Genomic DNA, 57,467 nt, shown 5'->3' on the forward strand with positions numbered 1-57,467 from the left:
CGGCGAGCGCGCTGCGCGCCTCCACCTCGTCGTCGGAGATGTCGGCGCCCGCGGCCTGGAGCCGGGCGATGGCGTCCCGTTCGATCTGCCAGATGTTCTCCAGCTCGGGCAGCCGGTCGCGGACCGACTCGACGGTCGCCTCGTGGGTGGGGCTCTCCACCAGACAGGCCACCGCGCCGGAGTCACCGAGGATCCACTGGATCTGCTCGGCCGAACTGGTCTCGTACACGGGGACGGTGATCGCGCCGGCGCTCCAGATGGCGAAGTCCAGCAGTGTCCACTCATAACGGGTGCGCGACATCAGACCGACCCGGTCGCCGGGCCGGACCCCGGAGGCGATCAGACCTTTGGCGGCGGCGCGGACCTCGGCGAGGAAGGTGGCGGCGGTGACGTCCTGCCACGCTCCGTTCACCTTGCGTCCCATGACGGCAACATCCGGGTGCTGCGCGGCATTTCGGCGGATGAGATCCGTCAGATTGCCGTCCGCGGGGACCTCGTACAGGGCCGGAAGGCTGAACTCGCGCAAGACTGCTGCTCCTCAAAAGCGCCGGCGCCACGACGCTGTGTGTTGCACCGGCGGCGGTCCACGATCATGCAGGGGGGATTGGACTGCCCGGACGTTACCCATCGGTATCGCAGTTGGGATAGGGGGGAACGGCCAGATGTTCGATGCGTCACAGCTGCGGGACACGCCATGGGGACTGACCCGCGCAGACTAGACCAATGGGTAGGTGACCCGAAAGTAACTCCGGCTGTGGGACCCCGTCTCCCGCCGGCCGCGCGCGCGATCTAGGGTGACGCCATGCGTGTGCATGTGGTCAGTGACGTACACGGCAACAGCCGGGACCTCGCGGCGGCCGGAGCCGGCGCCGATGCCCTGGTCTGCCTCGGTGACCTGGTCCTTTTCCTCGACTATGCCGACCACTCGCGCGGCATCTTCCCCGACCTCTTCGGCACCGCGAACGCGGACGCCCTGGTCGAACTGCGCACCGCCCGCCGCTTCGAGGAGGCCCGCGCCCTGGGCCGCCGGCTGTGGGGCGAGCTGGACCGTACGGGCGTGAGCCGGGAGTCGGTCATAGAGGGCGCGGTCCGCCGGCAGTACGCCGAACTGTTCGCCGCCTTCCCGACTCCCACGTACGCCACCTACGGCAACGTCGACATACCGCGCCTGTGGCCCGAGTACGCCGGACCGGGCACCACCGTCCTGGACGGCCAGCGGGTGGAGATCGGCGGCCGGGTCTTCGGATTCGTCGGCGGCGGCCTGACCACCCCCATGCGCACGCCCTACGAGATCAGCGACGAGGAGTACGCCGCGAAGATCGAGGCGGTCGGCGAGGTGGACGTGCTGTGCACCCATATCCCGCCCGACGTCCCCGAGCTCTGCTACGACACCGTCGCCCGCCGCTTCGAGCGCGGCAGCGCGGCCCTGCTGCACGCCATCCGCACCACCCGGCCGCGCTACTCCCTCTTCGGCCATGTGCACCAGCCGCTCGTCCGCCGGGCCCGTATCGAGGGCACGGAATGCGTCAATGTCGGCCACTTCAATGCGACCGGGACGCCCTATGTCCTGGAGTGGTGAGCCCGGACACCTCTGGTCGTGAGCCCGGGGGAGCGGGCCGGCCGGCCGCCCCGCCCCGTCGTTCCGGGCCTGCTGGTGTCCGCCCGCGTTCCCCCGCGGGGTAGCCTTCAGCAGCAGAGACACCGCGTTTCAGCAAGTCGGCGGACCGACATGAATCGGCATGGAGGAGTCACGGCGATGGCCGAACACACCAGCTCGAGCATCACGATCGAGGCGGCACCCGCCGAAGTGATGGGAGTGATCGCCGACTTTGACCGCTACCCGGAATGGACCGGAGAGGTCAAAGAGGCAGAGGTGCTCGCCAAGGACGACCGCGGCCGCGCCGAGCAGGTGCGCCTGCTGCTGGACGCCGGAGCGATCAAGGACGACCACACCCTCGCCTACACCTGGACCGGCGAGAACGAGGTCAGCTGGTCCCTGGTCAAGTCCCAGATGCTGCGCGCCCTCGACGGCTCCTACCACCTCTCCGCGCTCGGCAACGGCGTACGCACCGAGGTGACCTACCAGCTCACCGTCGACGTCAAGATCCCGATGCTCGGGATGATCAAGCGCAAGGCCGAGAAGGTCATCATCGACCGCGCGCTGGCCGGGCTGAAGAAGCGCGTCGAGAGCGGCCACGACGGCCCGCAGACGCCCGCCGACGAGGCCAAGAAGCTCTGAGCGTGCGCCTCGTCCTCGTCACGGGCACCGGTGGTGCGGGCCGCACCACGCTCGCCGCCGCGACCGCCCTGGCCGGCGCCCGCCGGGGCGAGCGGGCCCTGCTGCTCACCACGGGCAGCAGCGCACCGGAAACGGTGCTGGGCACGCCCCTCGGCGCCGACGCGCCCACCCCGATAGCCCCCGGTCTGCACGCCCGCCGTATCGACCCCGGCGACCGGTTCCGCCAGGAGTTCCTCGCCTTCCAGGAGCGCGCCGGCGCCGCCCTCGACCTGCTCGGCGCCGCCCCCCTCGACGAGGACGAGCTCACCGAACTCCCCGGCTCCGAGGACTTCGCGCTGCTGCATGCGCTGCGCGCCGAACACGCCTCGGACGACTGGGACCTCGTCGTGGTCGACATGCCCTCGGCCGCCGAGACCATCCGGCTGCTCGCCCTGCCGGCCCAGGTGCGCCGCTATCTGCGCCGGCTGCTGCCGCCCGAGCGGCAGGCGGCCCGGGCGCTGCGCCCGGTGCTCGCCCAGCTGGCCGGCGTCCCGATGCCCGCCCAGAAGCTGTACGACGCAGCCGAGCGCTGGGAGACCGAACTCGCCGCCGTCCAGCGGACGATCGACGACCCCGGCACCTCCGTACGTCTGGTCACCGAAGCCGGCCCGGTCGCCGCCGCCACGCTGCGCACCATCCGTGCCGGACTCGCGCTGCACGGCCGGCGCACCGACGGCCTGGTCGTCAACCGGCTGCTGCCCACCGGCTCGGCCGACCCGTTCCTCGCCGCGCTCTCCGGCAGCCAGCAGACCGCCCTCAAGGCGCTGCGCGAGGAGTTCCCCGACCTCCCCGTCCACGAGGTCCCGCACCTGGGCCGGGACCCCCAGGGCGTCGACGAGCTCGACGAGTTGATCGGCGGCCCGGCCGGCGACATCGGCGCGGCCGGGCCCGCCGGCGGACTCCACCCCGACCCCTGGACCGTCGAGGACCGGCTGGCCACCGACGGCATCCTCGTCTGGCGGGTGCCGCTGCCCGGTGCCGAACGCCGGGGCCTCGGTCTGGTGCGCCGCGGCGACGAGATCGTGGTCACCGTCGGCCGCTTCCGGCGGATCCGTACGCTCCCCTCCGCGCTGCGCCGCTGCACCGTCTCCGGCGCCGGACTGCGCGACGGCGCCCTGGAGATCCGCTTCACCCCGGATCCGGACCTGTGGCCCAAGAGCGACTGAACGCGCTACCACCGTTCGGGTAACGTCGAGGGTGGGACCCGCCCCGACGTGCCCGTCCCGCACTGCTTCGCCGTACCGCCTCGCAGCAGGAGTCACGGAGTTCCTCATGAGTGATGCCACCGAGCGCCCCGCCGACCGCCGGGCCGAGCCCGATGCCGACGCCTGGTCGACCGCCTGCGCCGAGGACCTCGCGGCCGAGAAGGCCCGGCACCGCGCCGCTCACGGCCCGCAGCCGGGCAGCGCCGCCGAGGAACTGCGCAAGCTCGCGGAGGCGGTGACCGACAAGCTCGCCGGTATCCAGCTGCCCGGCGCGCTCGGCGGGATCGCCGCACAGGGCGCCGTCAACCAGCTGTTCAAGCAGGCCAAGGCGGCCGTCGAGCCGGTCATCGAGCGCAACCCCGACATCTTCGACCACCTCGCCGCGGCGGGCTCCGAGCTGCTCGCCGCCTACCGCTCCGCCGTCGAGGGCAGCGAGCGCCGCTGGACCCGTGAGGACCTCGACGACCGGCCCGACGCCCGCCGCGAGGACGATCCGCGCGACGACGACGGCCCCACCGGCACCGAGCGGATCGACCTCGACTGAGCCCCCGGGGCGCCGGTGTACGGGGAGTGTCCCCACCCCTACAGCCCGAAGAACGTGGGCGGCACCCCGGCCTCCGGTACGGTGGGTCCCGGCGGGGTTCGAGCGAAATCTGAGGGACACATGGGACTCACCATCGGCGTCGACATCGGCGGCACGAAGATCGCGGCCGGCGTGGTCGACGAAGAGGGCTCGATCCTTGAGACGTGCCAGGTGCCGACTCCGCATGCCACCGATGCGCTGACCGAAGCCATCGCGGAGGCGGTACGCACCGTCGGCGCGGGCCATCATGTCGAGGCCGTCGGCATCGGTGCCGCCGGCTATGTCGACGAGAAGCGGGCCACGGTCCTGTTCGCACCGAACATCGACTGGCGCCATGAACCGCTCAAGGACAAGGTCGAACAGCGCGTCGGCCTGCCCGTCGTGGTCGAGAACGACGCCAACGCGGCGGCCTGGGGCGAGTACAAGTTCGGCGCCGGCCAGGGCCACAGCGACGTCATCTGCATCACCCTCGGCACCGGCCTCGGCGGCGGCATCATCATCGGCAACAAGCTGCGCCGTGGCCGCTTCGGCGTCGCCGCGGAATTCGGGCACATCCGGGTCGTCCCCGACGGTCTGCTGTGCGGCTGCGGCAATCAGGGCTGCTGGGAGCAGTACGCCTCCGGCCGCGCCCTGCTGCGCTACGCCCGCCAGCGCGCCTTCGCCACCCCCGAGAACGCCCAGATCCTGCTGTCGCTCGGCGACGGCACCTCCGAGGGCATCGAGGGCCGGCACGTGAGTGAGGCCGCCCGTCAGGGTGACCCGGTCGCCATCGACTCCTTCCGCGAACTGGCCCGCTGGGCCGGCGCCGGGCTCGCCGACCTCGCCTCGCTCTTCGACCCGTCCGCGTTCATCGTCGGCGGCGGCGTCTCGGACGAGGGCGAACTGGTCCTGGGGCCGATCCGCAAGTCCTTCCGCCGCTGGCTGGTCGGCAACCAGTGGCGGCCGCACGCCCAGGTGCTCGCCGCCCAGCTCGGCGGCAAGGCCGGTCTGGTCGGCGCGGCCGACCTGGCACGCCAGGGCTGACCCGCCACCGGGCGCCCGGCGCCCGCTCCTCCGTACGACACCGTCCGTCGCGCCCCGTGGGGGAGCGGCGGGCGGTGCTCTATCTTGGCCCGCGTGACCCTCCCGGTGAGAGGACCTGCCGCCGTGATCTCGCTCCCCGCCTCCGCCACCGAACCCGGCCCCGCCGCCGGGGCATCAGGACACGGCGGTGCGGCCGTGATCCGGGTGCTCAGCTACAACATCCGCTCGCTGCGCGACGACCGGGCGGCACTGGCCCGGGTGATCCGGGCCTGCGCACCCGATCTCGTGCTGATCCAGGAGGCGCCGCGGTTCTTCCGCTGGCGCAAGGCCGCCGAGAAGCTGGCCCGCGCGACCGGTCTGGTGTACGTCAGCGGCGGTGCGACGACCGCGGGCCCGATGATCCTGTCCACCCTGCGCGCCCATGTGGAGCGTACGGAGGAGGTGCTGCTGCCCCGCACCCCCGGGCTGCACCAGCGCGGTTTCGCGCTCGCCGTGGTCCGGATCGGCGGGGCCCGGCTCGGGGTGCTCAGCTGCCATCTCAGCCTCGCCGACCGGGAGCGCTACGAGCAGGCCGGGCTGCTGCTGGAGCGGCTGGCCGCGCTGGACGTGCCGTACGCCGTCGCCGGGGGTGACCTCAACGACCGGCCGGAGGGCCGCAGCTTCCGGCGGCTGGCGGGGGCGCTCACGGACGCCTGGGCGGCCAAGCCGTGGGGCGGGGAGTTCACCTCCACGCCGCACGACCCGCATCAGCGGATCGACGCGATCTTCACCACGGCGGGTGTGGAGGTCCTGGGCTGCGGTGTGCCGCACGGGCTGGCGGGGGTACGGGAGGCCGATCTCCGCGCCGCCACGGATCATCTGCCGGTGCTGGCCGCACTGCGGGTGCCGGCCGGCGGCTGACTCACACCACCGCGCCGCTGCCCGGCAGGTCGTTGTCGTCCTCGTCGTCGTCCTTCATCCGGGCCACCAGGGTGGCGAAGCCGCCGAGGAAGCCACCGATGCCCAGAACCGTGATCCACCACGTCACCGGCTGCTGGAGCAGCACCATGGCGACCAGCAGCAGCGGGCCGCCGACCACCGCCAGCCAGGCGAACTTGGTGGTGACATCGGCCTTCGGCAGCGGGGGCGGCTCGGGCGGGGTGAAGTGGCCCTCGTCGGTCTCGTCGAAGTCGTCGTCGGACGCTTCGGCGGTCTTCCAGTCGCGGGGTCCGACACCCGGCGCGAAGACCACGAAGCTGCCCGGCCGCGCGGCGTCGCCGGTGCCGTCCTCGGCTCCGGTGCCGTCCTTCCCGGCCGTTTCGGACGGGGCGGCGGCCTCGGGCTTCTCGGCCGTGCCGTCCTTACCGGCCGCCCCGGCCGTCCCGTCCCCGCCGCCCGCGGGGAACGACGGCTGCTCGCCGTAGCCCGCCACGATCTCGGCCCAGGCGGCCTCTTCGTCCAGCGGGTCCCGGGGATCGCGGGGGCTACGCTCCGCCACTGGCCGCCGTCCCCTCCTGCGCCGCCTGCGCCGCCTCCGGCGCGAGCCGGGCGATGAAGGCGAAGGTGTCCCGGAAGATCTGCTCGGCGTCGTGGTCCAGCGTCGCGACGTGGTAGCTGCGCTCCAGCAGCGTCTGCCGCACGTCCGTGGAGGAGACCCGGGCGAGGATCCGCTCGGAGTCCGCCGCCGGTACGACATGGTCCTGCGGGCTGGTCATCACCAGCAACGGCTGGGTGACGCCCGGGAGTTCGGAGTCGACCTGCCCGAAGAACCGGCGCAGCGAATGCGCGGCGTGCAGCGGCACCCGCTCGTAGCCGACCTCCTCGGCGCCGGGCTTGGCGATGTCGCTGACCACGCCCTTGGTGGTCCGTACGAGGTACCGCAGCGCCGGGAGCAGCGGGGCGGCCGCGTCATGGAGCTTGTTGGCCGGGTTGACCACCGTCACCCCGCTGATCGCGTCGCCGTGCTTGGCGGCCAGCCGCAGCGCCAGCGCGCCGCCCATCGACAGGCCGCAGACGAAGACCTTGGAGCAGCGCTCGGTCAGTGCGCGCAGCTCGCGGTCGACCTCGGCGTACCAGTCCTGCCAGGTCGTGATCTGCATGTCCTGCCAGCGGGTGCCGTGACCGGGCAGCAGCGGGAGGGCGACCGTCAGTCCGCGGTCGGCCAGGTATTCGGTCCAGGGGCGGACGGACTGGGGGGAGCCGGTGAAGCCGTGGCACACGAGGACGCCGACCTCTCCGCCGTCACGGCGGAACGGCTCGGCTCCGGGAAGGAGCGGCACCGGGGGACTCCGATCGATGAGGGGCTGGCGAGTTACCTCAGGGTACGCAAAGTGACGGCAAGCGGGTAGGTCCGGCGGCGGCCGCGGCGCGAGTGCGCCACCGGGGCAGGTTAAGGTCTTTGCGTCACACACAGGAGGCAGTCGGTTGATCTACGGCGCAATGAAGTTTTCCATCGGCGGGTCGCTGAAGCTTGCCTTCAGGCCCTGGGTGGAAGGCATCGAGAACATTCCCGCCGAGGGTCCTGCGATCCTCGCGAGCAACCATCTGTCCTTCTCGGACTCCTTCTTCCTGCCCGCGGTGCTCGACCGCAAGGTCACCTTCATCGCCAAGTCCGAGTACTTCACCTCCCCGGGCGTCAAGGGCAAGCTGACCGCCGCCTTCTTCAAGGGCGTGGGCCAGCTGCCGGTCGACCGCTCGGGCGGCCGCGGTGCGGGTGAGGCGGCCATCAAGAGCGGTATCGAGGTCCTGGAGCGCGGTGAGCTGTTCGGCATCTACCCGGAGGGCACCCGCTCCCCGGACGGCCGGCTCTACCGCGGCAAGCCGGGCGGGCTGGCACGGGTGGCGCTGGCCACCGGCGCGCCGGTCATCCCCGTGGCGATGATCGACACCGAGAAGGTGCAGCCGCCGGGCAAGATCGTGCCGAAGATGATCCGGCCGGGCATCCGTATCGGCAAGCCGCTGGACTTCACCCGCTATCAGGGCATGGAGGGCGACCGCTTCATCCTGCGGTCGGTCACCGACGAGGTCATGTACGAGATCATGAAGCTGTCCGGCCAGGAGTACGTGGACATCTACGCGACCGCGGCCAAGCGGCAGATCGCCGAGGCGGCGAAGGCCGAGGCGAAGCAGCAGGCCGAGGCGGAGCAGGCCAAGAAGGCAGCCGCCGAATAGACGGGCAGAGCCGAGGCCGGGCGCGGGGGCGCCCGGCGAGGGGTGGGGGCCGGCAATGACGGATACGGAGACACGGACCGTGCGCGGCGGCCTGGGCGCCAGGGGCAGAGGCAAGCCGCCGAAGGTGGTGCGGATGTCCGTCGAGCTGCCGCTGTGGCGCGCGCTCACCGGCTACCGCATCCTGACCCTCGTCTACACCCTGTGCCTGGTCGGGCTCTCCTACCGGAAGTACGACCACCCGCTGGGCGCCGCCGCCTATATGGGCGCGCTCACGGTCTGGATGGTGCTGACCTGGCGCCGGACGACCTCCGCGGAGCGCTGCACCCGGCACTTCCTGCTCGCCGACCTCGGCTTCGCGGTCGGCGGCATCCTGCTCACCCCGCTGGTCGACAGCCACGCCCGCATCATGGACGGCGCGCCGACGCTGCCCTCCATCTGGACGGCGGGCGCCGTCCTGGGCTTCGCGATCAAGGGCGGCTGGCGCTGGGCCGCGGTGGCTTCCAGCGCGGTGGCGGTGGCCAACCTCGTCGAGCGCCAGGAGCTGGCCCGCGACACGATCCACAACGTGGTGCTGGTGTGGGTGGCCAGTGTCGCCATCGGCTACGTCGTCGAGGTGGCCCGCGCCAGTGAGCGCACCCTCGCCCGTGCGCTCCAGATAGAGGCCGCCACCCGCGAACGGGAGCGGCTGGCCCGCGACATCCACGACAGCGTGCTCCAGGTCCTGGCGATGGTGCAGCGGCGCGGCGCCGCGATCGGTGGCGAGGCGGCCGAACTGGGCCGGATGGCCGGAGAGCAGGAGGTCGCGCTGCGGACCCTGGTCGCCGGCGGGCTGGTGTCGCCGCCGCGCGGGGGCGGGCCGGAGAATGCGGCGCGGACCGTGCCGCACCCGGCCGACGGGAGCGAGCCGGACGGCAGGGCCGCCGCCCCGGCCGCACCGGCACCGGCACCGGAGCCGGACGGCGACGGGCCGTGTGACGTCCGGGCGCTGCTCGCGCCCTTCGCGGGCGCCGGGGTGACGTTCTCCGAGCCCGGTGCCGCGGTGCTGCTGCGGGCCGCCGCGGCGGCCGAGCTCGCGGCCGCTGTCAGTGCGGCGTTGGACAATGTGCGGGTGCATGCGGGGGACGGGGCCCGTGCGTGGATCCTGGTGGAGGACGAGCCGCAGGCGGTGATCGTGACGGTCCGCGACGACGGCCCCGGCATTCCCGAGGGCCGGCTCGCGGACGCCGAGCGCGAGGGCCGGATGGGGGTGGCCCTGTCGATCCGCGGCCGGCTGCGGGACCTGGGCGGCACCGCGGAGTGGGTCTCGGTCCCGGGCCAGGGCACGGAAGTGGAGTTGACGGTCCCCAAGGGCACGGCGCCCGAGGGCGGAAGGCGGGGGAAGGCGAGAGCATGAGCGAGCGCAGCACGGAGCGGGACGAGGCCGCGCGGGGCGGTGCCGGCATGAGCGAGCAGACGGCCCTGAGGGTCATGGTGGTCGACGACCACCCGATGTGGCGGGACGCGGTCGCGCGGGATCTGGCGGAGGCCGGGTTCGACGTGGTCGCGACGGCCGGTGACGGCCTCCAGGCGGTGCGGCGGGCGCAGGCCGCCTCGCCCGATGTGCTGGTCCTGGACCTCAATCTGCCGGGGCTGCCCGGCGTCCGGGTGTGCAAGGAACTGGTCGGCGCCAATCCGGCGCTGCGGGTGCTGGTGCTGTCCGCGAGCGGTGAGCACGCCGATGTCCTGGAAGCGGTCAAGTCCGGGGCGACCGGCTATCTGCTGAAGTCGGCGAGCACGGCGGAGCTGCTGGACGCGGTGCGGCGCACGGCCGCCGGCGACGCGGTGTTCACCCCGGGCCTGGCCGGTCTGGTGCTCGGTGAGTACCGCAGGCTGGCGACCGAGCCGGCCCCGGCGACGCCGGACGAGCCGGGCGCACCGCAGCTGACGGACCGGGAGACCGAGGTGCTGCGGCTGGTCGCCAAGGGACTCTCGTACAAGCAGATCGCCGAACGCCTGGTCATCTCGCACCGCACGGTGCAGAACCACGTCCAGAACACCCTCGGCAAGCTCCAGTTGCACAACCGCGTGGAGCTGGTGCGGTATGCGATCGAGCGCGGTCTCGACGAGGCGTGACCGGCGCGTTCACCGGCCGGACCGGCCGCGGCCGGATGCGGTCCCCTCGTACGGGTGAACGCCTCGCCCCAACTCCCGGATAAATCACCGACATCACCGTTTACCCCATCCCCGAGTGACCCAGATCACCATTAGCGTGACCGGGATCGGATCGAACCCGGCCGTGTGCGTGCGGCCACTGACGGGATGTAGGTGAAGCAGCGATGCGGGTCGGAGTACTGACCGGCGGCGGCGACTGCCCGGGTCTGAACGCGGTGATCAGGGGCATCGTCCGCAAGGGCACCCAGGAGTACGGATACGAGTTCGTCGGCTTCCGGGACGGCTGGCGCGGGCCGATGGAAGGCGACACGGTGCCGCTGGACATCTCGGCGGTCCGCGGCATCCTGCCGCGCGGCGGCACCGTCCTCGGCTCCTCGCGGACCAACCCCTTCAAGGAGAACGACGGCGTCCGCCGGATCAAGGAGACGCTCACCAAGCACGAGATCGGGGCGCTGATCGCGATCGGCGGCGAGGACACCCTCGGCGTCGCCACCCGGCTCTCCGACGAGTACGCCGTCCCCTGCGTCGGCGTCCCCAAGACCATCGACAACGATCTGTCGGCCACGGACTACACCTTCGGCTTCGACACCGCCGTCGGCGTCGCCACCGAAGCCATCGACCGGCTGCACACCACCGCCGAATCCCATATGCGGGTCCTGGTCGTCGAGGTGATGGGCCGGCACGCCGGCTGGATCGCGCTGCACTCCGGACTCGCCGGCGGGGCGAACGTCATCCTCATCCCGGAGCAGCGCTTCGACATCGAGCAGGTCTGCCGCTGGATCGACTCCCGCTTCAAGGTCCGCTACGCGCCGATCGTGGTCGTCGCCGAGGGCGCGATGCCCAAGGACGGACAGATGGTGCTCAAGGACGACTCCACGGACTCCTTCGGGCATGTCCGGCTGTCCGGTGTGGGGGAGTGGCTGGCCAAGGAGATCGAGGCGCGGACGGGCAAGGAGGCGCGGACGACGGTCCTCGGGCACACCCAGCGCGGCGGTACCCCGAGCGCCTTCGACCGCTGGCTGGCCACCCGCTTCGGACTGCACGCCATCGACGCGGTGCGCGACGGCGACTTCGGCAAGATGGTCGCGCTGCGCGGCACGGACATCGTCCGGGTGCCGATGGCGGAAGCCACCGCCAAGCTGAAGACCGTCGATCCGGCGCTGTACGCCGAGGCCGGGGTGTTCTTCGGCTGAGCCCGGCCGCCCACCGCTCCCGCCGCCCCGCATCCCGGGCGGCGTCGCCGGGCGAGGGGCCGTATATTCGCCGTACGCGGCATATCCGGCCTCTCGCTCACGGAGCGGGACATTCTGAACCGTCGGAAGAACCGGGAGAGCTCGTGGAGATCGTCGCCTTCGGCGTGCAGGCGGATGAGCAGCCGTTCCTGGAGAGGGCCTTCGCCGGCCGCCACCAGGTCCGCAGCCTCAATGTCTTCCTCAACCGCGACACCGCCCCCATCGCCCGCGGATACGAGATCGTCAGCTCCAGCGTCAACGCCGATCTGGGCGCGGACGTCCTCCAGACCCTCGCGGCCGGCGGGACGAAGATGATCGCCCAGCGCTCCACCGGCTTCAACAACATCGATCTGGAGGCCGCGGCCGACCTCGGGATGAGCGTCGGCCGGGTCGCCCACTACTCGCCGTACGCGGTCGCCGAATTCGCCTGGGCGCTGGCGCTGGCCGTCGACCGGCGGCTGGTCCGGGCCACGAACCGCACCCGTAACTTCGACTTCCGGCTGGACGGCCTGATGGGCCGGGATCTGCGCGGCCGTACGGCCGGGGTGCTCGGCACCGGCAAGATCGGCACGGCCTTCACCCGGATCGCCCATGGCTTCGGCATGAACCTGCTGGGCTGGGACCTCGCCGAGAACCCGCACTGTGTCGAGCTCGGTATGAAGTACGTCGCCCGGGAGCGGCTGTTCGCCGAGGCGGATCTGGTCACCCTGCACCTCCCGCTGGTCGACGACACCCGGCATCTCGTCGACGCCGCCGCGCTGGCCGCGATGAAGGACGACGCGATCCTGATCAACACCAGCCGCGGCGGGCTGGTCGACACCGCGGCCCTCGTCGACACGCTCAAGGCCGGCCGGCTCACCGGCGTCGGCCTGGACGTCTACGAGGAGGAGGCCGCGTTCTTCTTCTTCGACAAGTCCCTGGACATCATCAGCGACGACACCCTCGCCCGGCTGATGACCTTCGGGAACGTGCTGGTCACCTCGCACCAGGCGTACTTCACCCAGGACGCGGTGGGCCAGATCATCGAGGCCACCGTGGCCAACGTCGAGGACTACCTGACCCACCGCACCAACGAGAACATGCTGGTCACACGAGGACAGCTGCCAAAAGCTGCGCCGTGACCGAGGCACCGTCCAGAGTCAGCACCGACTCCGGGTGGAACTGCACCCCCGCGAAGCCCGGACCGCGCAGCGCATGCACCTCGCCGGTGGCCGCGTCCCGGCTCAACTCCACGCGGTGCATCGCCAGTTCGGCCGCGGTGGTGTCATCGCAGCGGGCCGTGAAGGTGTTGTAGAAACCGACCGTCTCCTCGCGCCCGAAGAAGTCGATCCGCTCCTGCGCGCCCTGGAAGGGCACCTCCTTGCGGACGATCTCCAACCCCAGCTCCGCGGCGAGGAGTTCATGGCCGAGGCAGACCCCCAACAGGCCCTCGCGGTGCCCGGCGACCAGCTCGGCGGTCAGCGACCGCAGGAAGCGCATCTTGGGGTCGGCGGCGTCGGACGGATCGCCCGGCCCCGGGCCCAGCACGATCGGGCCCCGGTGCGCACGGGCGGCCGCGCGCAGCCCCGGCTCGTCGAAGCGGCGCACGGTGACGGTCAGCCCCGAGGTGCGCAGCAGATGCGCCAGCATCGCGGTGAAGGTGTCCTCCGCGTCGATGACCAGGGCGTGCCCGCTGAGCTCGGCGGTGGGCGCGGTGGTCTGCATCCGCAGCCAGAACGGCGCCAGATCGGCCCGGCGGGCGTCCAGCGCGGCCCGCACCCGCGGGTCGTCGGCCAGCCGCGGCGGCCGTCCCCCGTCCGCCGGGCGCGCGGGCGCCGGCCGCACACCCAGCGCGCTCAGCACCCCCGCGGCCTTGGCGTGCGTCTCGGCCACCTCGCCGTGCGGGTCGGAGCCGCGCACGAGGGTGGCACCGACCGGCACCCGCAGCCGCCCGGCGGCGGAGATATCGGCGGTACGGATCAGGATCGGCGAGTCCAGTGTCTGAGCGCCGCCGGTGTCCCGCCCGATCAGCGCGAGCGCCCCCGCGTAGTAGCCGCGCCCCCGGCCGTCGGCGTCCACCGGCTCGTGCCGCTCGATCACCCGGCAGGCGTTCTGCACCGGCGACCCGGTGACCGTCGCCGCGAACATCGTCTCCTTGAGCACCTCGCGCACATCGAGGGTGGACCGGCCGCGCAGCTCGTACTCGGTGTGCGCGAGATGCGCCATCTCCTTGAGCCGGGGCCCGACCACCACACCGCCCCTGTCGCCGACGGTGCACATCATCTTCAGCTCCTCGTCCACCACCATGGACAGCTCCTCGACCTCCTTGCGGTCGTCGAGGAACGCCAGCAGGCTCTCGGCGGTGGGCCCGCCCTCCGGGTAGCGGTAGGTGCCGCTGATCGGATTCATCACGACCGTCCCCCCGGAGGCCCGGACATGCACCTCGGGACTGGCGCCGACCAGCGTGTGCACCCCGGGGCGGTGGACGACATACGTCCAGTACGCGCCACGCTCACCGGCCAGCAGCCGCCGGAACAGTGCCAGCGCGTCGGCCGCCGAGAAGCCCGCGATCTCGCCCTCGAACGTGCGGCGGATGACGAAGTTCGCGCCCTCGCCGGTGCCGATCTCGTCCCGGACCACCCGCTCGACGATCCCGGCGTAGGCGTCGTCGTCCACATCGAACGCCCCGTCCGTCACCCGCACGTCATGGGCGGGCAGCGCCGCGAGGATGTCGTCCAGGGGCAGCTCGGCGGTCTCCCGCGGGCGCAGCACGGCCAGCGGGATGCCGTCGTCATGGGCCCGGAAGCCGCGCTCGCGGATCTGCCGGAACGGGATCAGCGCGAGCGCGTCGGTGACCGGCGCGTCCGGCACGCCCTCGCCCAGCGGGATGTCGGCCAGCCGCTCGACCTCCGTCACCTCGCCGGTCAGCACCTCGACGGTGGGGGCACCTCCCGCTCGGGCGAAGCCGGGAGTGGGGGAGGCGGCGTCCCGCCCCGGGGTACGGCGGTGCAGCAGGGCGAACGGCGGGCAGGCGGGGTCGAGCAGCCGCTGGACGAGCGCGGCGGCGCCGGTGCGGGCGGGGGGCTCGCGGTGCATGGCGGGGTTCCTTCCAGGAGAGGAGGAACGGCCGCCGGAAAAGGCTGAAGGCCGCCCCTCGGGCGGCCTTCGCGAAGTGTGGGATGTGCGCGCGAATCAGTGGGCCGCCGGATGAGCGGTCCACCACCAGTTGCTGTTCATCGCAGGTCGCGTGCACATGGGGGGCACCCTACCGGACCCTCCGAGTGCCGTGCGTCTCAAAGTCCGGATGCCGGGACGGACAGTCCGCCGGGACCCCGTAATGTGGGGCTTGTGACCGTGAACGCTGAAACCCACGCCGGTGGCAACACCTGGCAAGACCTGCCCGCGGCGCAGCAGCCTGACTGGCCGGACCAAGAGGCTCTGCGCGATGTGATCGCGGAGCTCGAGTCCTATCCGCCGCTCGTCTTCGCGGGCGAGTGCGACCAGCTGCGCGAGCGCCTGGGAGCGGTCGCCCGTGGTGAGGCGTTCCTGCTTCAGGGCGGCGACTGCGCGGAGGCCTTCGACGCCGTATCCGCCGAGCACATCCGTAACAAGCTCAAGACGCTCCTCCAGATGGGCGCCGTCCTGACCTACGCCGGGTCCGTCCCGGTGGTCAAGGTCGGACGGATCGCCGGCCAGTACAGCAAGCCGCGCTCCAAGCCCACCGAGACGCGTGACGGGGTGACGCTGCCGACCTACCGCGGCGACTCCGTCAACGGCTTCGAGTTCACCGAGGCGGCCCGGATCCCGGACCCGCAGCGGCTGAAGCGGATGTACCACGCCTCCGCGGCGACCCTGAACCTCGTGCGTGCCTTCACCACCGGCGGCTACGCCGACCTGCGGCAGGTGCACGCCTGGAACCAGGACTTCGTGAAGTCCTCGCCCTCCGGACAGCGCTACGAGGCGCTGGCCCGCGAGATCGACCGCGCGATGAACTTCATGAACGCCTGCGGGGTCAACCCGGAGGAGTTCCGCACCGTCGAGTTCTACGCCTCCCACGAGGCGCTGGTCCTCGACTACGAGTCCTCGCTGACCCGCGTCGACTCGCGCACCGGCAACCTCTACGACGTCTCCGGCCACATGGTCTGGATCGGCGAGCGCACCCGTCAGCTGGACGGTGCGCACATCGAGTTCGCCTCGCGCATCCGCAACCCCATCGGCGTCAAGCTCGGCCCGACGACCACCGCGCAGGACGCGCTGACGCTCATCGAGCGCCTCGACCCGGAGCGGGAGCCGGGCCGGCTGACCTTCATCACCCGCATGGGAGCGGACAAGATCCGCGACAAGCTCCCCGAACTGGTCGAGAAGGTCACCGCCTCCGGCGCGCAGGTCGCCTGGATCTGCGACCCGATGCACGGCAACACCTTCGAGGCCGCCTCCGGTCACAAGACCCGGCGCTTCGACGATGTGCTGGACGAGGTCAAGGGCTTCTTCGAGGTCCACAAGAGCCTCGGCACGCACCCGGGCGGTATCCACGTCGAGCTCACCGGTGACGACGTCACCGAGTGCGTGGGCGGCGGCGACGAGATCTTCGTCGACGACCTGCACCAGCGCTACGAGACCGCCTGCGACCCGCGGCTCAACCGCAGCCAGTCGCTCGACCTGGCGTTCCTGGTGGCGGAGATGTACCGCGATCAGTGAGGCGACCGGCCGCTGACCTGCACCGACGGTCAGGGACATAGCAGAAGTGGGGCGCGGATCCTGTGATCCGCGCCCCACTGCGTTGTGTCGCCCCTGCCGGGCCAGGTAAGGTAAGGGTTACCTCACTGAAGATCACCCGGATCGGTGGGGCATCCCACCGGAGGTGAACCGCGTGTACGTCTGCTCTTGCTTCGGGATCACCGAGCAGCAGGTCCGCGAGCACGCGGACACGGGCGCCTGCACGCCCCGCCAGATCGCCTCCGCCTGCAAGGCCGGCACCGACTGCGGCGGCTGTGTGCGCCGTATCCAGTCACTGCTCGGCCGGGGGGACTGCCCCCGCCGGGAGCTCATCGACAGCGGAGCGCCCGAGCCGCTGGCCGCGGAGGCGGGCGCAGTGGTGCCCGCGGCGCTTTCGGAGGCCGCGTAGCCCTCAGGGGCGCGGGTGATCGCCCCGTGCCGGCCGGGCCGCCGCGGAGCGCGGACATCCGGCCGCTCGCTCAGCTCGGCTGCTCGATGACCTGGGCGATGTAGAGCGCCTCCCCGAGCTTCTCGATCAGTTCCAGCTGGGTGTCGAGATAGTCGATGTGGTGTTCCTCGTCCGCGAGAATGTCCTCGAAGATATTCGCCGACGTGATGTCGCCCTTGTTGCGCATGAGCTCGATACCGCGCTTGAGCCGGTCGATGGCCTCGACCTCGATCTGTCGGTCGGCCTGGAACATCTCGGTGACGGTCTGGCCTACCCGGACATGGAACAGCCGCTGGTAATTCGGCAGGCCGTCGAGGAAGAGAATCCGGTCCGTGAGGATCTCCGCGTGCTTCATCTCGTCGAAGGACTCGGAGCGGGTGTACTTCGCGAGCTTCGTCCAGCCGAAGTTCTCCTGCATCTTGGCGTGCAGGAAGTACTGGTTGATCGCGGTCAGCTCGGCGGTCAGCTGCTCGTTGAGGAATTCGATGACCTCGGGGTCGCCCTGCATGGCAGCGGGCTCCTTCCACGCGAGAACTGGGCAGGTGCCGCGCATCCTCGCACCGCCCGGAGTGGGGCGTCCAGTAAGTGCATGCTTAGTACGAGTTGCCCGAATCCCTCCCATCCCTGGTCATCGGCACCCCTTCCGGTCTGACAACATGGAGGCATGGGTCAGCCGGAAAGCCGCGAAGAGGAGCCTGTTGAGCTGCCTCCGGGGCAGCGGCTCCAGCGGGGCTGGCCGGTGACGCATTACGGGCCGGTGCCGAAGTTCCGCGCCGAACGCTGGGAGTTCCGGGCATTCGGCGCCACCGCCGACGGGGCGAAACACTGCTGGTCGCACGAGGAATTCACGGCGCTGCCGTACAGCACGGTCGTCGCGGATATGCACTGCGTGACGAAATTCAGCATGCTGGGAGCCGAATGGGGTGGGGTACGCACCCGGACGATCCTGGAGCTGGCGCCGCCGGCACCCGATGCCACCCATGTCATGGTGTGGGCCGAGTACGGCTTCAGTTCGAATTTGCGGATCGAGGATTTCGCCGCGGAGAAGTGCCTCTTCGCCACCCATCGCTCCGGTGAACTCCTCACCGCGGAGCACGGATTCCCGGTCCGGCTGATCGTGCCGCATCTGTACGCATGGAAAGGGCCCAAATGGGTCCGCGGCATCGAATACATGCGGGCCGACCGCCGCGGCTTCTGGGAGGAACGCGGCTATCACAACCTGGGCGACCCGTGGCGGGAGCAGCGCTACTCGTACCAGGAAGAGCCCGGCGACGGCCCCGAGCTCTGAGCCGTAGGCCCCGGGACGGGTTTCCGTCATCCGGCGGGCGGCTGGTCAATGGTGGTACCGGTGCACCACCGCATGCCCCTTCCCACGGCCGATCATCCACTTGTTGACCGGCGTGGTCACCACGAAGGCGAGCACCAGGGACGCCGCCAGGACGCCCCAGAACAGCGCGTCCGAGAGCTGGGCGTCCATGGCGCTCGGCCAGAGCACGATCACGCCGTTGTCGATCAGCTCCATGACCGCGATGGAGAGCGTGTCGGCGGCCAGCGCGACCCGGAGCGCCGCCCGGAGGCCGACGCCCGCCGCCAGGACGCCGCGCACGGTGAGCGCATAGCCGAAGACGAAGGCCAGCACGATCGCCAGAACCATCGTCGGGACGTTGTGCCAGCTCAGCGCCGTGCCGATCACCATGCCGAGGATCTCGCCGAGGGCACAGCCGGTCAGACAGTGCAGAGTCGCCCTGGCGGCCGGCGCCCAGCCCGCCGGGCCGGGGGCGGCGTGCGGGACGGCCGCGGCGCGGGTGTCGGGTGCTGCTGCCCCGTGCTCGTGCGGTGCCTGTTCCATGGAAACCCCCAATGCGAGGCAGCGCTGCTGGCCGACGGGCTCAGGGCGCGCGCAGCTCCTTGAGCCGGGCCACGTCCGCCGCATGCCCCTCCTTGCCGCCCGGTGTCTCGACGACCAGCGGTACCCCGGCCGTCGCCGGATGGACGAACAGTTCGCCGAACGGCTCCGCACCGATGTGACCTGCGCCGATGTTCTCGTGCCTGTCTTTGTGGGCGCCGGCCACATCCTTGGAGTCATTGGCGTGGATCAGCTTCAGCCGGCCCTCACCGGTGACCTCCACCAGCTCGTCCAGCAGCGCCTTCATCCCGCCGGGCGCCGCCATGTCGTGCCCGGCGGCGAACGCGTGGCAGGTGTCGAGGCAGACCCCCAGCTTGGGGTGCCGGTCCAGCGCGTCGAAATACGGACCGAGGTCCTCGGCCCGCGCGCACAGCGACGCGCCCTGCCCGGCCGTCGGCTCCAGCAGCAGCCAGGGGTCGTCCGGATGTGTCAGCTCGTCGAGCAGCGGCCGCATCTGCTCCCTGACCTGCGCCATCGCCACCGCACGCGCCCGTCCGCCGGTCGCCGAGCCGGTGTGCACGACCACCCCGAGCGCACCGATCTCCCGGCCGCGGCGCAGGGAGTGGCGCAGCGACGCCACGGACTTCTCGACGGTCGCCTCGGTGTGCGAACCGAAGTTGATCAGATACGGCGCATGGACGTACGCCGGAATCCCCTGCTGCGCACAGGCCGCCCGGAACGCCTCGTCCTGGTCCGGGTTGCCGGGGACCGTCGCCCAGCCGCGCGGATTGGCCACGAAGACCTGCACGACCTCGTCGCCCATCTCCTGGGCGTACGGAATGCCGGTCTTCGCCAGACCGCCGGCCACCGGCACATGGCCGCCGACCGGATTACGGGCACGGGCGCGCTGCTCGGCGCTCTTCAGGGAGGGGGAGGTACTCACCCTCCCAGGGTGCCAGGTGCGGCGGGGCCGCCGTCCGCCGGACCGCTCGGCCCCGCCGCACCGGCTACAGCGCGCCCTTCATCTTGATGGTGATCGTGCCGCCCTTCGGCGCCTTCTTGCCGGGCTCCACGGACTGCGAGTCGACCTCGTCCTGCGGGAACAGGAACGGCTTGTCCACCTCGACCTGGAAGCCGAGATCCGTCAGCTGCTTCTTGGCGTCCTCTTCGTTCTTGCCGGTGACATCCGGGACCGGGACCATCTCCGGGCCCCTGGAGAGCGTGAGGGTGACCGTGTCGCCCTTGCCCAGCTTCTTGCCCTCGGCCGGTGTCTGCCGGGCGACGGTGCCCTTGTCCTGGGTGGAGAACACCGGCTCGTCGGCGAAGCGCACCCGCAGGCCCGCCGCCCGCAGCGTCTCGGCGGCGTCCGCCCGCTCGCTGCCGAGCACACCGGGCACCTGGACCTCGGCGCCCCGGCTGATGGTCAGCCCCACCGCGGTATCGGGATGCCGCTTGCTGCCCGCGGCCGGGTCCGTACTGATCACCGAGCCCCTGGCCACCTCGTCGCTGAATTCACGCCGCTCGGTGCCCGGCTTCAGCCCGAGGTCGCGCAGCTTGCGCTTGGCGTCCGCGACCGGGGTGCCGGACAGATCCGGGACGGCGACGATGTTCGGGCCCCGGGAGACGGTGATCGTGACCGTGCCCGTTCCCCGGATCTGCTTGCCGTTGGCCGGGTCCGTCTTCATCACATGGCCGCGGTCCACGTTCGAGCTGAAGCCGCGCACCACCTTCACGCCCAGACCCTCGTCCCGCAGCGTCCGCTCCGCCTTGGCCTGCGGCATGTCCAGCACCGCCGGGACGGTGGTGAACTGGCCGGAGTTGATGTACCAGACGCCCGTGCCGACCCCGAGGAGCAGCAGCACCGCCGCGATGACCGTGGCGAGCTTGCGCCGCTGGAGCAGCCCGCCACGGGGCGCCTCGGGCGCCGGCGCCGGACGCAGCCGGGTCGTCTGCTCCGACGGCGGCACCTCCAGCCGGCTGGTGCGGTTCAGCTCCGCCTCGTCCGTCCCCGGCAGCGGCGGCTGTACGCCCTCGGGGCGGGGTATCACATCCGTACGCTCCGAGCCGTCGCCCGCCCCGCCGCCGAGGCCGCCCGCGGGCACCTCCTTGGCCTGCGGCGGAACGACATCCAGCTGGGCGTCCGTCAGCTGCGCACGAGCCTCCTGCGCCCGGTACAGCAGCGCCACCGCGTCCTGCGGGCGCTGCTGCGGATCACGGGCGCAGGCCAGCGCGACCAGCTCGTCCAGCTGCGGCGCGAGACCGGGCACCAGCCCCGACGGCGGCAGCACGTCCTCGTGCAGATGCTGGTAGAGGATCTGCGCCACGGAGCCGCCGTTGTGCGGCTTGCCGCCGGTCAGCATCTCGTAGAGCACCACACCACAGGCGTAGACATCGACCCGGGCGTCCGCGGTGCCGTGCTCCATCTGCTCCGGGGCGAGATACGAGACGGTCCCCAGGACCGAGCCCGTCGAGGCGGTGGTGTGGGTGTCCACCGCGCGCACCAGACCGAAGTCGGCGACCTTCACCCGGCCGTCATCGCCGATCAGGACGTTCTCCGGCTTCATATCGCGGTGCACCAGACCGGCCCGGTGCGCGGCCCCCAGAGCGGCCAGGATCGGCTCCAGGACGTCCAGCGCGGCCCGCGGCTGGAGAGCGCCCCGCTCGCGCAGCACGTCGCGCAGCGTGCAGCCGGCGACGTACTCCATCGCCAGATAGACGTATGTCCCGTCCGTGCCCTGATCGAAGACGCCCACCACATTCGGATGCGACAGCCGCGCCACCGACTTCGCCTCGCGGATGAAGCGGTCGACGAACGCCCCGTCCGTCGCAAGCGTCGGGTGCATCACCTTCAGCGCGAGCAGACGGTCCAGCCGGGTGTCCATGGCTTGGTAGACCGTAGCCATACCGCCTGCGGCGATGCGCGCCTGGACGCGGTAGCGGCCGTCGAGCAGCTGACCCACTAGGGGGTCCTGAAGGGTCGTATCCACGGCAAACGAGTGTATGGCCTATTCCTACGTTGCTGCTTTCCCGCCGGTCCGCTGCGCTTTGCTGCCTCCCCACGTTTTTGGCTTGCTCGCCGTTGCGCCTGCGGCGGGCCGTGCCGCTGCGCGGGGCTGTCGGGTGCGGTGACGGGCCGGAGCGGGTGGGTGTCCGGACTGCTTCGCTTTACGTCCGGACACCCACCCGCTCCGGCCCGTCCCCTCCCGTTGGGGGTGGGAAAAACCTGGTGGGGGTGATCGTCGGTGGTCCGGTGCGCCTTGTGCATCGCGGAAATCAGCCACAACGCCCGCCCCCACTCACCGTCACTCACTCCCTCCACGGGAGGGGACGGGCCGGAGGGGCCGGTGTGTGGGACGTAAAGCGAAGCAGTCCCACACACCGGCCCCGGAGGCCCGTCACCGCACCCGACAACCACCCAGCCCGCCGCAGGCGCAACGGCGAGAAACCACCACGGCGGGACAGCAAAAAACGTGGGCTAAAAAGCGGGCCGCTCAGGGTCGAACGCCGCCACCCCATCCGTCGGGGACGACGCCACCGCGAAGTGACGACGGGGGATGCGGCCCGCCCTGAGGGCCAGGCGGCCCGCCGCCACCGCGTGCCGCATGGCTGTCGCCATCAGTTCCGGCTCCTGCGCGCGGGTCACCGCGGAGGCCAGCATGACGGCCGCACAGCCCAGTTCCATGGCCAGCGAGACGTCCGAGGCGGTGCCGGCGCCGGCGTCGAGGATGACGGGGACGGAGGCCCGCTCGGTGATCAGCTGGAAGTTGTGCGGGTTGCGGATGCCCAGGCCGGAGCCGATCGGGGAGCCCAGCGGCATGATCGCGGCGCAGCCCACGTCCTCCAGCTTGCGGGCCAGCACCGGGTCGTCGTTCGTATAGGGCAGCACGGTGAAACCGTCGTCCACCAGGGTCTCGGCGGCGTCCAGGAGCTCGATCGGGTCGGGCAGCAGGGTCCGCTCGTCGGCGACGACCTCCAGCTTGACCCAGTCCGTGCCGAGCGCCTCGCGGGCGAGCCGGGCGGTGAGCACCGCCTCGCCGGCGGTGAAGCAGCCCGCGGTGTTCGGCAGCACCCGGATCTTGTGGCGCTCCAGTACGGACAGCACCGAGCCCTGCACGGTCGGGTCCAGCCGCCGCATGGCGACCGTCGTCAGCTCCGTACCGGAGGCGAGCAGCGCCCGCTCCATCACGTCGAGGCTGGGCGCGCCACCGGTCCCCATGATCAGACGGGACGCGAACGTGGTGCCGGCAAGGGTGAACGGATCGTCGGCCATGTCTGCGGATCAGCCTCCCTGGACCGCGGTGAGCACCTCGACGCGGTCGCCGTCGCCGAGCGGGGTGGTGGGCCACTGGGTGCGCGGCACCACGGTTTCGTTGACCGCCGCGGCCACCCCGGCGGGTGCCTGCGACAGCGTCGCGACGAGCCGGTCGAGGGTGAGTCCGCCGGGGATCTCACGGGCCTCGCCGTTGACGGACACGGACACGGTGGACGCGCTCATGCGCCGGCCTCGCTTCGTTTGGCGGGCAGCCCGTCGCCGCCCGCGCCCCTGTTCACGGTTCGCTCGATGCGCTCGCTCATACGGGCTGCTCCTCGGGGGCAGGGGTGGGCTCCGGCCCCGGGGCGGCGGGGGAGAAGCGTGCGGGGGAGAAGGGGCGGGCCTCTTCGGGGAGGCTCCCGGTGGTCAGTGCCTCGGCCATCGCGTCACCGGTGACCGGTGTCAGCAGCACCCCGTTGCGGTAGTGGCCGGTGGCCAGGTGGAGGCCGGGCAGTTCGGTCGGCCCCAGGAGCGGCGCGTTGTCGGGGGAGGTGGGGCGCAGCCCGGCGCAGGTCTCGACCAGCGGCAGCTCGGTGATGCCGGGGACCAGCTCATGGGCGTCCCGCAGCAGCTCGTAGACCCCGCCCGCGGTCACGGTGGTGTCCCAGCCCAGCTCCTCGCTGGTGGCGCCGACGACCAGTTCGCCGTTCTCCCGCGGCACCAGGTAGAGGGGGCCGCCGCGGACGACGGCCCGTACGGTGCGCGACAGGAAGGCGGGACTGCCCGCGGGCACCTCCGGCAGCCGCAGCCGCAGCACCTGGCCCTTGACCGGCCGCACGGGCGGCAGCACCTCGTCGGGAACACCGGCCAGACCGCCGCTGTGGCTGCCCGCCGCCAGCACGACCTGACCCGCCGACAGCCGGGTGCCGTCGGCGAGTTCGGCACCCGTGGCGCGCCCGCCGCCGACCGTCAGCCGGGCCGCCGCGCTCCTGTGGAACGCCACTCCGGCGCGCTCACACGCGGCCAGCAGGGCGCTCACCAGCCGCCGCGGATCGACCTGATGATCGCCGTCCACCCGCAGCCCGCCGCGCACCCCGGGGGCCAGCATCGGCTCCAGACGTCGGCACTCGCGCCCCGTGAGCCACTGCGATTCCAGTCCCGAGCGGGTCTGGAGCGCGTGCAGCTCGCGCAGATGGGCGCGGTCGTCGGCGTCCAGCGCGACGGCCAGGGTGCCGCACCGCCGGTAGCCGATCCGCTGCCCGGCGGCCTCCTCCAGCTCTTCGGTGAACCGTGGATAGCGCTGCGCCGAGGCGAGATTGAGGCCCAGCAGGGTCTGCTCGCCGTAGTGGAGCTCGGTGACCGCGGCCAGCATCCCGGCCGCGACCCGGGCCGCGCCGCCGCCGGGCGCGGGATCGGCCAGCGCGACGGTCAGCCCGCGGCCGGCCGCCCGCCAGGCGGTGACCAGGCCGATGATGCCGCCGCCGAGGACGAGCACATCGGGACACGGCGCGGCTGGTCCCGACGGTGTGGCAGCTGGATGCATGATCTTTCAGCCCCTCCCTTCGCCGGCATGACCCGGATCAGGTTCGTACGGTCGGAGGCCGGTCAGCCTCCCTCTCAGCCCGGTACGTCCGGGCTCCCGCGAGTGCGTGTATCCGTCAGCCTAATACGGGGCCGCGAGACGCCGTAAGGCACGGCCCCGGCCCCCCAAGGGCCCGTGTTCCGGGACGGCCGACGGTGACGGTGTGTCAGAGATCTCCTTGCGTGCTGCTGCGAGCGGCGTCACGGACCGTCCTAGAGTGATCGGGTGAGCGAGCAGAGCAAGTCCTCCCAGGCCCCTGACCGCACGCCGCGCGTCGTGATCATCGGCGCGGGAATCGCGGGTGTGCAGACCGCGGTCGCCCTGCGCGAACAGGGCTGGCGCGGCGCGATCACGCTCCTCGGCGACGAGCCCCACCAGCCCTACGACCGACCGCCGCTGTCCAAGGCGGTCCTGCTGGGCAAGGCCGAGGGCTCCACCTTCGACATCGACTTCGCCGGCCTCGACATCGAGCTCCGTCTGGGCCACCCGGTCACCGCCCTGCTACCGGACGCCCACCTCGTCGAGACCTCCGACGGCCCCCTCCCCTACGACTACGCGGTCCTGGCCACCGGTGCCGAGCCGATCGTGCTGCCCGGCAGCGAAGGCATGCCCGGCGTCCATCTGCTGCGCACCCTCGACGACGCCGAGCGGCTGCGTCCGGTGCTCGCCGCCCAGCACGAGATCGTGGTCGTCGGCGCCGGCTGGATCGGCGCCGAGTTCGCGACCGCGGCCCGCGAGGCGGGCTGCGCGGTCACCGTCGTCGAGGCCGCCGACCGCCCGCTGGCCGGTGCGCTGCCCGCCGAGGTCGCCGCCCATATGACCGGCTGGTACACGGACGCCGGCGCCGAACTGCGCACCGGCGCCCGGGTCGCGTCCGTCACCGCGGGCGCGGTCACCCTCGCCGACGGCGTGACGCTGCCCGCCGACGCGGTGGTCATCGGGATCGGCGCCCGGCCCGCGACCGCCTGGCTGGCCGGCTCGGGCGTCGAGGTCTCCCCGCAGGACGGCTCCGTCCTCGCCGACGAGCGGCTGCGCACCTCCGTGCCCGATGTCTACGCGGTCGGCGACTGCGCCTCCTTCCCGTCGGCCCGTTACGGCACCCGACTGCTGATCCACCACTGGGACAACGCCCTCCAGGGCCCCCGAACGGTCGCCGAGAACATCGCCCGCGGCGACGCCGAAGGGCTGGTCTACGACCCCGTCCCGTACTTCTGGTCGGAGCAGTTCGGCCGCTTCGTGCAGTACGCGGGCCACCACGGCGACGCCGACGAGCTGGTCTGGCGCGGTGACCCGGCCGGGGCCGCCTGGTCGGTGATCTGGCTGCGGGAGGGCCGGCTCGTCGCGCTGCTGGCCGTGGGGCGGCCGCGGGACCTCGCCCAGGGGCGCAAGCTGATCGAGCGAGGCGTCGTACTGGACCGCGAGCGGGCCGCGAACGCGTCCGTACCGCTGAAGGCCGCGGCCGTGTAGCGCGCGACGGCCGCCGGTTGCCGGGCGGCCGCCGTCACCCTCCGGTGTGCACGAAGCCCCTGATGGCGATGCCCGGCTACCGGCTGTCAGTGCGAGGTGGCAGGCTTGTCCTGTGACCGAGATTGACGCAAACATCGATGGACTCGTCCCCGCCTGGCTCACCCTCCCCGACATCGCCGAGCAGCTCGGCGTCGAGGTGACGCGCGTTCGGCAGCTGGTCAAGGAGGGCCAGCTGATCGCGGTGCGCCGTGGCGAGAACCGGGCGCTGCATGTGCCCGCCGATTTCATCAAGGACGACAAGGTGGTCAAGGGCCTCGTCGGCACCCTCACCCTCCTCAAGGACGACGGCTTCACCGACGAGGAGATGCTGGAGTGGCTGTTCACCCCGGATGAGACCCTGCCCGGCACGCCTGCCCAGGCGCTGCGCGAGAATCGCGGCACGGAGGTGAAGCGCCGGGCCCAGGCGCTCGCCGTCTGACCCGCCCGGCGCGGCGCGCTCCCGTCCAGCCGCCGCACCTGCATCCGTAACCGCACCCGAGGGGCGTACGCGCCGGAAGGCCCGGCCGTACGCCCCCGACCTGGGGGGAAGCCGCCCGATGAGCACCGCACGACAGGCCCTGTCCGACGCCCGGCTCTATCTCTGCACCGACGCCCGTAAGCGCCAGGGCGATCTGCCGCAGTTCCTGGACGCGGTGCTGGCCTCGGGAGTGGACATCGTCCAGCTGCGCGACAAGGGCATGGAGGCCGGTGAGGAGCTCCGCCACCTGGAGGTCTTCGCGGACGCCTGCCGGCGGCACGGCAAGCTGCTGGCGGTCAACGACCGGGCGGATGTCGCCCATGCGGCCGGCAGCGAGGTGCTGCACCTCGGCCAGGGCGATCTGCCGGTCCCGGCCGCCCGCGCCGTCCTCGGCCCGGACGTCCTCATAGGCCGCTCCACCCATGCCGAGGCGGAGGTGGACGCCGCGCTCACCGAGCCCGGCGTGGATTACTTCTGCACGGGCCCGTGCTGGCCCACGCCCACCAAGCCGGGCCGCCACGCCCCCGGCCTCGACCTGGTCCGCTACACCGCCGCCCGTGCCCCCGAGCGCCCCTGGTTCGCGATCGGCGGGATCGACGCCGGGAATCTGGCCGAGGTGCTGACCGCCGGCGCCCGCCGGGTCGTCGTGGTCCGCGCGATCACCGAGGCGGACGACCCGGGAGCGGCGGCCGCCGCCCTGGCCAAGCGCATCCGCACCTGGGAGGCCTAAGGGCTGCGCGGCGCTCGTCGACGGACGAGTGGCGGTTTTCTGTCGTCCGGGCGACCGGAAAATGTCCAACCAGTGGACATGAACCCGACCAACCAGGCATTACGCCGAAGACGGTTGGTGTGTGCCCCGCCGCTGGTTAACCTGCCGGTATGGCCCTAGGTACAGCTTCCACCAGGACTGATCGTGCGCACACGGTGCGCGAGCTGCTCGCTTCCGGCAAGCAGTCCTATTCGTTCGAGTTCGCCGCCCCGAAGACCGAGAAGGGTGAGCGGACCCTGTGGAACGCCATTCGTCGGATCGAGGCCGTCTCCCCGACCTTTGTCTCCGTGACGTACGGCGCCGGCGGCACCTCCCGTGACGGCACGGTGCGCGCCACCGAGCGCATCGCCACCGACACCACCCTGACCCCGGTCGCCCATCTGACCGCGGTCAACCACTCCACGGCGGATCTGCGCAACATCATCGGCCAGTACGCCGACGCCGGGATCCGCAATATGCTCGCGCTGCGCGGCGACCCGCCCGGCGACCCCATGGGTGAGTGGGTCAGGCACCCTGACGGCGTCGGCTACGCGGCCGACCTGGTCCGGCTGATCAAGGAGTCCGGCGACTTCTGCGTCGGCGTCGCCGCCTTCCCCGAGATGCATCCGCGCTCGACGGACTGGGACACCGATGTGGCACACTTCGTCGCCAAGTGCCGGGCCGGGGCGGACTTCGCCATCACCCAGATGTTCTTCTACCCGGAGGACTACTTCCGGCTCCGGGACCGGGTCGCGGCCGCGGGTTGCTCCACGCCGATCATTCCGGAGATCATGCCGGTGACGAACGTGCGCCAGATCGAACGGTTCGCTCAGCTCAGCAATGCGGCGTTCCCGCCCGAGCTGGCCGAGCGCATCCTGGCCGTCAAGGACGACCCCGCGGCGGTACGCTCCATTGGGATCGAGTACGCAACGGACCTGTGCGCACGCTTGATGGCCGAGGAAGTTCCCGGGTTGCACTTCATTACCCTGAACCACTCCACGGCGACCCTGGAAATCTACGAGAATCTGGGGCTGCACCAGCAGTCCTGATCACGGTGGCCGGCGAGCGGCGGAAGAGGGGCGTATATGGGCTGGACGATCCTCTACATCGCGTTCGGTCTGGTCGCCCTGTGGCTGCTCGGTGAGGTGCTGCTCCAGTACAAGGCGCGGCTGCGCTGGCGGTTGCTCGCCTTCACCGGCTTCCTCGCCGTGGTCATCGGCGTGATCATCCCCTCGGTGATCGTGATCGGGCTGGGCCTGATCGCCTTCGCCATCGGGCAGACGCAGGTCACGCTGTCCTTCCGCCGCGGCTTCACCACCGGCTGGGCGCTGGGCGGCAAGCCCGGCGAGAGCCGGCGCCGGCGGGGCCGCCCGGCCGGTCCGCCGCCCGCCGAACCGACCCTGGAGGTCTCCGGCCTGGAGGCGGTACCGCCCACCGGCGGCACCGCCCCGGCTCCCGACGGCGGCCCGGACACCTTCGAGAGCACCGGCGGCTTCCAGAGCCGGGACGCCTTCGAGGGCACGGGCGGCTTCCAGAGCCAGGACGCCTTCGCCGCCCAGGAAACCATCGTCGGCCAGGGCGCTTTCCCCGCGCAGGACACCTTCGCCGGGCAGGGCTCCTACGGCGGGCCGGGCTCCTACAACTACACCGCCGACGACGGCTACCGGAGCCAGGACCCCTACCAGCCGCAGCAGGACCAGGACGCCTACGCCACCCAGGCGTTCGCCGTCCAGGACGACTACCCCCGGGCCGACGCCACCGCCGTCTACGCCCCGCAGCCGATGCCCGACGAGACCGGCCAGTACGGCATCTACAGCCCCGACGCCCGCGGCCCGCAGAACGACTACGGCTACGACGCCTACAACGGCGCCGCCAACGGCAACGGCTATGCGTACGACGGGAGTTACGGCCAGGGCCCCGCCGCCCAGGACCCGTATGGCGATCCCTACGCCGCCTACGGCGACAATCCGGGCCAGGGCGGACAGGCGCCCTACGCCGACCCGTACCTCGGCACCCAGCAGTACGCCGCGCCCTACGACCCCTACGAGCAGCCGGACCCATACGCCCAACCGCCCTACGGCGCGCAGCAGTACGACAGCCAGGGACAGCCGCTCGGCCCGTACCCGGGCCAGAGCTACGGAGAGACCCCGCCCGGCGGCGTCTGGGTCCCCCAGCAGCGCGACACCGAGCTCCCGCCCGAGCAGCCCTACCCGCCATACCAGCAGCCGGGGTACGACGGGCAGCAGTACCGGTATTGAGTTTTTCCCACGTTTTCGGCTTTCCGGCCGTGGGTGTTGCTCGCCGTTTGTTGCCCGCTTGCGCGGTGCCCCGGCCGTTGCGCCTGCGGCGGGCGGTGCCGCTGCGCGGGGCTGTTGGGTGCGGTGACGGGCCTGCGCGGGTGGGGGTGTCCGGACTGCTTCGCTTTACGTCCGGACACCCCCACCCGCTCCGGCCCGTCCCCTCCCGTTGAGGGGTGGGAAAACCTTGGTGGGTGGACCCGTAGGTGGTCCGGTGCGCCTTGTCGATCACAGCAATGGGCGGGGGCATGGCCATTAGGCATGGTCACGGGCACGAGCATGGGCGGTCCGCCCCCACCCACCTGCACTCACTCCCCCAACGGGAGGGGACGGGCCGGAGGGGCCTGGTGTGTGGACGTAAAGCGAAGCAGTCCACACACCAGGCCCCGGAGGTCCGTCACCGCACCCGACAACCACCCCGGCCCGCCGCAGGCGCAACGGCGGGAAAGCCACAAACGTCGGCCGAGGCAAAGCGCAGCGGAACGGCGGGAAAGCCACAAACGTCGGCCGAGGCAAAGCGCAGCGGAACGGCGGGAAAGACAAAAACGTGGGAAGCCCACCCAAGCGGGGATCTTATGAAGAGCCGCGCCATTCGTCGCCGTTGACGATCAGGCCCGCCACGATCGCGCCGGACATGCCGGCGTGGGCCGGGCCGCCGCCCGGGTGGGACCAGCCGCCGACCGCGTAGAGCCCCGGTATCCGGGTGCGGTTGGCGGGCCGCAGGAATCGGCCCTTCTGGCCGGCCAGCGCCGGGCCCGGCACCAGCGCGTCGTCCGTCGGGGGCAGCACCTCGCGCCACAGCACCCGGTCCCGCAGCCCGGGCACCGCGGCCTCGGCGATCTCGGTCATCCGCTCCGCGTCGGCCGCCACGGCCTCCCCGTCGGTCCAGTCGACCGGGCCGTGCGGAGCCACCGTCGCGGTCAGGGTCACGGCCTCATGGGCGTCGTCCGGCCGGGTGGCCGGGTCGTCCGGGCGCAGTACCGTCACCGTGGGCCGGTCGCAGGGGGTCCGCAGTCCGGACCCGTCGCCGAACACACCCGCCAGCTCGGCCGCGCGGTCCGCGGCATGGACCACCGTCCGATGAGCGGCGTCCCCGGGGCGCGCCCCGCGCAGCGCGAGACAGACCGTGAGCCGTCCGGTGGCGCGGTCACCCGGCACCGGGTCGGGGCGGACGTCGTCCGCGCCCCAAGGCTGACGCCCCTGGCAGAGCTCCACGAGCCGCACCGGATCGACGCCCGCGACCACGAACTCCGCCTCGGACACCCGGCCGTCGGCCAGCTCCACGCCCGCCGCCCGGCCGTCCTTCTCCACGATTCCGGTCACCGCCGTGCCGAAGCTGAACTCCACCTTGCGCGCCACACAGCGCTCGTACAGCGCATCGGCCAGTGCCCGCATCCCGCCGCGCGGATACCAACTCCCGAAGGTCTGCTCCATGTACGGCAGCACGACGGCGCCGGCCGGGGCGCTGCGCGGGTCGAAGCCGTACGCCAGCGCATGGCTCTCCAGCAGCGCGATCAGCCGGGGGTCGGCCAGCTCGCGGCGGGCCACCTCGGCGAGGGTGGCGGTCGTGGGGCCCTTGCCCCGGCCGAACAGACCGCGTTTGCGCACCGCCGGATAGGGATCGCGTCCCAGCACTTGCCAGTCCTGCCACAGCGGCTCCTCCAGGAGCGGCCGGCGGGTGGCGTCCCAGGCCTCGCGGGCGCGCCCCACCAGGTCGCTCCAGCGCTCTCCGGCGCCCGCGCCCAGCGCCTCGTCGAGGGCGGCCAGTACGCCGGCCCGCGAGGCGTTCGGCAGCGAGACGGCCGTGCCGTCGGCGAACACATGGCGGGCGGCGGGGTCGACCTGGGTCAGCTCGACGCAGCTCTCCAGCGGCTCCCGGCCCGTCTTGAGGAACAGATCGCGGTAGACGGCCGGCAGATGCAGCAGTCCGGGCCCCGTGTCGAAGGCGAAGCCGTCCCGTGCCAGCTGCCGCAGCGCGCCGCCGTGCGTCGCGCCGCGCTCGAACACCGCCACCCGGTGGCCCGCGACGGCCAGCCGGGCAGCGGCCGCCATCGCGCCCATCCCGGCGCCGATCACCGCAATCCGTGCCATGCCTGCGACTTTATCCGGCCCCGCCGACAACGCCCGCACGGCTGTGGAAAACCGTCCGGCAGCGGCCGTCCGCCACCGCCGGGAGCCGCCGTCAGGTCACCGGAGGCGCCGTGCCGGCCGCCACGGCCGACCGCTTCTGGGCGCGCCGCTCCCGCCGCCGCTGGAGGAACCGGCGGATCCGCGACCACAGGAAGATCACCACCGCGATCCCCGCGGCGAGCAGCGTCCCCGCGATGACCGCCGCGGCCACCGGATGGAACAGGGCGAAGGCGATGAGCCCCGCGACCCCCAGATCCTCGGCCAGGCTCAGCACGATGTTGCTGGCCGGCTCCGGCGAGGTGTTGACCGCGATCCGGGTGCCGGCCTTGACCAGATGGCTCAGCAGCGCCGTGGAGCCGCCCACCGCGCCCGCCGCCAGCTCGGGCAGCGAACCGTTGTGGCCGGCCAGCAGCGCCGCCACCACCCCGCCGGCGACCGGGCGGATCACCGTGTGCACGGCGTCCCAGACCGAGTCCACGTACGGGACCTTGTCGGCGACGGCCTCGACCACGAAGAGCAGCCCGGCCACGATCAGCACATCCGGGCGCTCCAGCGCCGCGGGCACTTCATCGGTCACGCCGGTCGCGCCGAGCAGACCGAGGAGCAGGACGACGGCATAGGCGTTGATCCCGCTCGCCCAGCCACTGGTGAACACCAAGGGAAGTACGGACACGCCGCAGATCGTAGGCCCCGACTGGGGGCCGGTGCTCAGTTTTGAGTATCCGTACTCAGACGCCGAGATGAGTAGGTACGCGGATGGGCCGGAGCCCTCCCGGACGGAAGAGTAGGGATCACGGAAGGGAAGCGGCGCCGCACCGCCGACACGGGGCGGCGGAGCGGCGCGGCTCCCGGACGTGACGGGGGAACACGGGGGACGCACGGGGGAGTACGGGGGAGAACGGGGGAAGCGCTGTCCTGGTCGGATCGAAGGGGGAACGATCCGTGCCAGGGCAGCGCACTCTTTTGTGCGGGCCCCGGGGGAAGGAAAAAGGGGTGCGCGCCGTACCTGACCACTACGGCGCGCACCCTCTTTCCGCTTCCGGGGGGCGCCCGCCCGTCACTGCGAGGGCCGGCCGCTGATCCGCCCCTGGAGCAGCCGCGACAGCGCCGCGTGCACGTCGTCGATCGATCGGTCCGGCTGGTACGACTGCCAGTCCAGGGCGGCCACCAGCACCATCCCGAACAGCGCCGAGGCGGTCAGCGGGATATCGATCTCCTCGCTCAGCTCCTCACGGGCGACCGCCTCCCGCAGTACGTCCTCCACCACCGTGATGGCCCGCTCCCGCACCACCATCAGCGTCGACTGCCAGGCCCGGTTGGTGCGCCACAGCTCGGCAACGTAGAGCTGGGTGAGCGCCGGGTAACGGGAGATGAAGTCCAGCCCGGCCCGGATCATCGCGTCCAGCGCGTCGATCCGGGTGCCGCCCCCGTCGGCCACCTCCTCGGCGGCCGCCTGGAGGGACGTCGCCAGCATCTCGATGCCGTGTCGCAGCAGCTCTTCGAAGAGCACGTTCTTGCTCGCGAAGTTGTAGTAGACGGTGCCCTTCGCGACACCCGCCCGCTCGGCGATCTCGTCCACCGTGGTGGAGGAGAAGCCCTGTTCTGCGATGAGGGTGACCGCGGCTTCGAAGAGCTTGAGCCGGGTGGCGTCGCGGCGTGTATTGGAGCTGTCCATGGGGGCGATTGTGCCGCCCCCGGACGATTGATGCGCGGCGCGGAGCGCCTCCGGCAGGGCGGTGGTGGGCGACGGGCGGGCGCTCACAGGCTCAGTTCCGGATGCAGGTCCTTCATCCGCACCACCTGGCGGCCGCGCGCCGTCAGGGATGTCAGCGCGAGGGCCCCCGCGGTGAACGCCAGCAGCACCACACTGCCCTGCCACACGGGCGCGAGGTCACCGCCCGTGATGAGCCGGCGCAGCCCCTCCACGATGTAACTCATCGGCAAATACGGGTGGATGGCGGCGAAGAAGCCCGGACTGGTCTGCACCGGATAGGTGCCGCCCGCCGACGTCAGCTGGAGCATCAGCAGCGCCAGCACCAGGATCCGCCCGGCCGGTCCGAACTGCGCGTTCAGCCACTGCACCAGTGCCGAGAAACACGCCGTGACCAGGACGAGGAACCCAATCGTGCCGGCCGCCCGCACCATCTCCAGACCGATCGCGAAGTGCAGTACGGACATCAGCGCCGCGGTCTGAAGCACCCCCACGCCGAACACCGGCAGCCAGCCCGACAGCGCCACCCGCCAGGAGGCCGCGCCCATCGCCAGCGCCCGCCGGTTGAGCGGCTGGATCAGCATGTACGCCACCATCGCGCCCACCCACAGGGACAACGGGATGAAGTACGGGGCGAACCCGGTGCCGTAGTTGGGCGCCTTGTGGGCCGCGTCCGAGGACAGCTGCACCGGGTCGGACATGACCAGGGTGTGCGCGTCGCGGTCCTTCTTGTCGTAGTCGGGGATCCGCTTCGCCCCGTCGTGCAGCCCGCCGGCCAGCTTCTGCGAACCGTCCGAGAGCTTGAACATGCCGCCGTTCAGTGTCTGCGCGCCGTCCTTGAGCCGGCCCACACCGGAGTCGAGGTCGCCGATCCCGGCCGCCGCGCGGCCCGTACCGTCGTGCAGCCGGTGCGCACCGTCGTTGAGCTGGTCCGCGCCGTCCGCCAGCCGGGCGTTGCCGGCGGCCAGTTTGCGCGCCCCCGCGGACACCTTGTGCGCACCGTCGTTCAGGTCGTTGATCTTCCTGACCGCGGCGTCCATGTCGGCGCCCAGGGTGGGCCCGCGCTGCGCCAGCTCGTTCGCCAGGGAGTGCAGGGTGTCCAGGTCCCGGCCCAGTTGGTCGAGCTTCTTCTGGTCGTGCACATAGCCGCTGACCTCCTCGGCCTTGTCCGCCGCGGTGGCCGCCTCCTCCTTGAGCTGCTTCAGCTCCGCACAGGAGGTGTCGAGCCGCACCCCGCTCTCACAGCGCAGCCGGTAGTAGGAGGCCATGTGATCCGAGATCCCCCGGGACAGCTTCGCACCGGTGGAGGCCGCCGCGGGCAGCTTGTCCAAGTGGTCACGGATCGCCTGCGAACCGTCGGCGACGAGCTGCGCCGCCTCGCCGATCTCCTTGCCGTGCGCCCGGATGAAGGGCCCCACCTTGCCGACGACTCCGTTGACCTTGTCCGCCAGCTGTTGGGTGCCCTGCGCCACCTGCCCCGAGCCGTCGGCCAGTTGGCGCGAGCCGTGGGCGGCGGTCCCGGCTCCCCGGGCGAGATCGGAGCTGCCCCGGGAGAGCCGCCCCGCGCCCGCGTCGAGGTCGCCCAGACCGGTGACGAGCTTGCCGCTGCCGGTCTTCGCGGTGCCCAGGCCGTCGGCCAGCTTGCCCGTGCCGTGCTTGGCCTGCCCGATGCCGTCCTGGAGACGGTCGGCGCCGTTCGCGGCCTGTTCGGTCTTGCCGTGCAGCGTCGAGAACGAGACAAAGATCTTGTCGAGGAAGGTCCGCGACGACTTCGTGGAGGCCGCGGAGCGCACCTCGGAGAACACCGTCCGGGAGATCTGCCCGACGATGTAGTTGTTCGCGTCGTTCGTCCGCACCTTCAGTGCGCCGGTCTCCGGATGGTCCCCGGAGCTGGAGGCGATCCGCCGGCTGAAGTCCTTCGGGATGGTCAGCGAGAGGTAGTACGAGCCGTCCTCGACGCCCCTGGCGGCCTCCTTGGCGTCCACCGGCCGCCAGTCGAAGGTATGGCTGTCCCGCAGCCCGGAGACGATGCTGTCGCCCGCCGAGATCCGCTTCCCGTCGACGGCCGCGCCGGTGTCCTCATTGACCAGCGCGACCGGGACCTTGTCCAGCCGCCCGTACGGGTCCCAGAAGGACCACAGATAGAGCGCGCCGTACAGGAGCGGCAGCAGCAGGAGGGCGGCCAGCGCGGCGCGCGGCAGCTTGCCCCTCCCGAACCGCTTCAGCTCAAGCGCGGCCAGTTTCGGCGAGCGCATCGGCCGCCCCCTCCTCGTCGTCGTGGCCGTCGTCGGCGCGGCTTTCGGCCGGTGCGCTGTCCGCACTCCCGGTGCCGACCGGTCCGGAGGGCTCGCCCTGACTGCCCTTGCCTGCCTCTCCGGCCCCACTCGCCTCGGAGGCATTGCTCTCGTCGTGGTCCGTGGTGGCGGTGCCGGACGCGTCCTCGGGGGCGGTGGGCTCCGGGCGGCTGCCCGTACGGACCAGCACCACGTCCTCGTCGCCCTCCGGCGGTTCGCTGCACACCGCGAGCACCGTGGTGCCGCCCGCCGCCAGGCCGTGCAGCATCTTCCAGGCCGCACTGCGCTCGTCGTCGGACAGCTTCAGATCGGTGTCGTCGACGGCCAGCAGCCGGGGGCCGCCGATCAGCGCGAGCGCCACGGACAGCCGCAGTGCCTCCAGCCGTTCCAGGTCGCGCACGGACGTACGGATCCCCTTGGGCAGCGACTCCAGGTCGAGGCCGGCCGCGGCCAGCGCGGTGTCCACCAGGGCGCGGGCCGCGGCCCTGCGCTCGCGCCGGGGCTTCAGCAGCGCCCGCAGCGAACCGCCGAACCGGCCTTGCAACAGGGCGCGTTCCCGCAGATGCTCGCCCACGGTGAGCGCCGGATCGAGCTCGGCGACCCCCGGCACATGGGCGAGCGCGGTGACGGACCGGACCGCGGCCTTCTTCTTCGGCAGCGGCAGTCCGCCGACCTCGGCGGTGCCCGCGGCGGACTTCATCCGGCCGGTGAGCGCGAGCAGCAGACACGTACGGCCCGAGCCCGAGGGGCCCTGTACGGCGATCAGTGAGCCGGGCCCGGCCGTGAAGTCGATGTTCCGGAACGCCCATCCGCGGGGGCCCTTGACCCCGAATCCCGCGGCCGTGACCGCCGCCCCGTGCGGGGTGCTGTCCACGATCCCCTCCTTTGAACTGACTGGTCAGTTCAAAAAGTATGCCGCACCCCACCCCCCGTTCCGCAAGGGGGCGTTGGGAACCCGTTCCCGCGGATTCGCGGATCAGGCCGTCCCCTTTTCGACGAAAGTGCAGGTCAGTGCCGATTGTCAGTGGCGTACGTCACGATGGGCTCATCCGGTCCGAAATCGGCATTCGGTCCCGAACCGGCATGCGACGACAGGAGGTTCGTCATGGCAGCTCGTCCCGACAGGGGCAGCTCCGCTGCGTACGGTCCCCCGAGCGATGTCCACCCCGTCCTGCGGCGGGCGGCAGCACCACCCGCCGCACTCGCCCTGCTCACCCAGGCCCAGCAGGGCCTCGACGAAGCACAGACCCTCGAAACCCCCAACGAGCAGTTCGCCACGGCCCATCTGGCCGCGCTGCGCACCGCCGCCGCCGTCCTCGCCGTCCGTGGCCGGCCGGAGACCACCGTGCGCCGCAGGCAGCGTATCCGCAGCGCCTGGGAAGTGCTGCCCGAGGTCGCGCCCGAACTGGCCGAGTGGAGCGCCCTGTTCGCCGCCGGTGCCGCCCGCCGCGCGAAGGCCGAGGCCGGCATAGCCGGCGCGGCCAGTCGCCGTGACGCGGACGACCTCCTGCGGGACGCCGCCATGTTCCTGCGCCTGGTGGAGCGGATGCTGCTCCTCCAGCCCTCCCTGCCACCTCAACGGGCAGGGTGAGGAACAGCTGAGCCTGGGGGGAGGCCGGGGGAGGGAGGAGGGGTGTGGGGGTGGGGTGGGGGCCCGGGGGAGGGGAAGGAAAGCGGCGGTGCTCGGCTCCCGCTGCCCCCACCTGCCCCGCGCCCGCCTCTCCGCCCTCCGCGCCTGCCTTCCCGCCCCCGGGCCACCACATCCCTCCGCCCCATCGCCTGCCCCATCACCCCCTCACCCGCCGTGCCTGCTCTCCGGTACCCCAGGGGCCACCCCCTCCCACCACCTCCGCCACCCCTCCGCCGACAGCGCCCCCTCTTCGCGCCCCGGGCCACCGCCCCCCCTCCGCTCCACCACCTCCGCCGCCCGCTCCCCCTCCCGCCCCGCCGAGCGCCACGTCGGCTCCCGGCGGCTCCGCAGGCGGTGGACGGCGCGGGACGGAATAGGGTGGTGGACGCCTAGACGTTCATGCCCCCGCCGAGGAGCCACCCGCCGTGTCTGACCCGCTGCGCCCGCGCGCATCCCTTCGTACCGCCGTGGTCTGGGAGGTCCTCAAGGACGCCCTGGAGCGCCGGGTCAAGGCCACCGGCCGCGACGTCCTTGACGTCCTCGACACCGGCGGCGGCACCGGCAACTTCGCCGTACCGGTCGCCCGCCTCGGCCACCGCGTCACGGTCGTCGACCCCAGCCCCAACGCCCTCTTCGCCTTGGAGCGCCGCGCCGCCGAGGCGGGCGTCGCCGACCGGGTACGCGCAGTCCAGGGCGACGCCCACGGCCTGTTCGACGTCGTCGAGCGCGGCGGCTACGACACCGTGCTCTGCCATGGCGTGCTGGAGTACGTCGACGACCCGGCCGAGGGCGTCCGCAACGCCGTCGACGCTCTGCGCCCGGCCGGCACCCTCAGCCTGCTCGCGGCCGGTCTGGGCGGTGCCGTCCTCGCACGCGCCCTCGCGGGCCACTTCACCGAGGCCCGCCAGGCCCTGACCGACCCGGCCGGACGCTGGGGCGAGGGCGACCCGGTGCCGCGCCGCTTCACCGCCGACCAGCTCACCGAGCTGGTGTCCGCCACCGGCCTGGAGGTCGGCGCGGTCCACGGCGTACGGGTCTTCGCCGACCTGGTCCCCGGCGTGCTGGTGGACACCGAGCCGGGCGCCATGGAGGCCCTGCTGAAGCTCGAGGCGGCCGCCGCCGAACAGCCCGCCTTCCACTCCGTGGCCACCCAGCTGCACGTCCTCGCGGAACGCGACTGACCCACGCGGCTCACGCGACTACCGCGTGCAGTCGGCCACAGACCACCCGATCAGCCCCTTCGCCCCGTATGATCGGGGTACGACGTTCCGGCATGACGGACAGGCGGGTGGGGAATGCAGGCAGCATCACCACCGGTCGCCGTGGCGGCCCGGACAGTGAACTGGCGTCGAGGGGCGGGTTTCACGGGGGCGATTCCCTGCCTATCCTGAAAGGGTCGCACCCGGTCGCCCCCCGCGACCGACGAGTAGGAGGACTCCGTGCCGCTCTCGGAGCACGAGCAGCGCATGCTCGAGCAAATGGAGCGAGCGCTGTACGCCGAAGATCCCAAGTTCGCGACAGCGCTTGAGGGAAGCGGGCTGCGTACGTACACCCGGCGACGGGTCTACCAAGCGGTCGCGGGCTTCCTGGTGGGTATCGCCCTGCTCATGGCCGGCATGGTCGCGCAGCAGATCTGGATCAGTGTGGTGGGCTTCCTCGTCATGCTCGGATGCGCCGTGCTGGCGGTCACCGGCTGGCGCAAAGCTCCCAAGCCGGGTGAGCGGCAGTCCGGTGCGGGTTCCGGAGGTGCCGCGGGCGCCCCGGCGCGCCGTCAGGCCAGGCAGCGGCGCTCGATGATGAACCGTATCGAGGACCGCTGGCAGCGACGCCGGGACGAACAACAGGGCCACTGAGCCACGACGGGAGCGACGGATTCGCGGGATTTCCCCGAATCCGTCGGAACGTCCTCCGAGAGATCCCTCGCGCCCGGGAGATGTTTCTTTCCGTCATTTCTCCTGTTGCGCCGCACGGCACTTTCCGTCACCCTTTCCCGCCGTGTTTTCGCCGTGGCAGTTCGCCGTCTTAGGCCCGCAGTTCGCCTTCCGCGCGCCCGATAGTTCACCGCTGATTTCCGCCCTTCGGTACGCAACACGTTCTCCGGTGGCGCCGGAAGAGAAAATGTGCTGGGGCCGCCCGATCCTGTCGGGCGGCCCCAGCACATGTTCGTTCCGTGTGGTCATGCCCGCCGCGGGCCCGGTCGGAGGGCGGCCAGCGCGCGCCGTGCCGTGGCCACCGGGCGGCTGGTACGGCACCGGAGCAGCAGCGCCGCCCAGCGGGCCGACCAGGCCCAGCGGAGCCGGACCGCGGAGCGCGGGGCGAGCCGGGCCCGCAGCCGCAGACCACGGCTCGCGCCCGCCCGCAGCCCGGACCGCACCTGCTCTACGTCCAGGGCGAGTCCGGACACCGGCTGCGGGTGCGGGGCGTACAGCACCTGCTCGACCGCGGCCGCGACTCTGCGGGCGGCCCCGGCGGACTCCGGTGGCAGATCCCGGATGCGGATGATGCGCTCGGCGGCCTTGCGCGGGGTCAGTGACTCGTCCGGCAGGATGCCGAAGTCCCAGGCGGTGTCCAGCAGCTCCCGCCAGGCGGCGAGGGTGGCCGCCGTGGGGTCGTCGTGCGGGCCCGCCAGGCGTCCGGAACGTATCCGCAGGCGCCACAGCAGTGGGCCGGTGGGCAGCATCAGGACGAGTAGCGCGGCCAGTGCCGTGACGACGGCCGGCCAGGGGGACGAGCCGCCGTCCGGCGGGCGGGTGCCGGCCTCCGCGGGCAGCGGGACGCAGGCCGAGCCGGAGCCGGACCGGCGCTCACCGGGGCCACAGGACGGGTCCGCCGACGGGCCCTCCGAGGGGGCCGCGGACCGGGAGGGCGCGGGGTCCGGGCTGCCGGGATCGGGGGCGTCCGGGGTGTCGGGGTACGCGTAGTCCGGGACGCTGCCGCGGCTCGGGGTCGGTTCGAAGCGGGTCCAGCCGATGCCCTGGAAGTACAGCTCCGGCCAGGCGTGTGCGTCCTTGAGGCCGACCGAGGTCGTGCCGTCGGGCTGCTTGGTGCCGGGAGTGAAACCGACCGCTACCCGGGCCGGGATCCCCAGCGTCCGGGCCATCGCCGCCATCGAGAACGAGAAGTGGACGCAGAAGCCCTCCTTCTGCCGCAGGAAGCGCGCGATGGCCTCGGAACCGCTGCCGGCCCGGACCTCCGTGTTGTAGCTGAAGCCGCCGTTGAGCGCGAACCAGTCCTGGAGCTTGACGGCCCTGGCATAGGCGGTCGGGGCGCCGCGCGTGACCTGACGTGCGGTGCTCCGGACGACCGGAGGCAGCGAGCGGGGGACCTTGGTGTACTCGCGCAGCAGGTCGGCGGGGGGCGCCGGGGCGGCGGCCAGCTGCCGGGACGTGGGCCGCACCTGGAGGCTCTCGACCTGGTACTGGAGGCCGTGGGTGTTCTGTCCGCGGTCCCCGACGAGGGTGCGGCCCTGGGGCTCGAAGCGCCAGCGCCCGGAGATGTCCACCTTGGAGGCCGGGTAGGGGAGCGGCAGCCAGTTCTGGGCGTACCACTCGGCGGTCGAGATCGAGGTGTTGACCCGGTCGAGGTCCACCGCGGGGCTGAGGCCGGTCGGTTGCGGCAGCCGCTCGGGGACGTCCGTGACCGTGCGCTCGGACGGTTTCCAGGTCGTGCCGTCGAACTGGTCGAGGGCGACGATCCGCAGATACATGCCGCGGGTGTCGGCGGCGGTCGTGCGGTAGTTGAGGACTTCCTTGTCCTCGGGCTGGTTGAGGCTGTCCTGAAGGGACACCAGGGGGTTCACCGCGGAGATCGTGCCGCCTCCGCCGCCGGGGCCCGCACCGCTGCCGCCGGTACCGAACAGCCCGCCGCCGAGCGAGGGCAGCAGGGCGGGCACCACCAGGGCGATCCCGAGGACCAGGGCGCCGATCCTGCGGCCCGTACGGACCGGGGCCAGGACCGGCCCGCCGAGGGCGGCGAACCCTGGGCCGCGGTCCGGCCGGCCGGCGTCGGCGCCTCCGCCGAAGACCCGGCCCCACTGGGAGAGCCGGTCCCGGCCCTCGGCCAGCAGGAGCAGCAGATAGCCGGCCGCCGCGATCAGGAACCGCAGCCAGCCCGCGCCGCCCTGGGAAAGCCCCGCCGCCACGGAGTAGAGCGCGAGCAGCGGCAGACCGGCGGGCGCGGCGCTGCGGTACGTGACCGCCAGCGCATCGACTATCAGGCCGATCACCAGCACTCCGGCGATCAGCAGCAGCCGGATGCCGGGGGTGACGGGGGCGGGGATGGCGTACCGGCCGACGTCCCGTACGCCGGCCTGCACCAGCCGACCGAATTCCGCGAGGGCGTCCGGACCCGGCAGCAGGCCGAGGATCGCCTCACCCGGCGTGAAGAGCAGGGTCATCAGCAGCACGCCGGCCAGCAGCTGTACGCCGATGACCAGCGGCCCGGCCAGGGGGACCCGGCGGGCGGCCGCGCCCACCCCCGTCAGCAGGGCCAGCAGGACCGCCGCCTGGATCAGCCAGCTGATCGGTTCCACCAGCGGCAGCAGTGCACCGGCGGCACACAGCGTCGCCACCGCCGCACACAGCGCCAGCCGCGCCCGGCCGCTCATGCCTGTGCCTCGCTTCCTTCGGGGCCGCCGGGGCAAGGCCCGCGCCGGCCGCTGATCCGGCCACGGGGGCACCGCGCGCCGGGCCGTCCGTCCGCGGGCAGCCCCTCGTCCCTCAGCGGCCGCCCGCCCGTAAGCCGTCCATGGCACTCGCTCCCGTTCATGACCGGCCTCCCGCCACCGTCTCCGGGGCGCCCGTACGCTCCGCGGCCGCGCGCCACAGGGCGGGGAGGCTGTCCCCGGGCATCACCGGCAGCGCCGTCCAGCCGGCCTTGCGCAGCAGCTGAAGGCGTTCGGCCACCGGGACCTGGCCGTCGGAGAATCTGATGCCACCGGGGCCCCGCGTCCAGGCGTCGCCATCCAGGACGAAGGCGACGGCCGCGCCGCTGCGCTGCCGCATCCGTCCGGCGACCACCGCCTGCTCCTCGTCCAGATCGCCGAAGAAGGCGATCAGCAGTCCTTCGTTGCCGCCGCGCAGCACGTCGTACGCCGCCGACAGGCCGGGCTCCTCGGAGCGCTCCACGACGGCGAGGGTGTCCAGCAGCAGGCCCGCGGCGTCGGCGGAGCCGGTGCCGCCCCCGAAGCTGCCGGCGCCGTCGGGGCCCGGCACCGAGCTGCCGGTGTCGGTCAGCAGCCGCACCGAGAAGCCGCGCTCCAGCAGATGCACCGCGGTGGAGGCGGCACCCGCCACCGCCCACTCGAAGGCCGAGTCGGGGCCCGAGCCCGGATGGGCGTCCTCGCGGGTGTCGAGCAGGACCGTGCAGCGCGCCTTCTGCGGCTGCTCCTCCCTGCGGACCATCAGCTCCCCGTAGCGCGCGGTGGAGCGCCAGTGGACGCGGCGCAGATCGTCGCCGTGCCGGTAGCCGCGCGGAATGACGTCGTCCTCCCCGGCCAGCGCCGGTGAGTGCTGCCGCCCGTCGCCGTACCCGGCGGCCTCGCCCACCTGCCGCACGGCCGGCAGCGGTTCGACCCGCGGCACGACCGTCAGGGTGTCGGAGGCGCTGAACGAGCGGGTCAGCTCGCACATCCCGAACGGGTCCGAGAGCCGTAGCTGAAGCGGCCCCAGCGGATAGCGTCCGCGCAGGTCGGAGCGGACCCGGTAGGAGACCTCGCGGCGGCCGCCGGCCTCCACCCGGTCCAGGACGAAGCGCGGCCGGGGACCGAGGACATACGGCACCCGGTCCTGGAGCATCAGCACGCCGGTCGGCAGCCGGGACACGTTCTCCATCCGCAGCCGCACCCGGGCTTCGGTGGCGGCGGGCACCCGGGCGGGGGCGAGCGTCCGGCTGCCCGCGACGCGGTAGCGGGTGCGGTGCAGCACCAGGACGCACACCAGCGGGAGGGCGGCGAGCAGCAGCCCGACCCGCAGCAGGTCCGCCTGCCCGAGGAGGTAGGAGCACACCGCGGCGGCCACCCCGGCCGCCAGGAACGACCGGCCCCGGGTCGTCAGCCCCGCGAGGGCCGCCCGCAGCCCGTCCCGCTCCGGAGCGCCCTCGCTCCCCCCGTCGGACATCACAACCCCCGTACGCCGGGCGGCCGCTGGCCGGGTGTCCGCCACGGCTGGGCGGAGGGCTCGGGGACCGGGACGCGCTGGAGGATCTCCAGCACGATCTGCTCGGCCGTACGGCGGTTCAACTGGGCCTGGGCGGTGGGCAGCAGCCGGTGTGCGAGCACCGGCACCGCCAGCGACTGGACGTCGTCGGGGAGGGTGTACTCCCGCCCCTGGAGCGCCGCCGAGGCCTTGGCGGCGCGCAGCAGATGCAGGGTCGCCCGCGGTGAGGCCCCGAGCCGCAGCTCGGGGTGGCTGCGGGTGGCCCCCACCAGATCGACGGTGTACCTGCGGACAGTGTCGGCGACATGGACCGTGCGCACCGCGTCGATCAGCTTCACGATCTCGTGGGCGTGCGCGACCGGCTGGAGGTCGTCGAGGGGTGAGGCGCCGCCGTGCACATCCAGCATCTGCAACTCGGCCGACGGGCTTGGATAACCGATCGACACCCGTGCCATGAAGCGGTCCCGCTGTGCCTCGGGGAGCGGGTACGTGCCCTCCATCTCCACCGGGTTCTGGGTGGCGACCACCATGAACGGGTCGGGCAGCTGGTAGGTCTGCCCGTCCATCGTGACCTGGCGCTCCTCCATGGACTCCAGGAGCGCCGACTGCGTCTTGGGCGAGGCGCGGTTGATCTCGTCGCCGATCACGATCTGGGAGAAGATCGCGCCGGGCTTGAACTCGAAGTCCCGCTGCTGCTGGTCGAAGATGCTGACGCCGGTGATGTCGGAGGGCAGCAGGTCGGGCGTGAACTGGATGCGCCGCACCGAGCAGTCGATGGAGCGGGCCAGTGCCTTGGCGAGCATGGTCTTGCCGACGCCGGGCACATCCTCGATGAGCAGATGCCCCTCGGCCAGCAGCACGGTCAGCGCGAGCCGTACGACCTCCGGCTTGCCCTCGATCACTTCCTCCACCGACCGGTGAACCCGCTCCGCGGTGGTGGTCAGATCGCTGAGGCTCGCTCGTTCGTCATACGTCGTCACTCGGCCCTCCTCGGCCCGTTCCACGGGCCGATGCCCCCTTTGCGGACCCGGCCCACCCCGAACGTGCGCATCGCGCCCGGCCGGGGCCAGGACGACGGCACCTACGCATTCTTGCTGCCCGCGCGGCTTCGCGTCATGACCTGTGGATAACTCACAAGGTTATCTCCCGGCCTTCCCGGCGAACCCGGCTTTCCGGGCAGGTTCGGTCGCCGGGAAGGCCGGGCCGGGGTCAGTGCTGGGGGTCGATCTCGCGCAGCAGGCCGGTCGTCACGTCGAAGACGAAGCCCCGGACGTCGTCGGTGTGCGGGAGGAAGGGGGAGGTGCGCACCCGCTGCATGGACTGCCGTACGTCCTCGTCGAGGTCCTTGAACGCCTCGACCGCCCAGGTGGGGCGCTGTCCGACCTCGGCGGCCAGGTCGTGGCGGAAGTCCTCGGTCAGGCTGAGCAGACCGCATCCGGTGTGGTGGATGAGGACGACGGAGCGGGTACCCAGCGCGCGCTGGCTGATCGTCAGGGACCGGATGATGTCGTCGGTGACCACCCCGCCGGCGTTGCGGATGGTGTGGCAGTCGCCGAGTTCGAGACCGAGCGCGGCATGCAGATCCAGCCGGGCGTCCATACAGGCCACGATGGCGACCTTGCGGACGGGCCGGGCATCCATCCCGGGGTCGGTGAAGGCGGCAGCGTAGCGCTTGTTCGCCTCGACGAGACTGTCGGTGACCGTCTCGCCGGTACGAACGGCACCGTCGGCGGAGGAGGGAAGCGGCTGCGATGCAGGTATGGACATGGTTTCACCGTAATCCGCGCCGGTCGTTTCAGCCGCATGAGAGGTCGGGCATAGGGGTCATCATCACTCCTTGTGAGGTAACCCACAGGGCCGTCCGCCCCGCCGCCGTCCGGGTGAGAAGCCCGCGGCACCGGCGGCGGGAAAGCCGTCGCAGGACGCGCGGAACCGGTTGATTGACCGGGGCAGCCGGTGGACTAAAGTGGCGCGAAGTGGGAGGCGTGACGCTCTCCTTGGATACCGGATTCCTCGTGTGCGCGCACCGTACGTACGGCTCGGCCTCCTCCCGCTCCCATGGTCTTCCGACGTCACTTCCCCGTCGCCGGAGGGCCACTTCCCCTTCAGAGCGGGCGGGGACCAAGCGGTACGTGCGGCATCCCCCAGCCAGCGGCCGGGGCCCCACCTGCCGCCCAGCCCATCGGAAGGCACATGAGCGAGCGTAGCGAGCGAGTCAGGAAGAGGTGCGCGCTCTGCCGAGGCAGGCGGGCCGAGCGCGGCGGGGCCGCCGTATGAGCAGCAACACTCGCCACGTCCCCGTCATGCTCCAGAGGTGTCTGGACCTGCTCGCGCCCGCGCTCGCCGAGCCCGGTGCGGTCGTCGTCGACTGCACGCTCGGCCTCGGAGGGCACAGCGAGGCACTGCTGTCCACCTTCCCGGCGGCCCGGCTCATCGCCCTCGACCGTGACCCGTCCGCCCTGAAGCTGGCGGGCGAGCGGCTCGCCCCCTACGGAGACCGCGCCACCCTGGTGCACGCCGTCTACGACGAGCTCCCCGAGGTCCTCGACCGGCTCGGGACCCCGCGGGTCCAGGGCGTGCTGTTCGACCTCGGTGTCTCCTCCATGCAGCTCGACGAGGCCGACCGCGGCTTCGCGTACGCGCAGGACGCCCCGCTGGACATGCGGATGGACCAGTCGACCGGCATCAGCGCCGCGGATGTCCTCAACACCTACGCGCCCGGTGAGCTGGTCCGGATCCTGCGCTCCTACGGGGAGGAGAAGCAGGCCAAGCGGATCGTCGAGGCCGTCGTCCGCGAGCGGGCCAAGGAACCGTTCACCACCAGCGCGCGGCTGGTCGAGCTGATCCGTGACGCGCTGCCGCAGGCCGCCAAGCGCACCGGCGGCAACCCCGCCAAGCGCACGTTCCAGGCGCTGCGCATCGAGGTCAACGGGGAGCTGACGAGCGTGGAGCGCGCCATCCCGGCGGCCGTGAAGGCGCTCGCGGTGGGCGGCCGGATCGCCGTGCTCGCCTACCACTCGCTGGAGGACCGGCTGGTCAAGCAGGTCTTCGCGGCCGGCGCTGCCAACACGGCGCCGCCCGGCCTGCCGGTGGTCCCCGAGCGCTACCAGCCCCGGCTCAAGCTGCTGACCCGCGGCGCCGAACTCCCCACGGAGGAGGAGATCGCCGAGAACCGCCGGGCCGCCCCCGCCCGGCTGCGCGGCGCGGAGCGCATCCGCGAGAACGTCGAGGACACCGCATGAAAGGGCAGGGGCCGCGCGGCAGACAGAAACGCCTCGCCGCGCTGTTCCCCTCCGGCGCCGGTGCCCGCGGCACCGCGGCGCGCACGCCCTTCGTGCTGCTCATCGTCGTCCTCCTCGGCTCCGGCCTGATCACCCTGCTGCTGCTCAACTCCGCCCTCAACCAAGGGTCGTTCGAGCTCAGCAAGCTGGAGAAGCAGACCGAGGAGCTGACGGACGAGCAGCAGGCGCTCCAGCAGGACGTGGACGCCTACTCCGCCCCGGGCGCGCTGGAGCAGCGCGCCCGGAAGCTGGGGATGGTGCCCGGCGGCACCCCGGTGTTCCTCCTCCCGGACGGCACGGTCCGCGGCCGGCCGAGCGTCGCCGGGCCGGAGGGGGCGCCGCTGAGCAGCTCCGCCGAGCCGTCGCCCCTCGGCCCGGCCGCCCGCACCGCCCTGCCCCGCCCGGCGGTGCCGCCGGTCCCGGCCCTGGCCGGTGTGCTGGGCCCGGACAGCGCCCCCGGCATGACGACACCGGCCGATCCGGCGCCCTCGGCCGCCCCGGCCTCCCTGACCTCGCCCGCCTCGTCCGGCAGCGGCGCCTCCCACGCACCCGCGCCCGCCGCCGCGGCCGCCCCCTCCCCGACGACCTCCGGCAGGTGAACGCGGCATGACCGAGCCCAGGGACCCCCGCCGGGTGCCGCGCCCCGCCCAGCGCGGCGGCCGGGCCGGCAGCGGGTCCGGCCGCCCGCCCGCCGCCAAGCGCCCCGCACCCCGGCCCGGCTCCCGGCCCGGCCCGCCCCGGCAGGCCGCCCGCCCCGGGCGCCCCCGCTCCGGGCCCCCTGCGCTGCGCCTCGGCAGCCCGCGTCCGCGGCTGCGGCTGGTCTCCCTCGGACTGACGCTGATCATGCTGGTCTTCGTCGTACGGCTCTTCCAGGTACAGGCCGTCGACGCCGGGGCGTTCGCCGCCAAGGCCAACGAGAACCGCTATGTACCGGTCAAGCTGGCCGCCGAGCGCGGTGCGATCACCGACCGCAACGGCGTGGACCTGGCCACCACCGTCGACGCGTACGACATCACCGCCGACCCGAGCCTGCTGGCACCGCAGAAGACCAAGATCGACGATGCTCCCCGGCGGGCCGCCGCGCTGCTCGCCCCGATCCTCGGCGAGGACAAGGCCGTCCTGGCCAGGAAGCTCGACCGGCCCGCGGCGCGCTACGCCCTGCTCGCCCGGCAGCAGACCCCGCAGGTCTGGAAGAAGATCAAGGACCTGCGCAAGACCCTCGACGCCAAGGCGGCCGCCGCCCCCAAGAGCGCGCCCCGCCCCAATGTCCTGGTCGGGATCTTCGCCGACAAACACAGCAAGCGCCTCTACCCCAACAAGAACCTCGCCGCCGGTGTGCTCGGCTTCGTCAACGGCGCCGGCAAGGGCGGCGGTGGCCTGGAGGCGCGCCTGGACAAACAGCTGGCGGGCAAGGACGGCAAGCTCGTCTACGCCCAGTCCGGCGGCCGCCGGGTGCCCACCGCCGACACCCAGGAGCACCCCGCCGTCCCCGGCAGCGACGTCGAGCTCACCCTCGACCGCGACATCCAGTGGGCTGCCCAGCAGGCCATCACCCAGCAGGTCGCCAAGTCGAACGCCGACCGCGGCTATGTCGTCGTCCAGGACACCCGCACCGGGGAGATCCTGGCGCTCGCCAACGCGCCCGGATTTGACCCCAACGAGGTGTCGCAGGCCGATCCGGAGGCGCTGGGCAATGCCGCGCTGTCCGACGCGTTCGAACCGGGCTCCACCAGCAAGGTGATGTCGATGGCCGCGGTCCTGGAGGAGGGCGTCGCCACCCCGGCCACCCGGGTCACCGTGCCCAACCGGCTGCACCGGGGCGACCGGCTGTTCGCGGACGACGTCGACCACGCCACCTGGCATCTGACGCTCAACGGTGTGCTCGCCAAGTCCAGCAACATCGGCACGATCCTCGCGACCGGCCAGCTCGGCAAGACCCAGGCCCAGGCCAACCAGGTCCTCCACTCGTATCTGCGCAAGTTCGGGATCGGCCGGCCGACCGGGCTCGGCTTCCCCGGGGAGACCGACGGCATCCTGGCCAAGCCGCAGGACTGGAACACCTCGCAGCAGTTCACCATCCCGTTCGGCCAGGGGCTGTCCCTCAACGCCGTACAGGCCGCCTCCGTCTACTCCACGATCGCCAACGGCGGCGAGCGCATCGCCCCCTCACTGGTCCGTGGCAGCACCGGGCCCGACGGGCACTACGCACCGGCGCCCAAGCCCGCGAAGAACCGCGTGATCAGCCGGAAGACCGCGGCCACCCTGGCCACCATGCTCGAATCGGTGGTGGACGACGAGGAAGGCACCGGAGCGAAGGCGAAGATCGACGGCTACCGCGTCGGCGGAAAGACCGGCACGTCCAACCGGGTGGACCCCAGGACCGGCCGCTACCACGGCTACACCGCCTCCTTTGCCGGCTTCGCCCCCGCCGACAAACCCCGCATCACGGTCTACTGCGCCGTCCAGAACCCCACGACGGGCAGCTATTTCGGCGGCCAGGTCTGCGGCCCGATCTACCAGCAGGTCATGGCCTTCGCGCTGAAAACCCTCCAGGTCCCGCCGACCGGCGCCAAGCCCCCGCGGCTGCCGGTCACCTTCACGCCAGGCCAATGAAATCGAGGCAATTCCGCCGTGACGACCATCACCCCCGACGGCACCCCCGACGGCACCCCCGCCCCCGGAAACTGCTCCCCTCCACGGCCCTCACTTCGCCCCGGGCCGGTGGTGCCCGGTACGCTCACCGCCGTGTCACACGCTGATCAGTCCCCGAAAGCCCAGCACGCCGAGAAGGGCGGGTCCGGTACGTATCCGGGAGCCCCACGCCCTGAACGGGTCCGCCCCACCCCCCTGGCGGACCTCGCCGAGCAGCTGGGATGCCCGGCCCCCGACGCCGGCCGCCCCGGAGCCGCCGATGCCGCGCGGCCCGTGATGGTCACCGGCATCACCCATGACTCCCGGGCGGTCCGCCCCGGTGACGTCTACGCGGCGCTGCCCGGTGCCCGTCTGCACGGTGCCGACTTCGTCGCGCAGGCCGCCGACCTCGGCGCCGCGGCGGTCCTGACCGATCCGTCGGGTGCCGAGCGCGCCGCCGCGACCGGTCTGCCGGTCCTCGTCGTCGACAACCCGCGCGCGCGGATGGGCGCCCTGGCCGTCTCCATCTACGGAGCGCCGGGCGAGGACCTCCTCCAGATCGGCATCACCGGCACCTCCGGCAAGACCACCACCGCCTACCTCATCGAGGGCGGGCTGCGGGCCGCGGCGGCCAAGGTCCCCGACGGGGGGCTGACCGGGCTGATCGGCACCGTCGAGACCCGGATCGGCGACGAGCGCATCAAGTCCGAGCGCACCACCCCCGAGGCCACCGACCTCCAGGCGCTGTTCGCGGTGATGCGTGAGCGCGGTGTGCGCGCGCTGGCCATGGAGGTCTCCAGCCACGCACTGGTCCTCGGCCGGGTCGACGGCTGCGTCTTCGACGTCGCCATCTTCAACAACCTCAGCCCGGAGCACATGGAGTTCCACTCCGGCATGGAGGACTACTTCCAGGCCAAGGCCCAGCTGTTCACCAAGGCCCGCAGCCGGGCCGGGGTCGTCAACCTCGACGACGAGTACGGCAAGCGGCTGGCCGAGGGCGAGTCCGAGGTCCCGGTCACCACCTTCTCCGCGGAGGGCCACCCCGACGCCGACTGGCGGGCCTCCGACGTCGAGGTCGGCACCCTCGGCTCGACCTTCACCGTGCACGGCCCGGACGGCGTCACCCTGCGCGCCGCGTCCCCGATCGCCGGCCCGTTCAACGTCGCCAACGCGCTCGCCGCGATTGTCTCGCTGGTCGTCGCCGGTATCGACGCGCAGACCGCGGCCGACGGTGTCGCCGCGGTGCCCGGCGTCCCCGGCCGCCTGGAGCGCATCGACGCCGGCCAGCCGTATCTCGCGGTGGTCGACTACGCCCACAAGACCGACGCCGTCGAATCGGTTCTGCGCGCACTGCGCAAGGTCACCGACGGCAAGCTGCACGCCGTCCTCGGCTGCGGCGGCGACCGCGACCCGCACAAGCGCGGCCCCATGGGTGCCGCGGTGGCCCGGCTCGCCGATACGGCCGTACTGACCTCCGACAACCCGCGCGGCGAGGACCCCCTCGCGATCCTCGCCACCATGCTCGCGGGCGCCGCGGAAGTCCCCATTCATGAACGCGGCACGGTGCTCGTCGAAGAAGAGCGCGCCGTCGCCATCGCCGCCGCCGTCGCCCGCGCCGAGCCCGGGGACACCGTGATCGTCGCGGGCAAGGGCCACGAACAGGGCCAGGACATCGCCGGAGTGGTCCGCCCCTTCGACGACCGCCAGGTACTGCGCGAGGCCATCGAGGCTTCCTTGAAGTCACCGCAGCCGAACCACCAGGGATGACACACCGCCATGCGCGCACAACCCCTTTACCGTCACCGCCCGCCCAGTACCGGGGGTGACCTGTGATCTCCCTGTCGCTCGCCGAGATCGCGAGCATCGTCGGAGGGCAGCAGCACGACATACCGGACGACGGCCGCCGGGTGACCGGACCGGTCGTGGCCGACTCCCGTGCGGTGGGCCCCGGCGCGCTGTTCGTGGCCTTCGCCGGTGAACGCGTCGACGGCCACGACTTCGCGCAGCGCGCCGTCGAGGCCGGCGCGGTGGCCGTACTGGCCGCCCGCCCGCTCGGCGTCCCCGCGATCGTCGTCGACGACGTGATCGCCGCGCTCGGTGCGCTCGCCCGCGCCGTCGTCGCACGGCTGGGCACCACCGTCGTGGGCCTCACCGGCTCGGCCGGCAAGACCAGCACCAAGGACCTGATCGCCCAGCTGCTTCAGCGCCACGGCCCGACGGTCTGGCCCGAGGGAAACCTCAACAACGAGATCGGGCTGCCGCTGACCGCGCTGCGCGCCGATGAGACCACCCGGCATCTCGTCCTGGAGATGGGCGCCCGCGGCGTCGGCCACATCCGCTACCTCGCCGGGCTGACCCCGCCGAGGATCGGCGTGGTGCTGAACGTCGGCAGCGCGCACATCGGCGAGTTCGGCGGGCGTGAGCAGATCGCCCTGGCCAAGGGCGAACTCGTCGAGTCGCTGCCTTCGGCCGAGGACGGTGGCGTCGCGGTGCTCAACGCCGACGACCCGTACGTCCGCGCCATGGTGCCGCGCACCCGGGCCCGCACGATCCTGTTCGGCGAGGCCGAGGAGGCCGACGTACGTGCCGAGAATGTCCGGCTCACGGATCTCGGTCAGCCCGCTTTCACGCTTCGCACACCCTCCGGGTGCAGTGATGTGACCATGCGGCTGTACGGTGAGCACCACGTGTCGAACGCGCTCGCCGCGGCCGCCGTCGCCCATGAGTTGGGCATGCCCGCAGACGAGATCGCCACCGCGCTCTCCGAAGCCGGCACGCTCTCCCGCTGGCGTATGGAGGTCACCGAGCGCGCGGACGGCGTGCGGATCGTCAACGACGCCTACAACGCGAATCCCGAGTCCATGCGAGCGGCGCTGCGTGCGCTGGTCGCGATGGGCGCAGCCGGCAAGGCGACGGGCGCTCGTACGTGGGCGGTGCTCGGTGAGATGGCTGAGCTCGGCGAGGAGTCACTCGCCGAACACGACGCGGTCGGGCGGCTGGCCGTCCGGCTCAACGTCAGCAAGCTCGTGGCAGTCGGCGGCAGGGAAGCGGCCTGGCTCGACATGGGCGCCAAGAACGAGGGTTCGTGGGGTGAGGAGTCGGTGCACGTGTCCGACGCGCGGGCGGCGGTCGACCTGTTGCGCAGCGAGCTGCGGCCGGGAGATGTCGTGCTGGTGAAGGCGTCCAGGTCGGTGGGGCTGGAGCGGGTCGCCGCAGCTTTGCTGGACGAGGGCATGCTGGGCGCCGTGGGCGCTGAGGGTGGAGCCGCGACCCGATGAACTCGATGAAGCAGATCCTCTTCTCCGGAATGATCGGGCTCTTCCTGACCCTGATCGGCACCCCGCTGCTGATCAAGCTGCTGGCCAAGAAGGGATACGGGCAGTTCATCCGCGATGACGGCCCGCGGACCCACGGCAGCAAGAAGGGCACGCCCACCATGGGCGGTATCTCCTTCATCCTGGCCACGATCATCGCCTACGCCGTGACGAAGGTGATCACCTCCAGCGATCCGACCTTCTCGGGCGTGCTGGTGCTCTTCCTCTTCGCGGGCATGGGCCTGGTCGGCTTCCTCGACGACTACATCAAGATCGTCAAGCAGCGTTCGCTGGGCCTGCGGGCCAAGGCGAAGATGGCCGGCCAGCTGATCGTCGGCATCGCCTTCGCGGTGCTCTCGCTCCAGTTCGCCGATCTGCGCGGGCAGACCCCGGCGTCGGACCGGCTCTCCTTCACCCAGGACTTCGGCTGGCAGATCGGCCCGGTGATCTTTGTGATCTGGGCGCTGTTCATGATCCTGGCGATGTCCAACGGCGTGAACCTCACCGACGGCCTCGACGGCCTCGCCACCGGCGCCTCGGTGATGGTCTTCGGCGCGTACACCTTCATCGGCATCTGGCAGCACCAGGAGTCCTGCGCCAACCAGATCACCGCCGGACCGGGCTGTTACGAGGTCCGCGATCCGCTCGACCTCGCGGTGGTGGCCTCCGCGCTGATGGGCGCCTGCTTCGGCTTCCTGTGGTGGAACACCTCGCCCGCCAAGATCTTCATGGGCGACACCGGCTCGCTGGCCCTGGGCGGCGCGCTGGCCGGTCTGGCCATCTGCTCCCGTACGGAGCTGCTGCTCGCCATCCTCGGCGGTCTCTTCGTCCTGATCACCATGTCCGTGGTGATCCAGGTCGGCTCGTTCCGGCTGACCGGTAAGCGGGTCTTCCGGATGGCGCCACTCCAGCACCACTTCGAACTCAAGGGGTGGTCGGAAGTCCTTGTGGTGGTCCGGTTCTGGATCATCCAGGGCATGTGCGTCATCGTGGGACTCGGCATCTTCTACGGCGGCTGGCAGGCAGCAAAGTGACCACGCACGGCCCGGCGGACTTCGCCGGTCAGCACATCACCGTCGCCGGCCTGGGCGTGAGCGGCATCAGTGCCGCCCGCGCGCTGGCCGGCCTCGGCGCACACGTCACCGTCGTGGACGGCGGCGACGGCGACAAGCAGCGCGCCGCCGCGCGGGAACTCACGGCGGAGGGGATCAGCGTCCGCCTCGGCGACGGTGACACGCTCCCCGAGGGCACCGAGCTCGTCGTCACCTCGCCCGGCTGGAAGCCGGACAGCCCGCTGTTCGCGGCGGCCGCCGCGGCGGGCGTCGACGTCGTCGGTGATGTGGAGATCGCCTGGCGGCTGCGGGGCCCCGGCGCCGCGGCCTGGCTCGGGGTCACCGGTACCAACGGCAAGACCACCACCGTGCGGATGCTGGCCTCGATCCTGGCCGCCGAGGGCCTGCGCACCCTGGCCGTCGGCAACATCGGTACGCCGATCATCGATGTCGTCCTGGGGCAGGACAAGGACGGTGAGCCCTCGTACGACGTCCTCGCCGTCGAGCTCTCCAGCTACCAGCTGCACTGGGCGCCCTCCCTACGGGCACACTCGGGGGCCGTCCTCAACCTCGCCCCCGACCACCTCGACTGGCACGGCTCCATGCAGGCGTACGCCGCCGACAAGGGCCGGGTCTACGAGGGCAACACCGTCGCCTGCGTCTACAACGCGGCCGACAAGGCGACCGAGGACCTGGTGCGCGAGGCCGATGTCGAGGAGGGCTGCCGGGCCATCGGCTTCACCCTCGGCACCCCCGGCCCCTCCCAGCTCGGTGTCGTGGACGGCATTCTCGTCGACCGGGCCTTCGTGGAGAACCGGCAGCAGCAGGCCCAGGAGCTCGCCGAGGTCTCGGACGTCACACCGCCGGCCCCGCACAACATCGCCAACGCCCTCGCGGCGGCGGCGCTGGCCCGGGCCTTCGGCGTCCGCCCCACCGCGGTACGCGACGGACTGCGCGCCTTCCATCCGGACGCGCACCGCATCCAGCACGTCGCGGAGCGCGACGGCGTCACCTACATCGATGACTCCAAGGCCACCAACACCCACGCCGCCGAGGCGTCGTTGGCGGCGTACGAACACATCGTCTGGATCGCCGGCGGCCTCGCCAAGGGCGCGACCTTCGACGAGCTGGTGCAGAAGTCGGCGGCCCGGCTGCGCGGGGTGGTGCTGATCGGCGCCGATCGGGCGCTGATCGCGGAAGCCCTGGCGCGACACGCCCCCGATGTGCCGGTGGTCGACCTCGACCGGACCGACACTGGGGCGATGCCCGAGGCGGTCCGGGAAGCGACCCGTCTGGCCCAGCCCGGCGACACCGTCCTGCTGGCTCCGGCCTGTGCCTCGATGGACATGTTCGTCAACTACAACAAGCGGGGCGACGCCTTCGCCGAAGCGGTCGGTGAGCTGACCGCCAGGGATCACTAGACCGTTTCTCCCCGCTGTCGCCGAGCGCCGGCGGCGCGCGTACCTGTGGAGGGGACGAGGATGACGGCCCGATCGGCGAAGGCGGCCAGGCCACGTCCGGCGCGCCGGCCCTCCACGGCACGCAAGCCGCGCGGCGGCCGCACCCCAAGCGGCCCACGGGGGCTCCACACCCGGCTGAGGCGGGCCTGGGACCGCCCGCTGACCGCGTACTACCTGATCCTCGGCGGCAGCCTGCTGATCACCGTCCTGGGCCTGGTGATGGTCTACTCGGCGTCCCAGATCAAGGCGCTGCAGTCCGGTCTCGCCCCGACGTACTTCTTCCGCAAGCAGCTGCTCGCCGCCGTCCTGGGCGGCGGGCTGCTGCTGGCCGCCTCGCGTATGTCGGTACGGCTGCACCGCGGCCTGGCCTATCCGCTGCTCGCCGTTTCGGTCTTCCTGATGTGCCTGGTGCAGATCCCGGGCATAGGGGTCGCGGTCAACGGCAACCAGAACTGGATCAGCCTCGGCGGACCTTTCCAGATGCAACCGAGCGAGTTCGCCAAGCTCGCGCTGGTGCTGTGGGGCGCCGATCTGCTGGCCCGCAAACAGGACAAAAGGCTGCTGGTGCAGTGGAAGCATCTGCTGGTGCCGCTGATCCCGGTCGCCTTCCTGCTGCTCGGGCTGATCATGCTCGGCGGTGACATGGGGACCGCGATCATTCTCACGGCGATCCTCTTCGGGCTGCTGTGGCTGGCCGGGGCGCCCACCAGGCTCTTCGTGGGGGTGCTGGGCGCCGCCACGCTGATCGGGGCGCTGCTGATCAAGACCAGCGCCAACCGGATGTCCCGTCTGGCCTGCATCGGAGCGACCGATCCGGGGCCCGGTGATCAGTGCTGGCAGGCCGTGCACGGCATCTATGCGCTCGCGTCCGGCGGATTCTTCGGTTCCGGCCTCGGTGCAAGTATGGAAAAATGGGGTGAACTCCCGGAACCGCACACCGACTTCATCTTCGCCATCACCGGGGAGGAACTGGGTCTGGCGGGGACGCTGTCGGTCCTCGCCCTCTTCGCGGCTCTAGGCTATGCGGGTATCCGCGTGGCCGGACGCACGGAGGACCCCTTCGTACGGTACGCCGCGGGAGGCGTGACCACCTGGATCACGGCCCAGGCCGTGATCAACATCGGTGCGGTGCTCGGCCTGTTGCCGATCGCCGGGGTCCCCCTCCCGCTGTTCTCCTACGGAGGCTCCGCCCTGCTGCCGACGATGTTCGCCATCGGACTCTTGATCGCCTTCGCGCGTGACGAGCCCGCTGCACGGGCGGCGTTGGCCATGCGGCAGCCGGTCTTCGGCAGGAGGCAGGCTGGGGTGAGATGGAAGACGATGAGACGGCGCGTCAAGAAGCGGCCGTCCGGAGAGCGGTGAATTTCGGTGCATGTCGTACTCGCCGGTGGGGGGACCGCCGGCCACATCGAGCCCGCGCTCGCCCTCGCGGACGCACTGCGGAGGCAGGACCCCACCGTGGGGATCACGGCACTCGGTACGGAAAAGGGCCTGGAGACCCGGCTCGTCCCCGAGCGCGGCTATGAGCTGGGTCTCATCCCGGCCGTGCCGCTGCCGCGCAAGCCCACCCCCGAACTGATCACCGTCCCCGGGCGTCTGCGCGGCACGATCAAGGCCGCCGAGCAGATCCTGGAGCGCACGAAGGCGGACTGTGTCGTCGGCTTCGGTGGCTATGTGGCGCTGCCCGGCTATCTGGCCGCCAAGCGGCTCGGGGTGCCGATCATCGTCCACGAGGCCAATGCCCGCCCCGGCCTGGCCAACAAGATCGGCTCGCGGTACGCCAAGTTCGTCGCCGTCAGCACCCCGGACAGCAAGCTTCGCGGTGCCCGCTACGTCGGCATCCCGCTGCGCCGCACCATCGCGACCCTGGACCGCGCCGCGGTCCGCCCCGAGGCGCGGGCGGCCTTCGGTCTCGACCCGAACCTTCCGACCCTGCTGGTGTCCGGAGGTTCCCAGGGGGCCCGTCGGCTGAACGAGGTCATCCAGGCCGCCGTTCCGGTCCTCCAGCGCGCCGGCATCCAGGTCCTGCACGCGGTCGGCCCGAAGAACGAACTGCCGCATGTGGACAACATGCCCGGGATGCCCCCCTATGTCCCGGTACCGTACGTGGACCGGATGGATCTCGCGTACGCCGCGGCCGACATGATGCTCTGCCGCGCGGGCGCGATGACCGTCGCCGAGTTGTCCGCCGTCGGGCTCCCGGCCGCGTTCGTCCCGCTGCCCATCGGCAACGGCGAGCAGCGGCTCAACGCCCAGCCGCTGGTCAACGCCGGCGGGGGCCTGCTGGTCGACGACGCCCAGCTGACCCCGGACTGGGTGCAGAACAGCGTGCTCC

Annotated in this window: 51 protein-coding genes and 1 riboswitch (2 of these 52 cut by a window edge); of the genes, 31 read left to right on the forward strand and 20 right to left on the reverse strand. The window is 72.1% G+C overall.

Translation table 11 applies throughout. From position 1 onward, the window contains the following. Positions 1–526, reverse strand: partial view of an AMP-dependent synthetase/ligase gene (locus TU31_RS34025; RefSeq protein WP_042161956.1) — the 5' portion only. 1,271 nt of this gene lie to the left of the window's left edge; only the first 526 of its 1,797 coding nucleotides appear in the window; the start codon lies at positions 524–526; its stop codon lies off the left edge, out of view. A gap of 276 nt (positions 527–802) precedes the next feature. Here TU31_RS34025 and TU31_RS34030 point away from each other — a divergent pair, with 276 nt between their 5' ends. The 6 genes from TU31_RS34030 (at position 803) to TU31_RS34055 (ending at position 5,989) form a co-directional block, all read left to right on the forward strand. Continuing rightward, positions 803–1,579, forward strand: a complete 777-nt coding sequence (locus tag TU31_RS34030) for a metallophosphoesterase family protein (protein ID WP_042161959.1) — start codon at positions 803–805, stop codon at positions 1,577–1,579. A 177-nt stretch (positions 1,580–1,756) separates the two neighbouring features. After that, positions 1,757–2,239, forward strand: coding sequence for an SRPBCC family protein (locus TU31_RS34035; RefSeq protein WP_042161961.1), 483 nt, complete (start codon positions 1,757–1,759; stop codon positions 2,237–2,239). Between the two features lie 2 nt (positions 2,240–2,241). Next, a complete protein-coding gene (locus tag TU31_RS34040) occupies positions 2,242–3,444 on the forward strand; it encodes an ArsA family ATPase (protein ID WP_042161964.1) in 1,203 nt (400 codons plus the stop codon). 106 nt (positions 3,445–3,550) lie between these two features. Beyond that, on the forward strand, positions 3,551–4,027 hold the full coding sequence (locus tag TU31_RS34045; RefSeq protein WP_042161965.1) for a DUF5304 domain-containing protein: 477 nt from the start codon (positions 3,551–3,553) through the stop codon (positions 4,025–4,027). Positions 4,028–4,147: 120 nt separating this feature from the next. Then, positions 4,148–5,089 carry an ROK family glucokinase gene (locus tag TU31_RS34050; protein ID WP_042161967.1) on the forward strand — a complete coding sequence of 314 codons (942 nt, stop codon included), beginning with the start codon at positions 4,148–4,150 and terminating at the stop codon, positions 5,087–5,089. Between the two features lie 123 nt (positions 5,090–5,212). After that, on the forward strand, positions 5,213–5,989 hold the full coding sequence (locus tag TU31_RS34055) for an endonuclease/exonuclease/phosphatase family protein (RefSeq protein WP_370682784.1): 777 nt from the start codon (positions 5,213–5,215) through the stop codon (positions 5,987–5,989). A 1-nt stretch (position 5,990) separates the two neighbouring features. Here the strand turns inward: TU31_RS34055 and TU31_RS34060 are convergent, their stop codons facing one another. Beyond that, complete coding sequence (locus TU31_RS34060; RefSeq protein WP_042161969.1) at positions 5,991–6,566, reverse strand: hypothetical protein; 576 nt, start codon at positions 6,564–6,566, stop codon at positions 5,991–5,993. Continuing rightward, positions 6,553–7,347: an alpha/beta hydrolase gene (locus TU31_RS34065; RefSeq protein ID WP_042161971.1), complete on the reverse strand. Its 795-nt coding sequence runs from the start codon at positions 7,345–7,347 to the stop codon at positions 6,553–6,555. Before TU31_RS34065 ends, TU31_RS34060 begins: the two co-directional genes overlap by 14 nt. A gap of 160 nt (positions 7,348–7,507) precedes the next feature. Here TU31_RS34065 and TU31_RS34070 point away from each other — a divergent pair, with 160 nt between their 5' ends. The 5 genes from TU31_RS34070 to TU31_RS34090 all read left to right on the forward strand — a co-directional run bounded on the left by TU31_RS34070 (position 7,508) and on the right by TU31_RS34090 (position 12,743). Beyond that, complete coding sequence (locus TU31_RS34070) at positions 7,508–8,239, forward strand: lysophospholipid acyltransferase family protein (protein WP_042161973.1); 732 nt, start codon at positions 7,508–7,510, stop codon at positions 8,237–8,239. Positions 8,240–8,294: 55 nt separating this feature from the next. Beyond that, a complete protein-coding gene (macS, locus tag TU31_RS34075; RefSeq protein WP_370682785.1) occupies positions 8,295–9,632 on the forward strand; it encodes a MacS family sensor histidine kinase in 1,338 nt (445 codons plus the stop codon). 47 nt (positions 9,633–9,679) lie between these two features. Continuing rightward, complete coding sequence (locus TU31_RS34080; protein WP_042162185.1) at positions 9,680–10,351, forward strand: response regulator; 672 nt, start codon at positions 9,680–9,682, stop codon at positions 10,349–10,351. Positions 10,352–10,554: 203 nt separating this feature from the next. Further along, positions 10,555–11,583, forward strand: a complete 1,029-nt coding sequence (locus tag TU31_RS34085) for a 6-phosphofructokinase (RefSeq protein ID WP_042161977.1) — start codon at positions 10,555–10,557, stop codon at positions 11,581–11,583. Between the two features lie 143 nt (positions 11,584–11,726). Next, positions 11,727–12,743: a 2-hydroxyacid dehydrogenase gene (locus TU31_RS34090; protein WP_042161979.1), complete on the forward strand. Its 1,017-nt coding sequence runs from the start codon at positions 11,727–11,729 to the stop codon at positions 12,741–12,743. Here TU31_RS34090 and TU31_RS34095 read toward each other — a convergent pair. Beyond that, on the reverse strand, positions 12,709–14,697 hold the full coding sequence (locus TU31_RS34095) for an anthranilate synthase family protein (protein ID WP_042161981.1): 1,989 nt from the start codon (positions 14,695–14,697) through the stop codon (positions 12,709–12,711). The genes TU31_RS34090 and TU31_RS34095 overlap by 35 nt on opposite strands. A gap of 258 nt (positions 14,698–14,955) precedes the next feature. Between TU31_RS34095 and TU31_RS34100 the strand changes: the two genes are divergently transcribed. Next, positions 14,956–16,299 carry a class II 3-deoxy-7-phosphoheptulonate synthase gene (locus TU31_RS34100; RefSeq protein ID WP_181018733.1) on the forward strand — a complete coding sequence of 448 codons (1,344 nt, stop codon included), beginning with the start codon at positions 14,956–14,958 and terminating at the stop codon, positions 16,297–16,299. Between the two features lie 172 nt (positions 16,300–16,471). Further along, positions 16,472–16,726 carry a (2Fe-2S)-binding protein gene (locus TU31_RS34105; RefSeq protein WP_042162186.1) on the forward strand — a complete coding sequence of 85 codons (255 nt, stop codon included), beginning with the start codon at positions 16,472–16,474 and terminating at the stop codon, positions 16,724–16,726. A gap of 70 nt (positions 16,727–16,796) precedes the next feature. On the opposite strand, the gene bfr is transcribed toward TU31_RS34105, so the two are convergent. Then, the gene (gene bfr / locus TU31_RS34110) at positions 16,797–17,273 is read right to left on the reverse strand and encodes a bacterioferritin (protein ID WP_018093517.1); all 477 of its coding nucleotides are present in this window, start codon (positions 17,271–17,273) and stop codon (positions 16,797–16,799) included. A gap of 156 nt (positions 17,274–17,429) precedes the next feature. On the opposite strand from bfr, the gene TU31_RS34115 reads away from it, so the two are divergent. Then, complete coding sequence (locus TU31_RS34115) at positions 17,430–18,053, forward strand: sulfite oxidase-like oxidoreductase (protein ID WP_042161986.1); 624 nt, start codon at positions 17,430–17,432, stop codon at positions 18,051–18,053. A gap of 45 nt (positions 18,054–18,098) precedes the next feature. Here TU31_RS34115 and TU31_RS34120 read toward each other — a convergent pair whose 3' ends face one another. The 6 genes from TU31_RS34120 to thiO form a co-directional block, all read right to left on the reverse strand. Beyond that, the gene (locus tag TU31_RS34120; protein WP_042161988.1) at positions 18,099–18,614 is read right to left on the reverse strand and encodes a DUF4396 domain-containing protein; all 516 of its coding nucleotides are present in this window, start codon (positions 18,612–18,614) and stop codon (positions 18,099–18,101) included. A 40-nt stretch (positions 18,615–18,654) separates the two neighbouring features. Then, a complete protein-coding gene (locus TU31_RS34125) occupies positions 18,655–19,554 on the reverse strand; it encodes a deoxyribonuclease IV (RefSeq protein ID WP_042161989.1) in 900 nt (299 codons plus the stop codon). 64 nt (positions 19,555–19,618) lie between these two features. Continuing rightward, the gene (gene pknB, locus TU31_RS34130; RefSeq protein ID WP_042161991.1) at positions 19,619–21,598 is read right to left on the reverse strand and encodes a Stk1 family PASTA domain-containing Ser/Thr kinase; all 1,980 of its coding nucleotides are present in this window, start codon (positions 21,596–21,598) and stop codon (positions 19,619–19,621) included. Between the two features lie 488 nt (positions 21,599–22,086). Beyond that, entirely contained in the window at positions 22,087–22,881 is a 795-nt protein-coding gene (locus TU31_RS34140) for a thiazole synthase (RefSeq protein WP_042161995.1), read from the reverse strand. A gap of 9 nt (positions 22,882–22,890) precedes the next feature. Beyond that, positions 22,891–23,106 (reverse strand): sulfur carrier protein ThiS, encoded by a 216-nt coding sequence (gene thiS, locus TU31_RS38285; protein WP_042161997.1) that lies wholly within the window; start codon positions 23,104–23,106, stop codon positions 22,891–22,893. 76 nt (positions 23,107–23,182) lie between these two features. Then, positions 23,183–24,406 (reverse strand): glycine oxidase ThiO, encoded by a 1,224-nt coding sequence (gene thiO / locus TU31_RS34150; RefSeq protein ID WP_181018730.1) that lies wholly within the window; start codon positions 24,404–24,406, stop codon positions 23,183–23,185. Then, a riboswitch (TPP riboswitch) is annotated at positions 24,404–24,516 on the reverse strand. Its footprint overlaps the gene before it by 3 nt. Positions 24,517–24,670: 154 nt before the next feature. On the opposite strand from thiO, the gene TU31_RS34155 reads away from it, so the two are divergent. From TU31_RS34155 to TU31_RS34175, 5 genes are all read left to right on the forward strand, one after another. Beyond that, positions 24,671–25,912, forward strand: coding sequence for an NAD(P)/FAD-dependent oxidoreductase (locus TU31_RS34155; protein ID WP_042161999.1), 1,242 nt, complete (start codon positions 24,671–24,673; stop codon positions 25,910–25,912). Between the two features lie 112 nt (positions 25,913–26,024). Beyond that, positions 26,025–26,390: an Rv2175c family DNA-binding protein gene (locus tag TU31_RS34160; protein WP_042162000.1), complete on the forward strand. Its 366-nt coding sequence runs from the start codon at positions 26,025–26,027 to the stop codon at positions 26,388–26,390. A gap of 118 nt (positions 26,391–26,508) precedes the next feature. After that, positions 26,509–27,159 carry a thiamine phosphate synthase gene (gene thiE, locus TU31_RS34165; RefSeq protein ID WP_042162003.1) on the forward strand — a complete coding sequence of 217 codons (651 nt, stop codon included), beginning with the start codon at positions 26,509–26,511 and terminating at the stop codon, positions 27,157–27,159. 149 nt (positions 27,160–27,308) lie between these two features. Next, entirely contained in the window at positions 27,309–28,226 is a 918-nt protein-coding gene (gene metF / locus TU31_RS34170) for a methylenetetrahydrofolate reductase [NAD(P)H] (protein ID WP_042162004.1), read from the forward strand. A gap of 36 nt (positions 28,227–28,262) precedes the next feature. Beyond that, a complete protein-coding gene (locus tag TU31_RS34175) occupies positions 28,263–29,435 on the forward strand; it encodes a hypothetical protein (protein ID WP_042162006.1) in 1,173 nt (390 codons plus the stop codon). A gap of 612 nt (positions 29,436–30,047) precedes the next feature. On the opposite strand, the gene TU31_RS34180 is transcribed toward TU31_RS34175, so the two are convergent. From TU31_RS34180 to TU31_RS34200, 5 genes are all read right to left on the reverse strand, one after another. Continuing rightward, entirely contained in the window at positions 30,048–31,565 is a 1,518-nt protein-coding gene (locus TU31_RS34180; protein ID WP_042162009.1) for a phytoene desaturase family protein, read from the reverse strand. A gap of 91 nt (positions 31,566–31,656) precedes the next feature. Beyond that, positions 31,657–32,277, reverse strand: a complete 621-nt coding sequence (locus tag TU31_RS34185) for a DUF4126 domain-containing protein (RefSeq protein ID WP_042162010.1) — start codon at positions 32,275–32,277, stop codon at positions 31,657–31,659. A gap of 384 nt (positions 32,278–32,661) precedes the next feature. Then, on the reverse strand, positions 32,662–33,279 hold the full coding sequence (locus TU31_RS34190; protein WP_042162189.1) for a TetR/AcrR family transcriptional regulator: 618 nt from the start codon (positions 33,277–33,279) through the stop codon (positions 32,662–32,664). 83 nt (positions 33,280–33,362) lie between these two features. Then, entirely contained in the window at positions 33,363–35,570 is a 2,208-nt protein-coding gene (locus TU31_RS34195) for a YhgE/Pip family protein (protein ID WP_042162012.1), read from the reverse strand. After that, complete coding sequence (locus TU31_RS34200; RefSeq protein WP_042162014.1) at positions 35,542–36,483, reverse strand: ATP-binding cassette domain-containing protein; 942 nt, start codon at positions 36,481–36,483, stop codon at positions 35,542–35,544. Before TU31_RS34200 ends, TU31_RS34195 begins: the two co-directional genes overlap by 29 nt. A gap of 231 nt (positions 36,484–36,714) precedes the next feature. Between TU31_RS34200 and TU31_RS34205 the strand changes: the two genes are divergently transcribed. From TU31_RS34205 to TU31_RS34215, 3 genes are all read left to right on the forward strand, one after another. Continuing rightward, positions 36,715–37,200, forward strand: coding sequence for an SAV_6107 family HEPN domain-containing protein (locus tag TU31_RS34205; RefSeq protein WP_042162020.1), 486 nt, complete (start codon positions 36,715–36,717; stop codon positions 37,198–37,200). Positions 37,201–37,664: 464 nt separating this feature from the next. Further along, positions 37,665–38,420: a methyltransferase gene (locus TU31_RS34210; RefSeq protein ID WP_042162023.1), complete on the forward strand. Its 756-nt coding sequence runs from the start codon at positions 37,665–37,667 to the stop codon at positions 38,418–38,420. 258 nt (positions 38,421–38,678) lie between these two features. Further along, positions 38,679–39,092, forward strand: coding sequence for an SCO2097 family morphological protein (locus TU31_RS34215; protein ID WP_042162025.1), 414 nt, complete (start codon positions 38,679–38,681; stop codon positions 39,090–39,092). A 323-nt stretch (positions 39,093–39,415) separates the two neighbouring features. Here the strand turns inward: TU31_RS34215 and TU31_RS34220 are convergent, their stop codons facing one another. The 4 genes from TU31_RS34220 to TU31_RS34235 all read right to left on the reverse strand — a co-directional run bounded on the left by TU31_RS34220 (position 39,416) and on the right by TU31_RS34235 (position 45,161). Then, positions 39,416–41,845 (reverse strand): transglutaminase TgpA family protein, encoded by a 2,430-nt coding sequence (locus TU31_RS34220; RefSeq protein WP_042162027.1) that lies wholly within the window; start codon positions 41,843–41,845, stop codon positions 39,416–39,418. Positions 41,846–42,002: 157 nt separating this feature from the next. Further along, the gene (locus tag TU31_RS34225; RefSeq protein ID WP_042162191.1) at positions 42,003–43,355 is read right to left on the reverse strand and encodes a DUF58 domain-containing protein; all 1,353 of its coding nucleotides are present in this window, start codon (positions 43,353–43,355) and stop codon (positions 42,003–42,005) included. Then, positions 43,355–44,374, reverse strand: a complete 1,020-nt coding sequence (locus TU31_RS34230) for an AAA family ATPase (protein ID WP_042162029.1) — start codon at positions 44,372–44,374, stop codon at positions 43,355–43,357. Before TU31_RS34230 ends, TU31_RS34225 begins: the two co-directional genes overlap by 1 nt. Before the next feature lie 229 nt (positions 44,375–44,603). Continuing rightward, on the reverse strand, positions 44,604–45,161 hold the full coding sequence (locus TU31_RS34235) for a beta-class carbonic anhydrase (RefSeq protein WP_042162030.1): 558 nt from the start codon (positions 45,159–45,161) through the stop codon (positions 44,604–44,606). Between the two features lie 506 nt (positions 45,162–45,667). Between TU31_RS34235 and rsmH the strand changes: the two genes are divergently transcribed. The 9 genes from rsmH to murG form a co-directional block, all read left to right on the forward strand. Beyond that, positions 45,668–46,636, forward strand: a complete 969-nt coding sequence (rsmH, locus tag TU31_RS34240; RefSeq protein WP_078886105.1) for a 16S rRNA (cytosine(1402)-N(4))-methyltransferase RsmH — start codon at positions 45,668–45,670, stop codon at positions 46,634–46,636. Continuing rightward, the gene (ftsL, locus tag TU31_RS34245; protein ID WP_042162034.1) at positions 46,633–47,274 is read left to right on the forward strand and encodes a cell division protein FtsL; all 642 of its coding nucleotides are present in this window, start codon (positions 46,633–46,635) and stop codon (positions 47,272–47,274) included. The genes rsmH and ftsL overlap by 4 nt, the downstream gene beginning before the upstream one ends. Before the next feature lie 7 nt (positions 47,275–47,281). Then, positions 47,282–49,288 carry a peptidoglycan D,D-transpeptidase FtsI family protein gene (locus tag TU31_RS34250; RefSeq protein WP_107070809.1) on the forward strand — a complete coding sequence of 669 codons (2,007 nt, stop codon included), beginning with the start codon at positions 47,282–47,284 and terminating at the stop codon, positions 49,286–49,288. Between the two features lie 18 nt (positions 49,289–49,306). Then, complete coding sequence (locus tag TU31_RS34255; protein WP_042162036.1) at positions 49,307–51,073, forward strand: UDP-N-acetylmuramoyl-L-alanyl-D-glutamate--2,6-diaminopimelate ligase; 1,767 nt, start codon at positions 49,307–49,309, stop codon at positions 51,071–51,073. A 62-nt stretch (positions 51,074–51,135) separates the two neighbouring features. Then, positions 51,136–52,584, forward strand: a complete 1,449-nt coding sequence (locus TU31_RS34260; RefSeq protein ID WP_042162038.1) for a UDP-N-acetylmuramoyl-tripeptide--D-alanyl-D-alanine ligase — start codon at positions 51,136–51,138, stop codon at positions 52,582–52,584. A 5-nt stretch (positions 52,585–52,589) separates the two neighbouring features. Next, complete coding sequence (mraY, locus tag TU31_RS34265) at positions 52,590–53,654, forward strand: phospho-N-acetylmuramoyl-pentapeptide-transferase (protein WP_042162194.1); 1,065 nt, start codon at positions 52,590–52,592, stop codon at positions 53,652–53,654. Continuing rightward, positions 53,651–55,093 carry a UDP-N-acetylmuramoyl-L-alanine--D-glutamate ligase gene (murD, locus tag TU31_RS34270; protein ID WP_042162040.1) on the forward strand — a complete coding sequence of 481 codons (1,443 nt, stop codon included), beginning with the start codon at positions 53,651–53,653 and terminating at the stop codon, positions 55,091–55,093. The genes mraY and murD overlap by 4 nt, the downstream gene beginning before the upstream one ends. Positions 55,094–55,153: 60 nt before the next feature. Further along, on the forward strand, positions 55,154–56,494 hold the full coding sequence (ftsW, locus tag TU31_RS34275; RefSeq protein WP_042162042.1) for a putative lipid II flippase FtsW: 1,341 nt from the start codon (positions 55,154–55,156) through the stop codon (positions 56,492–56,494). Positions 56,495–56,500: 6 nt separating this feature from the next. Then, positions 56,501–57,467 carry the 5' portion of an undecaprenyldiphospho-muramoylpentapeptide beta-N-acetylglucosaminyltransferase gene (murG, locus tag TU31_RS34280; RefSeq protein ID WP_018090251.1) on the forward strand. The gene runs 125 nt beyond the window's last position, so 967 of the gene's 1,092 nt are visible here — the first part of the coding sequence; it begins with the start codon at positions 56,501–56,503; its stop codon lies off the right edge, out of view.

The sequence above is a fragment of the Streptomyces lydicamycinicus genome (assembly GCF_000829715.2).
In the GTDB taxonomy this organism is placed as follows: Bacteria; Actinomycetota; Actinomycetes; order Streptomycetales; family Streptomycetaceae; genus Streptomyces; species Streptomyces lydicamycinicus.

Excerpts from the sequence above, each read along its gene's own strand:
- TU31_RS34030 (WP_042161959.1), top strand. The coding sequence starts at position 803 with ATGCGTGTGCATGTGGTCAGTGACGTACACGGCAACAGCCGGGACCTC.
- TU31_RS34035 (WP_042161961.1), top strand. The coding sequence starts at position 1,757 with ATGGCCGAACACACCAGCTCGAGCATCACGATCGAGGCGGCACCCGCC.
- TU31_RS34045 (WP_042161965.1), top strand. The coding sequence starts at position 3,551 with ATGAGTGATGCCACCGAGCGCCCCGCCGACCGCCGGGCCGAGCCCGAT.
- TU31_RS34050 (WP_042161967.1), top strand. The coding sequence starts at position 4,148 with ATGGGACTCACCATCGGCGTCGACATCGGCGGCACGAAGATCGCGGCC.
- TU31_RS34070 (WP_042161973.1), top strand. The coding sequence starts at position 7,508 with ATGAAGTTTTCCATCGGCGGGTCGCTGAAGCTTGCCTTCAGGCCCTGG.
- macS (WP_370682785.1), top strand. The coding sequence starts at position 8,295 with ATGACGGATACGGAGACACGGACCGTGCGCGGCGGCCTGGGCGCCAGG.
- TU31_RS34080 (WP_042162185.1), top strand. The coding sequence starts at position 9,680 with ATGAGCGAGCAGACGGCCCTGAGGGTCATGGTGGTCGACGACCACCCG.
- TU31_RS34085 (WP_042161977.1), top strand. The coding sequence starts at position 10,555 with ATGCGGGTCGGAGTACTGACCGGCGGCGGCGACTGCCCGGGTCTGAAC.
- TU31_RS34095 (WP_042161981.1), bottom strand. The coding sequence starts at position 14,697 with ATGCACCGCGAGCCCCCCGCCCGCACCGGCGCCGCCGCGCTCGTCCAG.
- bfr (WP_018093517.1), bottom strand. The coding sequence starts at position 17,273 with ATGCAGGGCGACCCCGAGGTCATCGAATTCCTCAACGAGCAGCTGACC.
- TU31_RS34115 (WP_042161986.1), top strand. The coding sequence starts at position 17,430 with ATGGGTCAGCCGGAAAGCCGCGAAGAGGAGCCTGTTGAGCTGCCTCCG.
- TU31_RS34120 (WP_042161988.1), bottom strand. The coding sequence starts at position 18,614 with ATGGAACAGGCACCGCACGAGCACGGGGCAGCAGCACCCGACACCCGC.
- TU31_RS34140 (WP_042161995.1), bottom strand. The coding sequence starts at position 22,881 with ATGGCCGACGATCCGTTCACCCTTGCCGGCACCACGTTCGCGTCCCGT.
- thiS (WP_042161997.1), bottom strand. The coding sequence starts at position 23,106 with ATGAGCGCGTCCACCGTGTCCGTGTCCGTCAACGGCGAGGCCCGTGAG.
- thiO (WP_181018730.1), bottom strand. The coding sequence starts at position 24,406 with ATGCATCCAGCTGCCACACCGTCGGGACCAGCCGCGCCGTGTCCCGAT.
- thiE (WP_042162003.1), top strand. The coding sequence starts at position 26,509 with ATGAGCACCGCACGACAGGCCCTGTCCGACGCCCGGCTCTATCTCTGC.
- metF (WP_042162004.1), top strand. The coding sequence starts at position 27,309 with ATGGCCCTAGGTACAGCTTCCACCAGGACTGATCGTGCGCACACGGTG.
- TU31_RS34175 (WP_042162006.1), top strand. The coding sequence starts at position 28,263 with ATGGGCTGGACGATCCTCTACATCGCGTTCGGTCTGGTCGCCCTGTGG.
- TU31_RS34180 (WP_042162009.1), bottom strand. The coding sequence starts at position 31,565 with ATGGCACGGATTGCGGTGATCGGCGCCGGGATGGGCGCGATGGCGGCC.
- TU31_RS34190 (WP_042162189.1), bottom strand. The coding sequence starts at position 33,279 with ATGGACAGCTCCAATACACGCCGCGACGCCACCCGGCTCAAGCTCTTC.
- TU31_RS34195 (WP_042162012.1), bottom strand. The coding sequence starts at position 35,570 with ATGCGCTCGCCGAAACTGGCCGCGCTTGAGCTGAAGCGGTTCGGGAGG.
- TU31_RS34205 (WP_042162020.1), top strand. The coding sequence starts at position 36,715 with ATGGCAGCTCGTCCCGACAGGGGCAGCTCCGCTGCGTACGGTCCCCCG.
- TU31_RS34220 (WP_042162027.1), bottom strand. The coding sequence starts at position 41,845 with ATGAGCGGCCGGGCGCGGCTGGCGCTGTGTGCGGCGGTGGCGACGCTG.
- TU31_RS34225 (WP_042162191.1), bottom strand. The coding sequence starts at position 43,355 with ATGTCCGACGGGGGGAGCGAGGGCGCTCCGGAGCGGGACGGGCTGCGG.
- TU31_RS34235 (WP_042162030.1), bottom strand. The coding sequence starts at position 45,161 with ATGTCCATACCTGCATCGCAGCCGCTTCCCTCCTCCGCCGACGGTGCC.
- rsmH (WP_078886105.1), top strand. The coding sequence starts at position 45,668 with ATGAGCAGCAACACTCGCCACGTCCCCGTCATGCTCCAGAGGTGTCTG.
- ftsL (WP_042162034.1), top strand. The coding sequence starts at position 46,633 with ATGAAAGGGCAGGGGCCGCGCGGCAGACAGAAACGCCTCGCCGCGCTG.
- TU31_RS34250 (WP_107070809.1), top strand. The coding sequence starts at position 47,282 with ATGACCGAGCCCAGGGACCCCCGCCGGGTGCCGCGCCCCGCCCAGCGC.
- mraY (WP_042162194.1), top strand. The coding sequence starts at position 52,590 with ATGAAGCAGATCCTCTTCTCCGGAATGATCGGGCTCTTCCTGACCCTG.
- ftsW (WP_042162042.1), top strand. The coding sequence starts at position 55,154 with ATGACGGCCCGATCGGCGAAGGCGGCCAGGCCACGTCCGGCGCGCCGG.